Origin of the sequence: Eremococcus coleocola ACS-139-V-Col8, assembly GCF_000183205.1 — a bacterium.
GTDB classification, from domain to species: domain Bacteria; phylum Bacillota; class Bacilli; order Lactobacillales; family Aerococcaceae; genus Eremococcus; species Eremococcus coleocola.
The window spans coordinates 1-54,404 of sequence record NZ_AENN01000017.1; the positions used below are offsets into that span (position 1 = coordinate 1).

The following is a 54,404-nucleotide window of genomic DNA, read 5'->3' on the forward strand; positions in this document are numbered from 1 at the left end:
ATAGAGAAGGGGGCTGTTTTACACATTAACTATTCATTACCGTTTAACAACGGTCTTCACTTCATAGCCGGCTTGACTTAAAGCATCAATTAAGTTATCAACATTTTCTTCATCCACATGAAGGACTACCCGGATGGCATCACGCAAATGGTAAACCAACATGTTCGACAGATTATGGTCAGCCGCCACCAAGGCGTCACCAATTTCTTCAATCACGCCTTTGCGGTCATCACTTAATTCAATGACTAAACTAGTTCCAGCAGTATAATAACCCGAAATATCAATAAAAGTCCGGAAGATATCTTTATCGGTAATAATCCCGACTAATTTTTCCCCTTCCATCACTAACAAAGAGCCAATGCTTTTATTTAACATGGTTTCAGCTGCTTCATCCAAGAGAGTATCTGGACTCACGGTAAACATATGCTTGGCCATGATATCGCCGACGGTCATCTTGTCTAACAAATAATTCATCTCATATTTGGACAAAGAAGAAGCATTGGTTGGTGAATTCAAATCAATTTCTTCTTTTGTCACCAATCCAACTAGCTTACCCTTAACCATAACCGGTAACCGATTAATGTCGTGGGCTTTTAAGACATCAACCGCTTTTAAGACCGATGTTTCTGGCGTTACTGTCACTAGATCTTGGCTCATATAATCTTTTACGTACATACTTATCCTCCTAAATAGGCCTTTTGCACTTGGTCACTGGCCAACAAGTCTTGTCCTGACCCAGACAAGAACAACTTACCACTCTCTAATACATAACCACGGTCAGCTACTTGTAAAGCCATTTTAGCATTTTGTTCAATTAAAAGCACGGTTGTGCCTTGTTCTTTAATGGCCTCAATAATCTTAAAGATTTCCTTGATAAAAATCGGCGCCAGCCCCATTGAAGGCTCATCTAAGAGCAAGAGTTTAGGCTTCGCCATCAAGGCCCGGCCCATGGCTAACATTTGTTGTTCGCCGCCCGATAAAGTCGAGGCATCTTGTTTAAGCCGGTCCTTTAAAATTGGAAACCGCTGATAAATAGTCTGATAATCCGCTTCAAAATTCTCCTTATCTTTGCGGAGAAAGGCCCCCATTTCGAGGTTTTCTTTGACCGTCAAATCCTTAAAAACATGTCGCCCTTCGGGGACATGGGAAATCCCCATTTTAACGATAGCTTGGGGATTAGTCTTAGTGATATCCTGGTTCAAAAATTGAATAGACCCTTCTTTAGGATGGATTAAGCCAGAAATCGTCCGCAAAATTGTAGACTTGCCGGCTCCATTGGCTCCAATTAGAGACACTATTTCTCCCTGGTTAACTTGCAGACTTACATTTTGTACAGCTTGAATCATGCCATAATTAACTGATAAATCCTCAATCGTTAGCATTAGTCACCATCACCTCCTAGGTAGGCCCGAATTACTTGGGGATTGGCTTGGATTTCTTTAGGACCACCCTGGGCAATTAACCGACCATATTCCAAAACAAAAATTTTCTGACAAATATCCATGACTAAGGACATATCATGTTCAATCAGGACCACCGTTAAATCAAAGTCAGCTTGGATTTGGGCAATTAATTGGGTGAGCTCAGCCGTTTCATTCGGGTTCATCCCGGCCGCAGGTTCATCCAAGAAAAGAATCTTAGGATGGAGGGCCAAGGCTCGGACTATCTCTAAGCGTCTTTGTTGACCGTAAGCCAAATTTTTGGCTTTTTCTTGACAAAGTTGGTCTAAGTTAAAAATCCGTAACAAATCCAGGGCTTCCGCCTTCAGTTTAGCTTCTTGCTGATAATGGTTTTGGGTCCGGAGCAAGGCGTGGAATAAACTTGGCCCTTGTTCACGGTGCATAGCAATTAAGACATTTTCTAAAACTGTTAAATCAGCAAACAAACGAATATTTTGGAAGGTCCGGGCTAAGCCCAAACCACTAATGACATCAGGATGCTTGCCGTTTAGCTTTTGCATTTTACCATCCACTTGTAATTCTACAGTTCCTTGGGAAGGCACATAGACACCGGTTAAGAGGTTAAAGAAAGTTGTCTTCCCGGCCCCATTCGGTCCGATCAGACCCACAAGGTCTCCTTGGTCAATATCTAAAGATACATTGGATACGGCGGCCAAGCCGCCAAAGTTTTTGGTTAAGTCCGTAATTTTCATTAAAGGCATTAGGCCACCTCCTTAGTATCTCGTGAATTTGTATTCTTAAATAAACGACCCACTTTAAATTCCGACGTGCCTAACAACCCTTGAGGTCGGAAAATCATAATTAAGATCAAAGCCACAGCATAAATAATCATCCGTAATTGACCATAATCTTGTAAGAATAAGTTTAAGAGGCCCAATAAGATAGCAGCGATGAAGGAACCAGTAAAGGACCCCATGCCGCCAAAGACTACAATAATTAAGATATCGATTGACCGGTTAAAGGTATAATCTTTTGGCGTGACAATCCCTAAGAAAGTAGCTTGTAACGAACCTCCAATGGCTGCAGTGGCAGCCCCCATTGCAAAGGCCATCACCTTATATTTAGTAACATTGACCCCCATGGCTTCAGCGGCAATTTCATTTTGTTCAATCGCACGCGTGGCCCGGCCCACAGACGAATAATTATAATTCAAAACTAAGATCGTGGTTAAGACTAATGCAACAAAAACTACCATCCAATTAGTGACGGTGGGAATACCCGAAATCCCGGCAGGACCATTGGTGATTGACCGCCAATTATTAATTAAGACCCGGATAATTTCGGCCACTCCTAAGGTCGCGATGGCTAGATAGTCTCCTTTTAAACGAAGGGTCGGAATCCCTACGAGTAAGGCCACTATGACTGAGATGACTACTCCCAGTAAAATACCTTCCAAGAGGCCTAGCCATGGATTAGCTGCGGCCTTAGTACAGATAGCAGCCGCATAGGCACCAATAGCAATAAAGCCGGCATGGCCGAGGGAAAATTGACCGGCAATCCCAAGGACCAAATTTAAACCAACCGCATAAATAATATTCAACATAATGGTCATTAAAGTAATCCGATAATAAGCATTAATGATATTGGCTTGAGTTAAGGCAAAGAGGATAGCAAAAGCCGCCACAATCAGCAAGAACCAGATACCATTTTTTCGATTCATTCTTTGCATGGGCTTCCTCCTATACTTTTTCCTTAACATTCTTGCCAAATAAACCAGAAGGCAGAACCAATAAGATAATAATCAAAAGGGGGTAAACGACCGCATCCTTATAATTTGAAAAACCTAAGACTGTCACCAGGGTTTCAAGAATCCCAATGAGGTAGCCTCCGACCATGGCGCCTGGAATCGAACCAATCCCGCCAATCACTGCGGCAATAAAAGCCTTCAATCCGGGGGCTGTCCCCATAGTGGCTTGAATGGAATTATAATAAATCCCCACTAAGATACCGGCAATCCCGGCTAAACCGGAACCTAAAGCAAAGGTAAATGAAATTACCCGGTCGACGTTGATTCCCATTAATTGCGCGGCCTCGGGATCGACTGCTACCGCCCGCATGGCCTTCCCCATTTTTGTTTTTTGGACAATTAATTGAAGGGCAACCATTAGAATCACAGTCATGACGACCACCAAAATTTGCTTAGAAGTAATTACTAAGCCAAATACCTTTAAGATAGTCACTTTGATTGGAGACGGAAAGGCTTTTACTTCTGGGCCTACAAAATAAATCATGATATTTTGTAAGAAAAAAGAAACACCAATCGCCGTAATTAAAGCTGCGACTCTAGTTGAATTTCTCAAAGGTTTATAGGCTACACGTTCGATAATTACCCCTAACAAGGAAGTAGCCAACATGGCAACCACCATGGCTAAAAATATATTGACTTGTAGGACAGTCACCAGATAAAAACCAGTGAAGGCCCCTAACATATAAACCTCCCCATGGGCAAAATTAATTAATTTGATGGTCCCATAAACCATGGTATATCCCAAAGCAATCAAGGCATAAATTGAGCCTAGGGCAATCCCATTAACCATCTGCTGCATAAATAGCTGCATGTTTTCCATCCTTTCAGTAAGCAAAGGTGACCCTAATTTTTATTAGGGTACGACATATAGGGGTGACGACAAGATAATAAATGAGGCTAAAACTTTGCTGTTCTATTCAGCGGTCACTTCTTCTGCCGATTCAACTTCTCCGCTAGTTAATTTAATCATAGTTGCAGTCTTGACTGGATTATGGTTTTCATCAATGGTGAAAGTACCCGTAATTCCTGGGAAGTCTTTAGTTTCAGCTAAGGCTTTGTTGACAGCTTCTTTATCAGTTGAACCTGCACGTTTGACAGCGTCTAACATAACATAGGTAGCATCATAGGCAAGCGCAGCAAACGTATCCGGTTCTTCATTATATTCTGCTTTGTAAGCATCAATAAAGGCTTTTACTTTTTCATCATCAGACTTGGTAGAAAAGTGAGAGGTATAATAAACGTCATTGGCATTTTCTGCACCTGCTAGTTCAACCAAGATATCTGAATGGTAACCATCCCCTCCTACAATTGGTTGGGTAATTCCCATTTCCCGGGCTTGTTTAATGAAGAGACCTGCTTCAGTATAGTAAACCGGTACATAAAGTACATCGAAGTCTAGGCCAACTAGGGTAGTTAAAACCGCTGAGAAATCTGTGTCACCTGTTTGGAAAGAAGCTTCAGAAGCAACTTGACCACCCTTTTCTTGGAAGGCTCCTTTAAAGGCAGCGGCTAAACCTAATGAATAATCATTAGCTTGATCAGTCACAACAACGACCTTCTTAGCCCCTAATGTATCCACCGCATAGGCAGCGGCAGCTTTCCCTTGATAGGAATCTTCAAAACTTACCCGGTAGAAGTAATTAAAAACATCCCCGTTATCCTTCATGGTCAAGCCATCTAAAGTAGCAGCTGGGGCTAGTGACGGTACTTTGGCTTCATCTAAGACAGACATTTGGGCCTTCACGTCCCCAGAAGTGGCTGGGCCAACCACTCCAACCACATCTTCACTGGCTAAACGATTCGCAACTGAGGTTGCTTCCGTCAGATCAGATTTATTATCGAATTCAACGTATTCAACCGTACTATCGAGCATTTTATTATCATTCGCTTGTTTAATGGCTAATTGAGTCGCTTTACTCATCATTGAGCCATAAGAAGCCGCTGGGCCAGATAATTCAAAGTTGCCTCCAATTTTAATCGCATCCTGAGCAAATACAGAAACAGGTGCAAGTAGGGTAACCATAGTAGCAAGACTGACAGTAAACTTTTTGAAATTCATGGTATTCTCTCCTTTTATACATTTATTCCCAATAAAATAGCCTAATTTAGATTTAACAATCTAAATTAGGCTTAAAGATTACTCAAGGAAGCTCTCCCAATCCCGCTTTAGATTGAATCATCTATGCGGGCAAGACTTTTAACTTAGCACCTCATAGACACAAACTGACGATGGTTTGTCGTGTTTGCATCTAATTGGAGTAGATACAAACACTATCTAATGATTAAGCTAAGTAATAATAAGACTTGATATTGTGTCGATGACTTCAACATGGAAATCTCCCTCTCAGACTATTTTTTTGATGATTTGATATTACAACTTTATGAGGATGATTGCAAGAGTTTTTTAATAATTTTCTCATAAAATTAATGGAAGATCTTAATATTATTTAATACTCCACTTTACTCATTCAAAAACCATCTACAGAATTGAGCTTTACTTTATTTTTCTAAATCATTTTCTAGTTCTTTAATCCTTCTGGCTGGCACGCTCCCCACCAAGGTATTATCTGCTCCATCTTGAGTCAAAACCGCCCCAACTATTTTGCGCCTTTATTTTACGGTCTAATGGGGAACTTTTACATTGAAACAGGAACTAAAGTAGATTGGAAAATGATTTTGTTCAGGTTTTTAACTTATGTTATTTTTAAATGAGACATGGTTCATAGATATTATGTAATCTATTTTTACTACGCTACGTAACCGCTATAATGGTACTGGCTTCAATGGGTCCTTGCCTCGCTAACCTTGCCTCGCTAACGCTCGTCCTGGTACTTTGTCTGTATTCGACTGAAATACAAAGACTAAGAACCAACAGAACCCAGCCGATTGGCTGGGTTCTTTCTTCAAGGATCAACGCCTCGCTGGCGCTCGACCTTGTAGTACCTCCGTAAGCGAACAAAACAATAAATTTCCCAATAAAAATAGCCTACCTGAATTAACAGATAGGCTTTCAAATCGTTTAGTACAGCGGAACCGCGTCTCGCTGACGCTCGTCCCGGTACTGTATTCGTAAGCGAACAAGTTCGCAACGAATCCAGCAATTAACGTTTTGAAAATTGAGAAGCTTTACGAGGTTTCTTAAGACCTGGTTAATAGAATTTTGATTTTTCGCTAAATCTATTGCTTACTATCGTTGATAATATAAGGTTTTGCATTTTAGGTTATGGCTAACAATTACCTATTTTTTTCTAAAAGTTAGCCATTTAAATGAAAAATCAAATTTTTTAGTTAAAGTTAGCCATTAAAAAAATAAGTCTATTCCCGTGCGCAAAGGTATGAAACTTTAATAGGCTGAACTAAATCCTTCAATTCCAATAATTGACTGATTGGCAGGTTCACTTGAATCAACTGGTTTTCCGTACAACTCATTAGTTGAATCCTTATTTGATGGAAGCTCCCATTCGAGCATAAAGTATTCACCGTCTGCATATTCATCTTGTAACTGATCTTCACTTTCAAACCAATATGCTGTTATAATACTATAATCTTTTTTCTATCCATACGATTTCCGGTTTACCAAATTCTTTGAAAATCTCCTTTAATTGTATATCTTTTTTAGAAAACATTTCATTTATTTTTTCAATAGTAAAATTCTTATAATTTCCTTCGTTTTTTTAATCTCGTCATATATTCCAAGGTGATTGTAGATGCATCCTCTATCTTATAATCAGACAAACTAATTTCCATCTTACTATACAAATTTTCATAATGAGAATCTTGATATGCAAGTATAGGTTCTTCAACTTTCAATAAAATGTTTTGAAGACAAAGCAGAATCGATAAACAAACACAGAATATTATTCTTTTTTCATATAGAAGCTCCTTATTTTAATACTTATTAATATTCATTTTTTAATACTAATTCATCAAATTTAGGAGATTCATATCCTACGAAATATGCACAAGGTTGTAAGAGACTAATATATTCTTCAACTTCAGAAGCGAAATCAACATATATTTTAGTCCCTTGTGGTACGTATTTATGATATGCAATAGTAATTTCATCTTTATATTTAGTAAAATGAACTTTTTCTTTCTCGGAAATTGATCTATAAAAATTCGCCTGACCTTCATAATATTCTATTTCTTTATCGAAAAATGAAAAGTCTATAATTTCTAATTTCATTTTATCTTCCCAAAATTTTATAATAAATTGAAATTCCGCTACTCTAGCGATGCTTCTTTCATCTTTTCTTTATAAAACTGATCAACTCCAATTTGCAATACATAATAACCATTACCAGCTAATAATTCAAGGTTATTTTGAGAAAAATATTTATCCTCATTAATAACCTTAATCGTAAAATTTTTATAATCAACAACCGCTTCAGTATCAGGAAAATCTTCATCCATTACAAATTCAATACTCTTGGTAAGAGGAATAGAATACATCTCTAGCAAATTTGTTATATCATCTTTATAAATATTTCTAAAAAATATCATTCCTGTTTTACCATTTCCATTATCAACAACATATATATAACGGATCTTCTTCATCTTCAAATTCAATAGTAATTGTATGTTGATCAGTAATTTTTGAAAATGTTTCTTCTTCTTTTTTATACTCATAATCTCTAACTTGAAAATGTGTCTTTAGGTTGTTTACTGTTTTATTAGTAGAATCAAAAATTTCTAAATTTTCATCTGCAAAAACTAAAGATGAAAATGAAAAAAGAACACATATATAAACAATAATATTTAATAATTTTCTCAACAAAAATCCCCCTCACTTAAATTTATATTTATTAATTAATACTTTTCCCCACAATCACAATATCACTCTTATAATCCTCAAAGTAATCAACTTTCGTAATTTCGTACTTAACATCATTGTACAGAATTACTTGATTTTCAACAATACCTTTTCTATGGTTAATAATAAAAATAATATCCCCTTCATACATGATAGGTTCATCACTCAAAATTTCCCTACCACCTATATGACGTACATAAGCCCATATTTGTTTACATTTAATTCTATACTTTTGTTCAATTACTAAAGTTTCATGGTTACGTACATTTACTAGTTCACATACTGTAATTTTTTTATCCTTTACAGTATACTTTTCTCTTTTTATGGAATAAATTCGATCATTAATCATATTAAAACCTCTATTTAATTAGCCCTCTTAGGCTGTACATGTAAAAATTCATTGTAGTGTTCAAACAAGCCAACATAAGCATCTAACAAACTTGCCGTTCCATCTATTCACATCTTGGGAGCTAGAGACTTCATAGGCTGTATATTACCGTTCACATCCGATTTCACTGCTGTATTCGTCAAACACCACTTTAATATAGGGTTATTATTGTAATTTATTTTCTTAGCTCCTAAATCAGCACCTAAGTTCTACATTGGTAAACTTAAAGTCCTAACTCCTTGTCTACACGGAACCATTTCAAAACCGTGACTTTCCATTTTTTCCACCCAATAAGTAGCACAATAAGGGTCATAGTATATCCATGCAGGTATTATCCCGTACTCTCTAAGCATTTCTAAATACCACGCTGTAACATCACTATAATTTATCTTATTCTCCTCACATAGGCGAATTAGTCCACGATTAAGCCATATATCATAAGGTATCTTTTCACTATGTACCCGCTGTTCAAAATTATCTCTCGGCAGCCAATACATTTGAGTTACAAAGCGTTCTTCACTTTTACTATCAATCATTGACAGAGTAGCGCACGTTAAGTCCGTTGTAAGGCTTAAATCAGCACCACCAATAGCATAACAGTTCTGAAATTGTCTTAAATCGAATGTTTTTTCGTTCTGTATGACATCTAAAGTTAACCACTTGCCACTAATGCTATCTCTAACATTGAAATCTTTAACTAATATTCCTCTTAAGTCTGTAGGATTAATTTTTGCTCTTTCTATTTGTTGTTCAAGATTTTCAACCTTCTTTATTGAAGCTAATAACGGATTAGCTTTAATCCACTTATCGAGTTCTTACCATTCTGTACGTGCATCTAATTCATAAATAAGCAGACTATAAATTGATTTTCCAAACTCCAAAAACTTCAACTAGTATTAGAGAGATACCACTTGATGATGAGACTATTTCCATCCTTAAGCACTGGAGAAAACAGCAAAACACAAGGCTGTTGCGCTTTGGTCAAAATAGCTTGAGTGATGACCAGCTACTATTTACCACACTTGATAATGAAGTACTGGATATTGACTACCCTAATCGGACTCTTAAAAAATTAATCCAAGATAACGGACTTAAGAAAATAACAGTCCATTCATTCAGATACACTCATTGTGTTCTACTGTTTGAAGCTGGGGCCAGTATCAAACAAGTGCAAACTAGATTAGGTCACAAAGACTCAAACGTGACCATGAATATTTATAACCATGTCACCAAGAATAAGAGTAATGAGACCGCAAGTCTCTTTGCTAATTTCATGGCAAAATAAAAACCATGGTCAAAAATAAAAAAACACCCATCTGCGGTAACAGATAGGCGCTTGAAACGTTGATATACCAACAACTAACGTTTTGAGAATTGAGAAGCTTTACGAGCTTTCTTAAGACCTGGTTTAATAAATCATTACTTTTCATTAACATTCATTGAATAAAGATAGCTAATTACCAAGCTTCTTCTACTATATATACGCTCATCAAATACCATCAAAAATCAAATTACGTATTCAATTACGTATTCAAAACATCGCTTGCCAGCGCATTAAAAATAAGCACAACTCTTTTACGGGTTGTGCTCGTTAAAATAGCGTATCGTTAAATTTCCTATGTACAGATTGTATTTGATTATACAACTCTGTATCTATTTGCTTTAAATTAGATATAATATTTTGGTCAACATCTGTTGAATAAGCATAACTTTGTTTATGCACTCTTATATAAGATGGACAATAGTGTAAAGAAAGTTTATTGCATTGATCTATATTTAGCTCGATATCATATTCACTTGATATATGTTGAGACTTTGATATTTTTGAGATTGGTAAAACGTTAAAATCACAAGGAAAATATTCTTTTTCGGCACCTATAATTAGCATAGGTCTAACTTTAAATCCCATGCGATTGGTGTTTGAGTTAAAATATTTAAACCTTACTTTAGCTATCGATCCGATATATTCTTTTGGATTAACCGACACTTACAAAATCCTCCTCAGCATCATCGAATTCATCGATATACATGTCGAATTGATGATCATAAAGTCTCACTTTCTCTGCGTCTTTTTTGATATCTTCAATATTTATTTTACAAGAGCCGCTTTCACCTTCAGCCAAACCAACTCTTGAAATTTTCCAAGCATTTTCTTCATGAGACATATTACGCAATGTCCAAGGTGCATATTTGCCATATAAATAAATAGTGTTATCGATTACATATTTTTCTGACTCAGATAATTGTTCATCAATTTGTTCGTTAGGATTATAATATTCGAAAAAGAACCTTAATGAAGGTAACACAGGACCATGTTTCCAACCTTCAAATTCTTCATCTATTATCGGCTCACCTAAAAAAGCTAAAGAAGTTTTTTGTGCAAAATACATTAATTTCTGCAATGTAATTTCATCATTATTAAAAGAAGATTTTGTGATTTGTTCATAGGAATATATTAGATATTTAGCAATATTCTGAACTTTAGCAGTCATACGTATCCCTCCTTTTCTTCATATTACCACAAATCGTACAATTTATGTTATGCTTTTGCAATACTTATATTGAATATTTTAAGCATAAAAAAATAAGCCTACCTCCAATTAAGGAAGTAGGCTATTTTTTATTTAAATTCTTTCACTTGATATTTTACGCCATTTATCTCAAAAATGCGGTCATCCTCTTTCTTGACCTCGTTTGGTTTCTTACCTTTAATCTTATCCACAATAGCTTGGATAACTTTTGGGTCATAACCATCTGCGGTTAATCGCTTAATTCGATCCACACCGTTACCATAACGGCCCTTGATAACTAATTGTGCCACCTCGTCATTAGATAGCTTGGCTTTCGGTGTATTGTCTGTCCCTTTATTAATATTAGCGATAATTTCTTGGACTGTTTTGCCTTTAGACATGTAATAAGTCACTTGGTTAATAAAGTAGTCTAAAACCGCTTTATATCCACCGTGTGTCTTAGCTGACCGTTCCGGACATGATGTCCCGATAGTTGATACATCATGATGTAAAGCGAATGTCTTACGGCTTGGTACGATGCCGTAATAGTGACAATCCTCGGCTACTTGGATAAAGGTCATGCGCTCATTTTCTAACCATTGTTGGTTATTTACTTTTAATTGTTCGCACACCTCGTAAGATAAGGCATACCGGTTATACTCCGGGTTAGCGCACGCCCATGCACCGCTATAAGTGTTTTCCACTCGGACAATTTGATCCCGATTAATGTAATAATGCGCAAATCCTTTTTTAGCATTTGAACCACTACGCTCACGCTGTAACCATCCAATATATTGCTGAGGTGTCATAGCGCCTGCATCGTTATGTATCACGATATATTTAGGCTTATTTCCATTAGAGCCTGCCACACCATGAAACAAGTCACGGTTGATAATTTGAGGCATTTTGACCATGCTATCATCCTCCTTTAGGTCATACTGAGTCAAGTTGTAGTCTTGGATAATTTTGATAATTTTCTTTGCATAACTAGGGTCTGTTGCATACGTTCCAGTGAGTGCTTCCGCTTGACCTTGGTATGTGGTAGCTCTTAGCACTTCACCATAATAATTGGCTCGCCATGGTGTGCTAGTGAAGAAATTACTGTGATACTTAACGAATTCTTCCATGCTAGAAAACTTAGCAAATTCAGCCTTAACCAATATGTATTTTGTTCCGTCCCATTCTTGGGTCAACTTGGTGTAGGTGTCACCAGACCATGGTTTGTTCGCTTTAATGCCACCATAGTTATGAGCATTGACGGCTAATTCAGACTTGCCATAATTGGACTCCAAACAAGCTTGAGCGATTAAAATTGAATTCAAGACTGAGGATTGATTGTGTTTGACATATAACGCTGAAATATCTTCAATAAATCCCATTTAGTCACCTTCTTTTATTAAATACATAAACAAAGCGATAACCAAAATGGCTATCGCTAGTTTAATTCCAATATCTTCCACCTATTCGGTCACCTTTTCACCGACTCGATAAAGTCCAGTGGCAGAAGCGCCATAAATAAGGCCCTCTACCCCGTGGATAAATAAGTCTTGGTCATACCATACCGCATAACATAACCCTAGGACTAAGCCTAAAAATACCGCAAATAATGGTACAAACTTAGTTGGGATATACCGTTTAAGTAATTCGGTTAAAATCACAGTAACAGGGATAATAAATAAATTAAATTCCATTACTTCATACCTCCATTAAATAGTGTTTTGATTTGTTCGTTGTTGACAATAACTTCATCCTCAACTTTGCCTAATCGTAACTCATGATCATCTAAGACCTTGTGGATATTATCACGGTCTTTTTGTGAGTCTCTGATGTCATAGGATAGTTGAGTGGTGGTTAATTCTAAAGCCCTTAGTGTTGTATTAATCTTATTCATAACCTTGTTAAAAGGCTCAACTACTAACTTAGCCAATGAGATGATCGTTACAATCCCACCGGCTACAGTCACCAACTGAATTAAGGTTGTGTTCATTAAAACACCCTCTCTATTAATAATAGATAATCGATATACTGTCTAATTCGTTTTCTGTATATTCGGATATTAGAAATTCATAAAACCCATCACCTAAATTAGCTTTCATGACTCCCATAGTAATAACGCCTACATTACCATTTTGGTCAAAAGTATAAACATTTCCTTTTTTGGACTTAAAGGCTACTGCTTTTTTTACATCATTTGGTACATACGGAGGAAGTTCTATCACAATACTTGTTTTATCTTCTCGCCTAGCCCTAACACCAGCAGCACGATATTTACTTAAATCAATTTTCTTCTCCCATATTTTTTCACTCATATACCAAGCTTCTTTCATTTCATCCCCGTCATAAAAAACTTGTTCAGTATTTCTAAAATCAATCACCGCCATAGTATCACGCCTTCACTAAATAAATGACATTAGCAGATTGGTTACTTGGTACAGAATTGACAACTTTCACTGTTACGCTTGTACCATCTGCACCTTTAGGACCTGTGGCTCCTCGTGGTCCTGTTGGACCTTGTGGACCAGGGTTACCTTTATCACCCTTAGCACCATCTGCGCCTTTCGGACCTTCCATTTTCCTGATTTCACTTAGCCTAGTTTCAAGATTAGCAATTTGGTCAATCGTGTGGGTGTGTGTTGCGCTTGCTTTATCGTCTAAAACATCTTGTAAACCGTTAATATCGGTAAGCTTGTGAGTGTGGTCTTTCAAAGCAATTTCACGACGATACTGTGAGTTGGTACCCAAGTTGTACCATGTATCATTTCTTTTGAAAACGATAATTCCATTCTCATTGACCCCCACTTCGGTCACGTATTCATCGTGTTTGTGGTCTTTGTCGGCTTTTTCTTCAACCTTAGAAGATAAAAAATTAATATTGTCAGTGATTCCAAGCATTACTCCTGGAATCACTTCTGTTTCAACCCATTCTCGTTTAGCATACTCCCCAAGTTGCCCACTCACATCAACGCTTGCTAAATCGTCTTTGGTTGCATAATTACTTAAATCAATCTCTTTGGCTTTGATTTCTTCGATTTGTTTAGGTGTTAAGTCATCGAATTTTAAAGGGTCGCCTTTAGGCCCTTTCTCGCCTTGTGGACCTTGTGGACCTGCTTCACCTTTATCACCCTTAGGTCCTTTTAGTGCTTCGAGTTGGTCTTGTGTAAACATGTCATAGGTGAAAGGTTTACCTTGTGGTCCAGTTTCTCCGGTCGGTCCAATTGGTCCTTGTGGTCCTTGTTGGCCGGTTTCTCCCTTGTCACCTTTTGGCCCTTTCATTTTAGCGATTTGCTCGTCCGTAAAGTGAACATGATATTGTCCAGAAGAAACTTGGTCTTGCATTTCATCTTTAATAGTTTCAACATCTGAAATTAAGTCTTTAATGTTAACATTAATCTTATCGGTCGCTTCTTTAATCAGACTGTCTTTCCCATAATTCTCAATAATATTTTGATCTTGATATTCAGCTGACTTAGTCACAATAAACAAGTTGGACTTATACCCACTCGGAAACTTAAATTTATCACCGATGATTATTTCCAGCTCATACTCGCCAGCAGGAACTACTTCCGATACTTTAAAAGTAACCGTATCATCACCAGCTACAGTAACCGGGGTTTCATAAAACTTCATCCCATTTTTAGCAATATAAGCTTTACCTTGTAAAGTTTTAAAAGTACGCCCATCGATATTACTTAGTAGTTGATATTTCAACAGTGTTGTATCACCTTGACGGATGATAGTATCGGTTGAACTTGTGCTTGATAGGTTCATCAAGCTTAAAATCTCACCATACATCTATTCACCTTCTTTTAAGATTGGTTTTAATGCGTTTAATTGTTTCAATGTGGTTGGGACTTGTTCAAGGTCAGATTCAAGGATAAGCTCTAAGTCTATCTCTTGCTCTAAATCAAGAATTTCTTCCACACCTTCGTTCGATTCGTCTTGTAAACTCTTAGACACTGGTAAAATCGCATCTTCCAATTTCAATTTATTCTTAAATAACTTAAATTTAAAAGAGCCAACCAGTTTTTCACTGGCCAGCTCACCTAAAGCGTTATTCAAACCGATTAACTCATAATTCTTCAACTTCATTTACTAGTACCTTTAACCTTTCTTTAGTTGCAGTTTCAATATCCACATCATCACTTGGATTAAATAACATCAAGTGACCACTGAATTGTTCGTTCGTGGTTTTCGAAGTGAATTTAAACTCCACTAAGACTGCGTTTTCGTAATTGCTATCTGTATTAATTATTTCCATAATTCACCTCTAATTCGTAGCTACGCGGTAGTAAGTATTTCCTTTTATGATATACACCTGGCTACCAGTATTACTTACATAAATACCAGCAGTCCCAGCTGCATTTTCCCAACCGAGTCCTGTATCAGAACCGAATATTCGCTGTTGTAACTTAATACCCACACCAGGATAATTTATATCTGGTTTAAGCATTGAACTAAGATAAATTGAACCATCATTACCATCCAGAGCCATCATCCGAGTATATGTGCTCTTACCTCGTTCGTTATAGCTCCATGAAATGTAAGAATCTCGTTGAGCTACCATTGATAATGATTTTCTGCCAACAAACACCCCTGAAGTATCTGCTGCATCCAGACTTTGGAACCGCCCCACCAATGTACCGTCTTTATAAATTTCCAAACCATTGCTATTAAAGGTAGTCGCTACATAGCCCGTATTCGCCATAACATCCATACCGTCACTTGTTATTCTTAGTCGATTGTTTACTCCGTTAAATAACACTTGAGCAAAGGTCGCCTTGTTACCGGATAGATTATTTACATCGATGTTATGCGATATTAGATTAGCAATCGTGGCGGAATTAGCTTTAATCGAACCAGCTTCAATGGTTTTAGCAATTAACGAATTAGCAAACGCATTATCCATGACTGTGTCGCCATCTAAGCGAATGGTTTTGCCTTTCAAGTAAATTCCATTCGCACCTAGATTAATCCTGCTAATCGCCCCAGCTTGGCCAAATAGAGCCATATCTATGCTGTTACTTTGCATTGTCATAGCGGATTTAAATGCCGCATTGTCAGCTATGGGTGGTACATAATTCGTTGCAAACTGGCCTTCTTCTAGCTGAATTTGAGCTGCTTCGATTTGATCTTCAGTGAAAATTAGTCCAAAATCAATGAACAGATTATTATGGGGACCCGTTTCAAGTTGAATCGGCTTATTATTTATCATCCTAAATGTCCAATTCGAAATTGGATAGAATTCGCCAAAACCATTAGACATGCCTGTATAGAATCCATATTGCTTATCCCCATTCAAAATGTATGGATTATTAATCCGTAAAGTGTAAGTGGTATTTTGTTTAACCTTAATAACTATACCAATATTCTTATCATTAACGCGATAGTTATATTGATCACTGTCACTACTAAAACGAACACCCTTCCACCCTTTCATTGGTCCTGGGAACAAGTTTTTATAAATGTCCTTACTTGCCTGAACTTCACCTTTAATCACTTCAGCGGTTTGATTCCAAGCAGTAATGTTATTTTTAATATCCTTAATAGTGGTTGAGCTAGCCAATGCAGTGTCAATCTGTTGGTTGAATGCAGTTGTGATTTCACCAGTTATTTCATCAATCTGTGTCTGACTTAGCGTTAAAGTAGCTTTGCCAATCTCTTGATTTATAATGTTTTTTAATTCGGTACCATTCGAAAATTCTGTCAAAGTGGTTTGGAATCCTTTTTCGGTTTCAACAATTTTCTTTTCCACTTCATCCATTGCGGTTTGAAATGCTGAATTCGTTATCTGTTCAGCAGTCTCCGCTGCAATTTTCTGCCATTCAACACCAGCGTCTTTGAGTTTCTGGTCAGCAAGCGCTTGTTCTTTTTCGATTTCTTTTAACCGAGCGTCACTTTCCTGATACTTGGTATCGATTTTTTTATTCAACTCTGCTTCAAACTGCTCTGTATCCAAGAATTTGACCCAAGATTCCCCATCCCATCGGTACATTCGAATATACTCACCATTCTGTTGCCACCACTGGTCATTTACTAAAAATCCACCTTTTGGAGGGGTTGGTTCAACTGCACTATGATAAATTTTATTGATACCATTCGCAGCTAAACGAACGTCTTGAGTTTCAGCTTCAACTCGATCAATACGCTGACTTAAGTCATTAATAAGGGTTGTTTTAAGGCTGGTATTAATATTTCCAACGGTAATAGAAATAACTGTTTCAGTCACTGGATTCCAATCCATGGCCACTACTTTAGCAGCGGTATCACGAATTCCAATTCGTGGAAACAGTATCGTCAGTGTGTCGCAAAGTTCGATTTCTTCGGCCTGTTTCAATTCGCCATCGTCCAAAGTCTTTGCCAAATCTACAAACTTCACGTCCATAGTGACCTTAGGAATACCAACTCGATTACTCTTAATATAACTTCTAGCTTTATTACGAAGCTTGTCTTGTGTGATTTCTTCTTCCATATCGAATGAACCGGAGAAATCCACCACTTGAATTCTTCGTTGTGGGTAGTTACCAGCATATTCAGAATCGATATAAAGCTCATCAATCGTGAATAAGTCTTTATCTTTAACTGCAACTGGATAAATACTGGTGTAGGTATCAGTGATATTTGTTTCTTCTTGAATATCAGTTAAATTCTTACCATAGATAATAGCAGCTTTACTTGGTCTGCCCATTTTCGACCATAGTTTCACTTTTTCATTGTCAAACTCATATTCGCCACCCCATATATCTAGGATTGAACCTTCTACACCACCTAGAACATTTCTAGCATTTTGGAACTTATCCACACGCCAGTTAGCTGTTCCGCTGGTTGATACATCAGACCACACCTCGAAATTATGCTCACCGACTAGATTATTCTTCCAAGCCGTTAAAGCAAAAGAACCGTCACCAATCGCCCCGAATTCTGGTTTTAATCCAAGGCGCTTAGTGCGGTATGAAATATGTTCTGCATAGATTTTCATGGTTTTTAGACCATGTTTTTCTACTTTAGTAATATCAAACTTTTGGCCTTTAGTGCGTGGTCCAGCAGACATCTTTAAAATGTTACCTTCTTTGATTGCTTCATAGTTTAAACCATCAAAGGGATATTCGCATTCGAAGAAATATTGTCCGTTCCGTTCACGTTTTACAACCGGATTAATAACATCCCTTAATGGCCCTAAACCATAATTTTCAAAGTTAGTTGCGTTCTTATCATAAATAAGTATCATACTTTCACCCCATAATTCGGAATGATTTTAAGAGTAAATGCTGAATTATCCCACGAAATAACATTCTTACCTTTATCCAAGTGGACAAAGTCAGAGTACAGCCAATCATATTGAGATTGGCCACGATATGTGACAGTAAGATTTTCGTTATCAATGACGATACCGCCAGTGATATTTTTTAACACCAAAGATTGGTCGTTAATTTTAATTGTCACGTTACCAGTACCGGTCAATGTCATTTTTGGATAAGCTTCACGCTTGGTAGGATTAAATAACACCCCACCATTGGAAATGGTTTTTTCAATCTGGCCAATCTTTAGATATTTAATTGGATGGATTAGAAAATCCAAAGTCCCTTTACCAAATTTCCGGACTGTTTCGGTTACATCGAAGCTATTTACTACTGCTGCCTTGTAAATATAATCTTGGTCCCAGCTCAATTCTAAATTCTTAAATCCTTTAGCAGATAACCACTCGGCTGCATCTTCTTCACGGAAGGCAATATGTCGGTAGTGGTCTGTAACGAAAGAAAATGGGAAAGACCGATTGACTGGCTTAAGCCGCTCATTATCGACTAATAGTACGCCATTTCGTCCGTCAATTTCAATTTGGTCAATATCTGGTTGAGCTGATTCAAAGCTTCCACCATTTTCAATGATCATATCTAATTCAAGCGATGAAGTGCCATTAAATTTAACATACGGGTGATAATGTTTAATCACTTAGTCTGTCCCCCTCTCTCTTGGTTATCCAAGTAAATTTCTTGAACAATGATTCAGCATCTTGTTCAGTGTTATTGTAGAAGTTTTCAATATGTAGTGACGGACTGTATCCGCCAGCCATGGCTAACTCATTTTGTGGATTAATCGCACGACTAGCATTTAAATTCATAGCTCGATTCATTGAGATTAAGTTAGGGTCTGCCACATCATAGGATAGTGAACCAACCACATCAGTGGCCATGGTGTCTGTAATCATACCGGCTATTCCTTTTACAGAATCTTTAACCTGTTGGAAGTTATTGACTAATCCGGAATTTAAACCAGACATGATAGCTTTACCGGCCGGGATCAGTAAACGTTTATCATATGAAATAGGCCCTTTATTCCGTTGAACCCATCCAGCTATACCACTAACAAAACTAGTCACACTGCCCCACATAGATTTCAAACCATTTAAGAAACCTTGCATAATCGATTGACCAGCACTCCATAAATTGACACTGGAAATATTTGAGACAATATCATTGCCTAAGCCAGTAATAGTACTTAATACATCGCCTATTAAACTGACAATACCATCAATTAAACTTTGGATAATTTTAATCCCAACACCATTCATTTCTGGATCTCTGCTTAAAAGCTGAGAAACCACATCATTCATCATCTGATTTATTTTTGATAGTAAATTAGGAATTTGTTGTATAATCCCAGTAATTAAACTACTTAAAATTTGAAACCCAGCTGATATTATTGATGGTAAGCTTGTTACAATAGCGTTGATAAAATTCATAATAACATTCAATGCCGCACTGATAATCGCTGGCAAGTTATTAATTATTCCAGATACTAAATTCAGCAACAAATCGACACCAGCCTGACGTATCATTGGTATGTTTGTCATAAGAAACTGCACAAACGTAGTGATTAACTGACCAGCAGTGGTAATCATTTGAGGGAGCGCTTGAAGAATACCATTCGCTAAATTCGTAATGATTTCAACCCCAGCTGCTAAAAATGCTGGTAGATTGGTGGTAATCCAAGTCATAATCCCAGTAATGATTGATGATAGCGAAGTCATAAAACCTGGCATTCCTGTTGTGAATCCATTACCGATATTTTGAATCATTTGTGACCCAAACTGCATCATTTGTGGTACGAACGCAGTAAAGAACCCAGCAATCGCCCCAGGTAATCCTGATAAAATATTCCCAACCATTGGGAAGAAATTGTTAAATAGGAAGTTACTGGTAGCAGTCGCCAGACCTTCAAGGGCTGGTTTAATATCTTCACCTAAAGCTAAGCCAGCTAACACATTTTTAAAGCTAGCTTTCATGGCGCCCAGTGATCCAGTAAATGTTGTCTGAGCTTCTTTTGCTGCAGTACCAGCAATACCCATGCTTTTTTGAACTAAATCAATCGCATCAACCACATCTGCATAGTTATTTAAATCAAATTTACGACCCATAGCTTCTGGGAGTTTCTCGGCGTCAGATAATAGACGCTGCATCTCTGTTTTTGTTCCCCCATAACCTAACTTAAGGTTGTCCAGCATCGTATAATTTTGCTTAGCGAATCCTTGATAAGCATCTTGAATCGCTCCAATATCAGTACCCATCTTGGCCGAATTATCAGCCATAGATAAGATTGCTTTATTAGCTGATTCAGCGGCTTTAACTGCATCCCCACCAAGTGACTGCTTCAAGGCTGCACCCATACTCACCGCTTGTTCAGCGTAGGTATTGGCTGAAATTCCAGCTGTAGCTGCTGCTTTAGCGTAGGATTTAACCGCTGCTTCAGCACCTTTATAAATGGTATCCACACCGCCAAAGGATTGCTGGAGTGCTGCACCTTCTTGGATTGAAGCAGAAATAGTATCTTTAATAGCTTTACCAACCCCTAAAGCCGCCACTGCACCCATAAGTGCTTTACCGATACCAGCACCAATTAAGCCCCCTATACCAGAGCCAGCACTAGCTGCCTCAGGTGCTAACTGTTTGCTTATCATTCCACTAATCCCTTTAGCTGAAGGGACTATCTGGACATACGCTTTTCCTAAGTCTGTTGCCATTGTCTACCTCCTTTCAAATTCTTTTAAGGCTTTTTCAAACTCCTCACTAGAATTAAATCCTTGAACTTTTTTATCTTCTTTGACTTCTTGAGTTAGCAAACTAAAAATCGATTTAGGCCGATTCCTGTTTTTTTGACCATCTTTAGTCTTGGTCCACAGTAACGTGTTTAACGCATCAACCGCCTGGGCTAATAGCATGGTGGTTATATTTATTTTTAACCCAGCTAACTTCATTTTGATTCTTGAATCATTTCTCAGACCATAGCAAAAAACAGCTACCTTGGTTGGAGGTAGCTGCTTATAATCATATATTTGATAAGTTTCTGCGAGGTCACAAATCAAAGCAGACTCGTCCAGTTTTATCATCCTAGCGAGGACTATTAGTTTTTTACCTCTTTATTAGTTTGGAAGATATCAATGACTTCATTCATCATTCCGGACAAGCTGACGATTCCATTTTCGCCACGTAAATGCTCTTTCAATGCTTTGACTTGATCATCACCCATTAACATGCTTAATAACTTGCTCATAACCGATGGGTTATTATCAAAATCTGCTAACATTTCAACAATTTCATAATCATCCAAACGGGCTTCATCTAATTCATATTTAAAACCTGTACGAGTCTTGCCTTTAATCATAACTAAGCTCCTTTACCTACAATATATTCATAGTGCGTGTCGCCATCTTGATTTGGTAATGCTTGCATGGTCAATTCATAACCGACCAATTCGTCATCCTTGTAAGGAATTTCTCCAATTTCAGACACTTTACCAATTGGGATAACCACACGCTTTTTAACACCGCTTTTCATGACCATATCCACAACTAAGCTATGCTCTGGTAACTCGGCGGTATTTGCTTTGATTTTGATACCAGCTTCTAATGTTCCTGATACATTATCTGGACCATAAACTTCTTTCAATACATCAATGTTAAGTGATTCAATCAATGTATAAGCGAAAGTATCAGATTTTTCAGTTTGCGAGGTATAGACGATATCGCCGCCCCACGCTTTGATATTTTCAGATTCTGGAGAATTCTCGTTGACCATTCCATCTTCTGAAATGTACCCTAATTGCTTAAACGCTTTATCTAATTCTGTAGTTGCATCTGTTGGAAGCTCTGTTCCAAGTGGTGCAGTGTAAACCGCACCGCCAATTTTCGGCTTGGCTGCCGATACGTTTGCTACGTTTGACATAATTACCTCCTAATAGTGATTAATATCGAATACCGCTTGATAGCGATATTCTTTAGTCGTGGGATCTGTAAAGTTATAGTTTGAGTTAAGATGAACCCCATACACCTCATCTACTTCAACTAAGTTATCAACTATCTGTATGACCTTTTCATTCAACAATGCCGCTTCATAAAGACTTGGTGCGTAACTTTGAAATGCAAAAGTGGAAGATAATAATTTATTAGTTGAAGAACCACTTGTTTTTTCGATAATGACAAATGATTCAGGCATATTATCTTGACGCTCAAAAAAAGACGGCACATCTAAGTGTCCGTCTAAGTGTATTTTTATAATCAACTCAATCATTACCGCACCGCCTTCAGTAGCGTGTTATTGTCTAGGTTATCTTTCTTGGCCTTGAATGTTTCAGCACTCACCATGGCATTGGCACGAGTTCTACCTACATAAATATCTTGTTCATAGCCATCACCAGCACGATTTTTAATGTTGGTAGCGTGATTGGTTAGAATGGATTGCATTTCTCCACTTTTTAGCAACTCTCGAACACCAGCTTTATTCAATTCAAATTTAAATTTACTCATAGCGTTCACACATCACTTTCTTATGCCATTCAAGGGGAATCATGGCTTCAATGCCTTCTTGTGGAATACCGAAAGTCCGCCAGGTCTCATTAAAAAACTTCACTGTCCGATTCTGCCAATCGTGACTATCACCTTTAGGAATGGCAAGCGTATAGACCGCCTTGCGCCCCGTAAGGTTTAATTGATTGGTTATATCTTCAGTGGAGCTGGGGGCGATTAAAACATTATCGACCGGAATTTCCACTTCTTCATATGTTTCATTTCCGAATGGGTCTTGGCCGCTCTTAATCTTGTCGATCAAGAGTACAGTCACACCATGGATCTTTCTTGTCATAAAGTTCAATCACCCCATATCTAGCTTTTCTAAGACCTAAGCGCCGCAATTCATCCCGTTTGATGAACAATCCACCTCCAGGCGAAAGATAAGTCCCTGAAAAAGAATAACCAAGAGCCGACTCAGAAAATTGAGTCATTGGCTCCTGGTCTGTAGCAGTCATTAGCGTTCTAGCAACCACATCAACCACCACAGATTTCACCACAGTGGCATAAGCTGAATTGTCAGCGGTCATGGCATCTAGGTCTTTACCAACCTTATCAGCTTCTAACCGCAAAGAATCGGACACTACTTCAATTAAAGCAGTTGTCCGGTCAATTTCATCAGGTTTTAATGGTCGCCATAATTTGATAACATCGTCGACTGTCGCAAATGTAGTCATTGGCTATCACTTACTTTCTTTAGGTTCTTCTTTCTTTGTTTTACTGCGTGTTGTAGTCTTTTTGACCGGTTCCCAAGCACCCTCTAGCGGAGAAGGTGAAGCAACCACAACACCCGTCTTTTTATGCTTGTATTCGTTCATATTAAGCCTCTTTTACACGAGCAAAGGCAGTTTTGTCTAAGATACCCCATCCAATGTATGCTTCAGCACGAAGTAAGATTTCGTTATATGCTTTCAAGTCACGACCTGTTTGGTCTGGATCACCATACTCGATAATTTCCATTGGAATATTTTCAGCATAACCCCACTTGAACATATTTTGGAAGTCACCAACAATCGCATGATCTTTTTCTGCATTTTCACTATTTACAACTAAAGTGCGGTTGATATCAGACTTCATACCATAAAAAGCGTCTGGGTTTTGACCGAAACGGAATTCTGGGAAGATGGACGCTTTATTCGTATCTTTTAAGGCCGCTAATGCACCACCCGCAGCAGGTGATAAAGCTAAACCATTGACACTAAATCCTAGCCCAACAACACCAGTTACTGCAGTTTCAATATTCTCATCAATTTTAGCGGCATTATAAGGAACAGTTGTATCAACTAAACCGTCAAATGAGTTAGTATCATGAAAAGAAGAAGCCTTGGTTAATGATTTAGGTTCTAAACCATGAATTGCAGCGATATCAAATGCTTCAGCGATTTTCTTAGAAAATCCATCCGCAAATGCTTGTAAGTATTGAATTCGTTTTTCTTCCGCACAGTTTACAAATTCATCAGTGACACGAGCTTGATATACGAATTTTAAAGGTTTGATAATCTTAGAAGTGACTGTTGCCGTACCTTCTTTTTTCTGTTCGCCTTCACCTACGATTTGAGCGTTACCGTCTAAATTAAATACAAATTGTTCAATTCCAGCAAATGGAATTGGAGTTTGATCAGATAATTTTGCTAAGGTTGAGTGACCTTGAACCTTGCTAAACATTTCAGAAACGAGTGTTTGTGGGAATAATTCCCCTGCTTTTAAAGTTGGCATATTTTTTATTCTCCTTTTTAATCTCTATTTGTTAAACTTCTTGCCATTTGTTTCCAACCGTCATCATCACCAACTTGTGGTTCTAATGACTTCATTGGTGCAGTATTTTTAGGTTTTAAATAACTTGATAACTGTTCAGCATCTGCTGCCATATCTTCTTCGGTATCACCTTTAATACGATTGGCCAAATCTAAAGGCAATCCATACTTCACTGCTATAGAGTTGCGAATTTTTTCTGTTTCATAACCAGAAATTTTAGCTTCATAATCGGCAGCTTTCGTTTCGAAGTCTTTAATTGCTGCAGTTGCTTTTTCAGCGTTTTCTTTTAATGCACCATTTTCAGTTTCCAATTCTTTAACACGAGAATTAATTTCATCAAAATTATCAATTCTCGATTTCAAGTCAGCGAGCTCTTTTTGGTGTTTGTCTCGCTCACGATCTAAACGAGCTTTAATAATTGAATCTAATTCTTCTTGTGTTTCGATTGTTTTAAATTCTGACATTGTTAAATGTCTCCTTTCTCCGCATTTCCCGTGCGTTCGGTAGATGTATCATCCGCTTAGCGGTTTAATACCTGATTTGTTGCTTCTTCTTAGGCTTAACACTTAAGCAAGCCCAATGCGCTAGCAATGCACTATCCATTAATGCGATGTCCATATCTTCGAATTGACACTTATAACCAAACCCACCATTGGTACCAATATTCCGTTTCTCACAGTTTGTGACAACCTTGGTCAGTGATGGCTGGTCTGCATGTAAGATAGATTTCTGATAAATACCTTGTTCCCAAAGAGAATTGGCATTGATGATTTCTTTAACCGTTGGAAACGTTGGTGTTTTTAGCTTATGGTCTTTCATTTCTTTAGCTAAAATATTTTGACCACTTGCACCATCGATAACCACAGTCTGGATATCCGCTTTTGTTAGAAAATCAATAAGCCACTGGTTACCATTCCGGACGGATTGGCAATCAATGGCTTCAATAAATATTTTGTCATTTTCAGTTTTCGCAGCAATAGACATAGCCACATTCTCACCATCAATCCCAAACTTAATCCCAACAGATAACTTGGACACCAGCTTAGGTAACTGTGTTACTTTAAGTTCTTTCCATTCTGTTTCAGATATAGCTGATTTCTGGTTGTATGTTGGCCAGTAACCTAACCGTTGAACATTGTGGTCAAGTTTATCTTCACCAAGTTCAGCTTCAATTTTTCGCTCATTTAAGTGATACCCCATGGAAGGATTGCATTCGTACCACGCTTCCACATCGTGTATGTCGGTCATCTCCGTCACTGACCATTCTGCCCAACCAGAGTATTTACTTTGGCCAAACAGTACTTTCTTGCGGTAATCAGTAAATACGGTACCGCTCGATACCGGAGTAGGTGGCGTACCACACATGACAGTCATAGGATTTGAACTGTCTGAAACGGTATATTTCAAAGCTGATTCTTGTTCAATGGTATATTCTTGGGCTTCATCAATGACAAGCAAGTCAAATCCTTCACCTAAACCACCGCTGGAAGTCCGAGTCCGGAATTGGATAATCCCATCGGTTTTGAGTAACTCAATCCGTTCTTGGCCTTTTGCTTTAATCGAAGCGAAGTCCTCGCCTTCCACATACCCCATACTCTCAAAGTATTTTTTCATTTTTTCGAATGAACTATGTGACGTGGAAATTCGGTGCGCTGTGTGTAGGATATTCAAGCCATGTTCCAACGCCCAAATTTCTAGAATATAGACAATTTCTGTCTTACCATTCCGCCGAGGAATTGAGTAACCAAATTTCTGATGTTGCCACAAGCCTTCTTCATCAATTGCCATGATTGGCTTGAGTAGTTGCTCTTGCCATTCATACACATCATTTTTAGTGCGTTTATAGTAGTCAATTGCTTCTTGATATCGACTATCATAATCACCTTGGGAAACAAATACCGATTGCGTAGGAGTTTGACGGCCTTTTTTCGTTTCAGCCATGGGTTTCTCCTTTCAATCAAAAAAAGCAGTTTTATGTCTTACTCGGGACAGTCATAATCTTCATCACTTTCAACAGTAAACTTAATTTCGTCCAACATTGCCATTTCGTTATCCTGGACTGCTTGATCATAACCCGTCTCATAGGCTAAAATAATCGCCCAGATTAAATCTTTAACCTTCATAACTCCTCCTAGTTAACGCCCTAGTAGCGAGATACAGCTTTACGCATCGGATCACCTTAAACCTTTCTATCAGTTTTCATAGGTTTCAAGAATGGTTCACCCCCTATAATTTATTACAGGAGCACAAGGACTCGAACCTTGATTTGTGGTTTTGGAGACCACCGTCTTACCCCTTAGACCATGCCCCTTTAATTCAGGGCATAAAAAATAGCCGTGTTTCCACGACTTAATTACTCCTAACATACTCCGAAATCGTGCGAATTTGCGTGCGGTTTTCGCACGATTCACTCACGTTTACTGACGATAAGAATATGATTATATTAAGCTTTGTAGTTGTTTCTCTCGAGATAGTGTCTAGATTTTTGCACGATTAACTCACGATTACTAAACGTTATTAGTAAACTTCCCACATTTTCTGCAAGTAGCATAACTTCCTGCTAATCCATATTCTCGCCAAGTCCAATCATGGATACAGAAGAATGTTTGAATAAACCATCGTTTCAACTTATATATCGTATACATTTCCAATCACCCTTTTGCTAGTCAAGATACCTTTTAAACCTTTTCAATGGTTTCAAGCAAGGTTCACCTCCTTTAATTCCACTGTTTCGTCCAAACATTTTGATGTCTGCCGGTACCTGGGTCATATTCAACCGTACAAGTGCAGTTATCATGTCTACGGTAAACATCGGCTGGAACATTTGGATAAGTATAAGTCCCAGCTAAAGACCGACACCATTTACACGCTCTACCATGCAATGTTCGAGTAATGGTCGGTTTTAATCCGGATTTATGGTGGAATTCTGCGTTAGCTTCTATCATGTCATCGATAACCGACTGGCTAAAAGTAACCACCGGTTTATCGATAATCCATTTAATATCATTAAAACTTTCTTCACTGCTAATTCGGTTAATCAGTCCGTTAATCCTGTCTTGATTTACTTTCGGCACTTGAGCTTTCAAATGAACGCCAGCATTCTCATTGAGTATGGTTTGAACTGTTTCGCCATAATCACTAACCAGCTTGTAATTTTCTTTCAGTGTTGGGTTCAAAATTCGTTCAGCAATATTATAATACATCCGCCCATCTGGAAGTTGGCTGGATTGCACATTCTTTTCTAAAACATTGGACAGTATTTCTCCAATCTTCACTGCATAGGCTTGCGCATCAACATAGGTCACGTTTTTATCGTAAAGTCTAAGCAGTAACTTCTTTAATGTCGCATCGTGATCTGTTGTCAATTTAAACTCATTCTGGATGGCTTCTAAGAGACCTGGAACAATATCATTAACCATCTAATTCAGCCCCTTTTATCCCAGTTAAATCTCGAATGGTTTCGCCATTGATGTAACCTGGAATTGCTTGATTAAGTTTAATTGCACCGTCACCGATTAAGGTTAATGTATTGGCATCGGCTTCAAACAATGGTTCCCACTTCGGTTGAGTATTTACAAACTGGGTCCGTCGATACTGCACACCATCACGCAAACACGCTGACAAATATGCCACGTTCAGTAAACCAGCACCAAGGCTCCGTTGGGCTTTCCGTCCAGCTAAGCGTAAGTTCTCATGACTGGCACGAATTGCTTCCACGCTTGCTGGATTATCCGACACGAAGCCAAGGTCATCCATGGTCAAACCAGTTTCACCAGCAAACCCAGCTGCTGCCATTTTTAACTGGTCAATAAATGGTGTCATGGTTGATGTAGTGAATTGACCAAGTTTAGGGACATCACCGTCTTCATCCTTGGTAAATTCCAACATACTTGAAATGGTGGCTCGCCAAGTGTCCAGCGCATCGGCTTCTTGGCTCGTACCAACTACATATTTTTGCGGAAATGAATAGAATTCAGCAGTAATTTCAGACCGAACCATGGCACGTTGTGCATATTGTTGCCAGTAAATACCAGCTCGAGTAATTCTTGATCGTCCGAATGGTCGCTTAGAGTCGGATAAGTGAATCACTGGCACCAGTAGAGGGTGTCCGGTTGGATTTTCGATTTCATAAGGTTCATCCAATCGTCTATCAAGATAAATCGTGGTGTCCGGCAAGAAATAAGCTTCAATCAATGGTTGGTCATGTTCGTCACGTTCAAGTACTGCATATCCTTCGGTAAGCAAGCCAGTAGTCGGGTCAATGACTCCAGTCGCATTGTTTGCTTCAATCACTTGTAAGCGTGGCTGGCCGTTCTCGTCCGGGCTGATATAAACAAAGCAGCACGATCCAATCAAAGCTGATAAGACCGCACTGTCGAAGAAGATATCTGGATTATTCAATTTAAAGATATCATTGACAAGGAAGTCATCATTCGTGAATTCCCGAAATACCAACCGATTGGCTAAACTATCCACACTTTTGGAAGTCCAGCCTAGAATGGCTCTGAACCGCCTATATAAGTCTGGAGGGATTGTAATCCCAAGCGATGGGTCAAAGTATTGCATAGCATAGTATCGGTACCGTGCATCTACCCGTAATTTATGATGATTCAGCTTTTTTCTTAAGTAATCGATTCCTGATTTTTCCATTTCATCTTCCTTTCAAATAATTCACGCGAAAAAATGTACAGTACGCCGGGGAAGCTCGGCCGAGCCCGGGGGAAGGGTCTCACCCCCCTATGCTCTAAAAGCGCTCCAATCGCAGCTATGGGGCAAATTACGATTACCAATAATTAATGTTTTTTGTTCAATAATATTGAAAAGTTTGTCTGATTTCTGCCTGTTGCATGACCAATGAGCCAGCTGGAGGTTGGCTAGGTCTGATGGGTGGCCACCTTTCGCAATTGGTATGATGTGGTCAATCACTGGGGCCATGGGGTCTGGATATTTTAAATGTGTATCGACTGGTTTACCGCAAATACCGCAAACGTTTTGAGTCTTTAGTATTCGTTGCTTGTTCTTATTAAAGGCAGCACGGTGCTTACCCTCTCGGTCTGGTCTTGGCATGGGTCACCTACATTCTATACGGGGGGTATTCATAAGGGGGGGTATTAAAAGTAAAAGGGGGTATATTATAAAAACCACCCCGACTTGCGAGGTGGTAAAGAGGAATATGTTTGTGGTCATCATCCACGATATTAGTATGTCATGTTTAAGGTGTTATATCTACACGATTTTATAACAATCAGATAATTTCTCCAATTTTTTCTGCTAATAAGTTGCAAGCCCTTGTACATATCCTGTAAACAGTCATGTGACTTATTCTTTCTTCTTTTTCTTTACTATCAGAATATTTTTTCGCTAGCTCTGTATATGTATAACAATCTTCAAAATAATACTCTTTAACAATTTCTCTTTGTTTGTCGTCCAGTTCTGCTAACACTTCGTCTATGGATTTAATCCACAATCGGCGGTTAGCAATGTATGGATCAGATTCCCACTTAATCACTAGCGACTCTTGCGGATTGCTAGTGCGGCCAATGGATTTAATACCAGCGTTAAAATCGGCCTGCTTATGTTCTAAATCCCACTTGCGGTATTGAATTTCTTTAAGATAGTTCGGATAACCTCTGAACCTATCTTCCATTCTTCGTTTGGTATCTTTATCCACTCAACCACCCCTAGAAATAATTGTACCGAGTTGATTCATTTATCGTAACTATGGAGAAGTCAATCAGACTTAGATAGGTATCTTCCACAGTTCTTATCTGTGAGGATTGCACATTAACATCTTTTAGTTTAGATACTCTCAAGGTATTACTATTGAGTAGAATCCGTTCATTGATGAGGTCTTTCACTTCGTCTTCCATCCAGAATAATTGTTGCAGGTATTCCTTAACTTCCATCCACACACTCCTTAGTCCGATTGTTGTTCAAATTCATAAATCAACTTAATAATCTCTTCTCGACTCACAGGTTGCAATTGATGCGTAGTGCGATGTGTCGTCTGTTTGATAACCCATTGGTCACCATGTTTTTCGATGGTTAGCATCAGACCCGACCCCTCAATTCCTTACCGCACTTGCTACACCTAATTATATAATAATTTTTATCCAATTTGTTGACGATTTTACTTTCTGTGTATCGATGTCTGCAGAATAATTGTTTAATCAACTTTATCATTGTCACACCCCATTCCTTTTCACCATAAATAACTTCTCATACTTACCCCCTGAGCCTGTGCCACTTTGGCTGGTTGGTTTTGCTTTTTTAAACTCAAAGACACATTCAAAGCGGTTGTCCGATATTTCATAACTACTTAGTAAAACTATATTTTTCTTAGCAGTTTTAACACACCAATCATAAAACTCGGAGTAATCTATTTGCGATTTGTAGGAATTTTGTGTGTTCTCATAAGGCGGGTCAAGATAAATTATCTGGTCGGTCAGGTCGCTAAAATGCTGGTAAGGTTCGGTGGATATGGATAGGATCGAATTGCTAAAGCTATATGGCATATTACCGGGCGACTCTGTTCGGCTTAGTTGATGTAGCTTGTTCAACTGTTCCAAACGTTGCAACTGTTCCAAATGTGGCAAGTGTTGAACCCTTTGTAACTGACCTATGTGTTCAAGCGATTGAACCCTTTGTAACTGACCTATGTGTTCCAACTGTTGAACCTCTCTAGCTTCCTTACTCTTATAATCAGCTAATACCTTTTTATAAGTATTCGTCTGTTTATAACCGTTAAAAACATCATGATTGTCTATAATATCTTTAGCTAAATGGTATTTAATATCGCTTATAGCTTCGTTGTAAAGATAATTTTCTCTCTTGTTACCAAACGAATTGACAAGTAACTTTAATTCATCATCAATCGTTTTATCTTCCTTGTCTCTAAGTTTTAAAAACTCTTCCCTACTGATAACCAATGTTTTAAGGTATTCCCTATCGCTATACAGTACCTTGGTAAACATTCTAACTGCTGTTGAGTCTAAATCATTATAGTGTACTGGTATCCCATTAATGATGCACTCTGCTGTAATTGCACCACCGCCACCAAATATGTCATAAACCTTTTTATCTTTTAGATCAAAGTTCTGTTTTATGATCTCTATAATCTTCTTAGATATTTTCTTTTTACTTCCTTGATATGGTAACCCCACTGGCTTACCTTTTCTGATTTTCTTTTCATCCAAAATTAATTTCATATATAAAAGGAATAGAAAACTAGTTTTTAAGCGGCCGCAACTGCTCCTACTCCTTTCTATTTATTTAAATATTAATCAAATTTTTTAGAAATTTTATAATACTCTCATTCTCCTTCCTTCACTCCAAATAAATATTTCTTAATTCTGTCTTCACCAATCTTATCAATAGCTTCTTTAGCTTCGTCATATGAACTGAAATAATAATCGCCATAGACAACTTCGCTTTCATATTTAAGACTGTAGTCAATATCACTATGTTTATTTAAGTAAACATACCAATTTTCAATTCCAAAATTAAACGGTTTTCCCATCTTCTCTAACTCACGTAAGACCTTAAGTCGTTCTGATTCAAATTCTGCTTCTTCTTTAGTTTTGAAAATATTTCCAAATTCAAGTAATTGTTGATCACGAAATGAGTCAGTCCACAAAGTATCATTTAATCTCCCTGTAGACGTTATGTACCAATAATCATCTCCATCTTTAGGCCATTCTTCCTCCGGTTTATATTTATCCTCCAACTCTCTAATTCGCTGTTCAAATTCTTCTTTTAGTTTTTGTAATTCTTCGTTCATTTAAATCCTCCGCTTTCGATTATTTATTTATTCAAGCTTCTTTATTCCACCCTGAATAGGTACTTTTTAATTCTATTTCTACCAATTTTATTGATGGCTTTTTCAACTTCTTCAGCTGTGTCAAAGTAATAGTCGCCATAGACACACCTGCAATTTAACAAGCAGTTAACCGCTAAATCATCCTTTTCATTAAGGAAAAACCCCCAATTATCCCCACCATCAACAAACGGTCTTCCTAACTTCTCCAACTCTCGTAACACTTTTAAACGCTCTGCCTCAAACTTTGCTTCTTCTTCTGTTTTAAAGATGGCGTTATTTTTTAACGCTTTTTTGTCGCAAACATCTCCATTCCACGACATGATGATTGCGTCGCCAAAACAATCTATAACCCAATAATAGTCACCATTTTGGAAGCTAGGTTCTGACTCTTCAATCAATTCTGGAAAACGTTCCTCAATAAAATCAGTAAACATGTTGATTAATTCTTGTTTGTTCATGTTTTTACTCCTCTTCATCTTTAGCTAAGTCATCTACTCCACCGTTACCCTCCAACCACATCAAAGTCATAATCGCATAATTAGCTAAGTCTTTTAACGTGTCCTTGATTGACTCGTCTTTCACTTGCTGACTATCATTCTTTGTTAATGCTTTAATTCTGTTCACTTTGTCGCTTAATCGAACCACTCCTGCAATGACTCCAAACTCGTCAAGTGAGCTAGAGAAACTGTCACCATAGTCTTCGTTCTTACGTTTGTATAAATCGGTCATTTCTGTTGTAATTTCTTCAAACCGTTTATGGGGTGTAGTCATCTACTCACCATCCTTTATAAATACGCCGTCCACCACTTTGCCTGTCCGATCCTTAATCACATCATAGGCCGTACCTAAGCACTCTACAGCGCTAGAATCAATTGTCTTAGCTAGGATAATCAGCGTGACTAATGAATCACCAATCGCATCAATAACCTCAAATTTATCATTCCGGGCCAACCCAGCGGCAATCTCTCCGACTTCTTCAACTACTTTAAGATATTGCGCCCTAGGGTCTGCTTTATCCAAATTCTTATTCATTGCCCATACTTCAACTGATTTAACTAAACTATTCATATTCATTAATCCTCCACCCTTTCCAAAATAAGCATCCGACCTTTACCAGTTTTTCTATACGTCTCAGCTTCACGCCTCTTTGCTGCACTCGTGGCGTACCAGCGGCATATCTTAGTATCAATTCCTAATTCTTTACTAATTTCATCCACTGTCCCACATGCCACTATTTCTTCTCCACGATAAGCAAAGTATTCACCACTAGCGCGTGGCATAAAACCTGCGCTTAAAAACATAATTCGCATTGATGCCGGACAGTTGGCAGGTCTGTAAATCAAATTTAAATCTTGGACTAGGGTCCAATAACGGCATTCCTAAGTCCTCCTGACGAACTACAAATGTGTCAAGTCCTGAACGAAAAGTCACTGTGTTCTTATGCTCTCTTATCCGCTCGCCTGTAAACTCAAAACCATAAATATCTCGTAACCTGTCCATCCAAACAGTCCTTTCTTTTCTTTCTCTGTGGTAAGTAAACCAACTCATCTTTAATCCCTTGTTCTTCCGCATACTTGTATGCTTTTGCTCTAGCATCCCTAAAGTTATCAGCAAAGAAGATTGCATAATGGATACCAAAACGAAACCGATATGCCTTCACTAGTCATATAACTCCTTTAGAAAATCCATTAACGCGACCGCTATATGCTCAGGTATTATGATAAAGCGGTACTCGTTACCTTGTTTGACAGATACCTTAACCATGCCATCACTTAAACTTTTGAAATAGTAATACATACCTAGTCACCTAATTTCTTCAATAAGTCCGGGCGGAATCCATTAAACGGCTCGTGCCCCTCAGCAGTGATCACAGGCAGTGAACGAAAACCTAATTCTTCGGTAACATATTTCAATGCTGCTTCATTGGAATACACGTCCACCTCTTGGTATGGAATATTTAAAATTTTTAAATATTCTTTTGAAAAATTACATTGGGAACAATCCGGTTTACTATAAATAATCACAACTGACATACTCATTCTCCTTTATTCTTAAATTTATAAAAGTCGGGGTAGTTGCTAAAGCGTTGGGGCAGTAAGACTCACAGCATTTTACCCCCACTTTGTACCCCGACTTTATAAAAAGTAGGGGTAGTTCTAAACCATTGGTACTATTGACTTCTCATCAATTACCCCGACTACCCCGACTTTTTTTGCCATACTTCTTCTATTTTTATAATAATAATCACTTTTTTATTATTATTACTTATTTACCTTATATATTTTATTTAAAAAGTAGGGGTAATATATAAAGTATATATATAAAGCTTACAGCCCCAAGGGATTTGAGTACCCCGACTTTTTTTTAAAAAGTAGGGGTAAAGTAGTGGTAAAAGTAGGGATAAAAGTAGGGGTAATCCCTTTACATACCATCTTTAATATATAACTTAACTCTCTTATTCATCTGGTAAGTGTCCTTCACCCGGTACCCAAGATCAATAAGCTTCTGAGTAAATGAGGTCACCTTCTGAGGTTTCATCCCGTATGCTGAACAGAAATTTAAATAATCTTGATACACCAATTTTTTATCAAGATTAGGCGTGATACCTTCTTCATCCACGTACATAGCCACTGAATCAGACTTCTCTAAGTAGTCTTGAACCATCGAATTAACCACGCCGTTGTCGGTTATTTTACCGCCGTTATGAGCAATATTCTTTACACCTTTTAGGGCTAAGTTAAGTAAGTAAGACTTGGCTTCTTTGGTGGTTAACTTACTAACCAGATCAAAGTCCGCTTTCTTCACCACGTTGTCACAAGGGACAATCACTAACCGCCGTGCAATCCCTCCAGTCTTATCCTTAAAGGTCGGCATCTCATTAGCTGTAAATAATAGCGTAGCCGTGTTTTTAAGCCGTCTGGGCGTTTGATAGATAGGACGTATCATAATTGTGTTGCCACTGGCTAAGGCCTTGAAATTGGCCGATTTATCCAAATATGACGCATCAATATCATCACCGATGTTAACAATCTTATCCTCCAACTCACCAATGCTGGTCGGGTCACTAAAGGCATCCAAAGAAATATTCGATCCCATATCCCCTACCCATTCATTCAGCATTTCTAAGAAGGTGGACTTACCGTTGGCCCCGCTTCTACCAACAAAAAAGAATACTGAATGGGGAAAGCCTTTAAGTAAGATAATATGGCCAAGTAGTTCTTCTACCGTGACACGGAGTTCTGGACGGTCCATGACTAAGAAGTTTAAGAAGTCGTCTACGTCCTTGCTATAAGCATTAGGGTTATAATCAACATCCAATAAGTAAGGGGTGAAGTTATCCACGGCACCTTTGACAATCTTTCCTCCCTTTACTTGGAACCCGTTCGCAAGTTGGATAGAGTCTATATCCCCTTCAAACTCTTCTGAAATTTTAGTCAACTGGTGGATCACTTCGTTATCTGAGGCTCGTGTAAGTTGCTGGCTTTCGTTGATGGCCCTAAGAATTGAATTCTCATTGGACCGCCAAACGATATCCTGCTTAACGTACAACTTATCCCGATAGTAATAGACTTGATAGTCCCTAGCGAACTCTTGGGAAAACTCAAACACATTAAACTTATCTGAGCTGGAAGGCGCTGAGAACTTATCCTTAAACGTGTAGTTAGAATAAATATCATCCACTTGCTTACCTAAAAACTCATTGAGTTTCTGCTGATTCTCCTCGGCCCATTCCTTGTTATCTAAAGCTAGTAACTCTACATATTCCCTAGCCCATTCTTCTTGAATCTCGCCGGTTAAAACAGCTTTACCAATAACTGAGATGGCGGATAAGGCATTGCCATATTCCTGCAAATTCTCATATTCTCGGTCGATATAAGCCCGGATAATTTGACTGGCTTGCCGCTTGTTTAAAGGCGTGACAGACTCAAATTTTTTATGATCTGGCTTAGCTTTAGTGGTCGATACTAACTGGTCTGGAGTCCATACGTTTTCAAAGTTGATTGGCGTAACCTCTGTACCGCCAAAGAATATCCGGCTGCAATCTTTAGGGGCTGGGTCCGCTTGTGGGAAACGATGCATCAACCACTTGTAAGTATCAGTGACAACTTTATGATCCTTAAGGATACGGTCTAGGAAGATAACCACCCTAAACTTTTGCCAATTCTCCTTGTAACTGAACGACTTGTAAATAAAAGCAGCATGTTTTTGGATCCATTGACTGCCTAAGACATCCTCGATGGTGACATAATCTTCATCGTTTACCTTGTGCTTAGTCCCTTCAATCACGACTGTATTATCAAAATCTAACATCATCACTTGCTGACCTATTAGATTGGCTTTTGCCCGCGTTCCATTCATCACCCCGAGACAGACAGAGTGGCCTTGCGCCACCTTGTCCGCTAATTCTTGTGGGGTTAAAACGATACTTGCATTTGTTATCGTCTTACTAATCTGTATGGCTTGTTCCTTATTTGGCTTATGGGTATAAGGTATCGGATGGACATGCAATTGATAATGTACCGCCATCACTTACCCTCCTTCTAGTCAAATGGTAGGTCGTCTGCGTATTTTAAGAATTGATAGTTACGGTATGGACTCTCCGGTTTATTCTTGTTTTCTGATTCGGTAATTTCTAAAACCATTTGTGCACCCATAGCCTTCTCACCAATAACATCACCTAGTGTCATTTGATCTTCCCAATCATCATCATCCAAGTTAAAGTCTGCGGCGAAAGCAAGTTGACTAATAAGTTTAATATTTTTAGTAAGAAACGATGGATATTTTTTATTGTTTGGATATTCTGGATCCACGTTCAAGTTAACCAATTCTCTGCGGCCGTCATAGTCACCACCAACAACAGTAAATTCAAGTGCCACTGCATCGTAACCACTCTGATATGCACGATAACCCGCTTTAGAAATAACGGTATCGTACTCGCCGGCTGGAATAATTCCTTGACTGTTTGGGTTATCGGTAGCTGGGTTATAATTATTTAACGTTTCTAAAGCAACTTCTTTTAATGACATAATTTTTTACCTCTTTCTATTATTTAATTTTTGGACGCTTGCGGTTTGATACTGGATGTCCTTCTGGGTTAGAGTCTTGTTTAGGTTCTGTAAATGGTGGCTTAGTTGGGTCCACTTCTAAATCTTCAAATAATTCTTTGGCTTCTGGTGGATCAACATATAGTTTTGATTTTTCTCCCTGCTGAGGTTCAGAGGCAGACTCTTCCAAGACTTCTTCCTCTTGCTCTTGCATTTTTTTAACGATAGCGTCTTGTTCTCTCTTTGATGCGCTCTTAGATTTATCAAAAGCGCCGGTAACGGTATCTAAAATCGCTAAGATGCGCTCATCATCAATACCTTCTCGTGTGTAATTTTTGCGTTTGTCCTTAACAAAGCGGACATATTTCTTACCAATCTTCTTAGCTTGGATCATGTAGTCACAGTTACCATTAACCACGTTGACATACTTTTCTTTAAGCGATGGTTTTTCAATCGTGACATTATTTTCTTCAAAAGTAGCTATCCGGCTGACATAGATAATGTTTAAAGGCAAAGCTTTTAACTCAATGACTAATTGTTGGAAGATGGAATTAAAAGAAGCATAGCCCTTGCCGAAAGGGATATCTGCTAAGGCTTCAACCCCTGCTTTATCACATACATATTGTTCAATCATGACGACAATATCATCAATAACATCAAGTATGATTGTTTCGTAAGTGTGTTTAGAAGTCTGTAATTCAGTGATAATTTGATCTAGTTGGTCTACGGCAGAATGAGTAATCTTACCGTTCTTCCCACGCACGTTACGTAAGGGGATGCTGGGATAGGGATTGGCTGAGGCGTTCCCGTCCGTATCAAGAAACAAGGGGTTAGGGAATTCTCCGGCTAGATAAGACTTGCCATTCATGGTAGCCCCAAAGATAAAGAAGTTCTTTGGTGTATCAATGGTCTTAGTCTTTTTGTTTGGTGGTAGTATTGACATTATTTTTCCTTCCTTTCAGTAAACTTAACGAATCCTTTACGCTCGCTTTCTTTCATATACTTATCGTATAAGTCTGGGTGATCCTTCTTAAAAGCGTTGCTATCAAAACGCTGCGACTTGCTAGGCAGCACACGGGTTACAATCAAAAATGGCGTTTCAATCTTTTTAATATCGTTCTCCGTCATTTTTTGATAAACAAATTCTTTGAGTTCTTTTTCTTTTTTTTCAAGTGACTTGAGCTGCAAAATCTGCGGCGCTAACTTATTTAACTCTAAGATGGCCACGTCCATATCAGTACCAATCGTCATAAAGTCCTGCTCAGACATGGTGTTATCTTCTTTAAGGTACTCGCATCGAATCCAAAACGTTTCAATCGCGTCTAGGATCCGTTGCTGATATTCCTTATCTGCTGGTACTTCAATAATCTTCAAGTTGTCTGGATCAAAGTCTGTATTAAAATCTGTCGGCCGTTGGTACATGGCTAACCATCCCATATCGCATCCAATCTGGTGCATATAAAGCTGCATTTGCGCTTCATAGACTCGCGTGTCTGGGTTAACACCGTGTGTCTTAACTTCCAATAATGTCATTGTTTCCAGGTCTATCCCATCCACGTTGGACCGGATGTGATGATCCTCATCAATGTATGTATTGACAATAAAGCTTGTCCCATTGACTGCGTTGATGTAGTCACGTATTTGCGGTTCAAGTACATCCCCAAAAATGGTATATTCATTCTTTGAAAATTCTTTTTTAACTAGGCCAATCTTCTCTTTGGCTAACTCATACTGAGTCTTGTACTTACTGAGGCCTAAGATGGCTGGTACGTCTGATCCACCTACATAAATATTTCGTTTGGCCGTGACATTCAGATCTTGTTTTTCTAAGCCAAATCCTTTAAAGCTCACTTACATTTCCCCCTAACTTTGTCTCTAAATAAAGCGTCTTATCAAAGTCCTTCTTTTTCTCTAATGCTGACCAGACAGCCTGCTCTATTGTTTTCTCTGTATTAAATCTGAAAACAGTAACCTTACGTTTTTGCCCGTTCCGATGTGTTCTTCCTAGTGACTGGGCATAATCTTGATATGAATAGGTTGGGGTGTAATACACCACGATATTAGCGTACTGTAACTCAATCCCTGCTGCCCCTGCTTGATACTGGACTAGGGTTAAACTGTTGCTCACCTTGTCCCACTTATCTTTAGACGGGATAGCTTGCTTTGATCCATTCACTTCAAAAATAATCTTACCTTTGGCTATTTCTTTGATAGCCTCTAGCTCGCTTGTATACTGGTAAAAAATAACTATGTTGTTATCAGTACCTTCAAATAACATTTCAAGATACTTTAACTTATCATTACGGTTGGCGTGTTCTCTTAAACCATGTAACAATGAGGACGGGTTATCATAGGCTTTATCATCTAAGACGCGGTCTTTTTCAATCACCTTATATTCTTTAGATGGTTTAAAGTTAACTGTTCTAAAAGTGATTGGCGGAAGGTCTAGGACATCATCTTTCTTCACACTGGTTGTAAAACTGCTATACCATCCTAGTAACTCTTCCTTATTCTTATAATCGGTTACCATGTTGATGGTTTTAGTCCCAAAGAATTTCTGTTCCCATATCCCGTACTTACGTTGAAATTGAGTTTTATTCTTAGTGAAACCAAACATAATAAAGTAGTTAATCATATCCCCTATATCATTGGATGCTGGGGTACCACTTAGTAATAAGAAGTGACTGGCAATCTTAATCAGCATATTAGCTGCCTTGCCTCGCTTGGAGGTAGGATTCTTAACATAGTGACATTCATCAAAGACAACAAAACATCCGTTACCTTCACGCCATCGTTTACTTAATACACCATACGACATAGTGTTATAAGTAATGCTAATACCATACTTTTCTTCGACTAACTTAACCTCTCCGTCCCATCCGCCTTCCTTGATCTTGGCAGGAGGAGCCACAATCAGCAGTGGTTCGCCTTGGTTATACTTAAGGTAGTGATGGATAGCCATTAATGTTTTACCGGTTCCTACATCTGCGGCTATCAGGTAATCTGGTTTAGAACTATCCACTATCTCCTTTTGGAAGTTATATAAGATTGTGTTCTGATAACTCACGTTTAACCACCTCCAAGCTATTTGCTACAAAAGCAATACCACCTGCGTTTTGTATTTGTTTAATCTTTAATTTTTGTAAGGGGCTTACAATACCACCTTTAGGCTTCTTCACTTCAATACCTATAAAGCGTCCTTTCAAACACGCTAAAATATCCGGGGTTCCGGCGGGCATGTATGCTGACCCATGTATCTTTACGTGGTAAGCACCGAGTGAATCAAGGTAGCGTTTAATGTTATTCTCTACCTTCTTTTCATCTGCCATTACTCCTCAACCACCTCTACATTTTCGAGGCCGTATCGGATAAACTTCTCAGTAATACGTTGGATAGGCCATCCGGTTTCTTGTTTTAACTCTTTAATTTGTTCAAGTAATTCCACATCAATAAATACTGGCTTAATTGCCTTTGCTTGCTTTTCTTTTTCTATGACTAATCTTGGTTGTGCCATTTCTATTTCCCCTTTTCTTTGTTATAATTTTTGTGATAATATTTTTTATAAGTCCGCATCCCCAATGCGGGCTTTTTTTATATGATGTCCATGATGATCCAAAAAAATAAGTAACCTAACAAAACGAATACCATTCCAATAGCAGTTCCTGCTATGAAACCCTCAGTCCGTGCGTCTTTGAAGTTTAGTTCTTCAAACTCTTCAATGATCGCCTTTTCCTTTTTATCCCATTCAGATTGTGTGTATTTAAGTGTTTCATTCATTTAAGTTCCTCCTTAACGCTGGCGGGTGTTATTCTTTTATTAGATCCAATACTTCTTCAATATCGGACCGTTTATACATTCTTTTCTTACCTTGTCTACGACTTTTCAAACCGGCAGCTTCCCACCGTCTTATATCCAAGTCGCAACAGTCATACTCTTTACAGACTTCTTTCTTCATCAACCATTGTTTTTGTTGCTTGGCAAGCATATCCTTAGCCATACTTTCGGCTAACTCTAGGATACCTTGGGCAAGTTCTTTACTTGCTGCTTCGGAAAGTATTTCCATGGCGGTTACCCCTTTCTAAATTCGTTCACATCGACATCTAGGGCATCAGCGACTTTAAACGCATACTCAAGTGTGATTGTTTTCGTCCGACCATCTCGGAGTGCATATAAACCTTGTTTTGTAATACTAGCTGCTTTAGCTAAGCTGTAAGGTGTCATGCCTTTTTCTTTCATCAATCTTTCAATTACTTTCCACATCAAATCACCCCCAAAAACACAAAATATTGTGTTAAATTACAAAGCTTTGTCTATATATTGATTAAATTTAGTTGACTACATATTTTTATCTTGCTATCATTTCTACAGTTAATAATCCATATAGAAAGTAAGATGTTGTATGAACGAATCGATCTACAATAAGGTTGAATTTTTCAATTCCTTTTACACCAAAGAAATGGTAGATGCCTTCACACAGATTTCTGAAAATCTATCTCTGCAAATTGAACCAATTAAAAGATTGGCATCGGTTATGGAAGAAGCTATGAAACCATTAATTTCATTTAGCGAAGTTTACCAAGCCTCTTTAACAGCTATAGCAGATCAACTTCCATCAATTACAATTCCTTTAGAGACCATCTCAAACTCATTGAAAGAACTCAGTTTTTACTCTGACTATAACCCTGTTAATAAGTTCGAGAATAAATTTTCCATCGAGGCAAAAAACATAATCCAAGAAAGTAGCGATTTCCAAAAACAACAAGATTATACTTATGCCGATGAATACTTTAGTTCTCCTAAAAAAATTGAGAAAACAGTTTCTGAGCTTAATAATCCTGAATCATCCCTTTCTTTAAATTCAGAGTTCAAGAGTTTTATAATTCAAAGTTGTTTAAATATTATTCTTCAAGTGACCTACCATGTTATATGTGGCATTTTTAATGTCGATATTGGTCAAGAAATAATTACTCACATAGTTAAATTTATAAAGTCGTTATAGCTTCTATCATGAACAATCCTGCAGTGACCAGGGCGAGGGTTTTTATTGTTTGTTTCATGTTTGTCCTCCTATTTGGTTCATTCGCTTTCCATAGTTCGTTCAATGAAAGTCTCCTTTCTAAATCTTTAGTCCTTTATCAAAGGTTTAATTACGTTAAAAACGAATATAAGATTAAAAATTTTTAAAATCTGAAACGTTAATTTCTAAAGCCTTCGATAGCGCTACTAAGGTAGAATAATTAGCTTGAAGCATTTTTTGAGGGCAATCTTCAAAGTCAGCTATTGTTCTGGTTGATATCCCAGATAATCTACTTAGCTCTGCTTTAGTCATTTTCTTAACTCCTCGCCATTGGGCAAGGTCTAATTTATCGTCAAAAACTACCAAATATATCTCCCCCTTTCTTTTACCGTGTCTAAATAATAACATTCGTTTTAAACGAAGTCAACAATAAATTTCATTTTTTACGAAATTATTTTTTAGGTTATATAGATTAATTTCATTTAATACGTTATAATGTTTTCTGTAGAGAGGGGGTATACATTAAATGAACGAAAATAATTTTTTCGGTAAAAACTTAAAATATTTAAGAAATAAAAAAGGTATTACACAACAAGAGATTGCAGATTTGATAGGTAGAAAAAGCACTGGCTCTGTGAGTGATTGGGAAGCTGGAAGAACAACACCTAATGCGGGTAATATTTCTAAAATTGCATCATATTTTGGTTTGAAAATTGATGCAATGGTTGAATATGATTTGCAAACACAGGCATCTGCCCCCTCCAACCTAATCCCAATCAAGCAAACTAAACTAATCCCTGTCATTGGAAGAATAGCTTGTGGTGCACCCATCTTAGCCGACCAAAATATAATTGATTCCATTGCTTTTCCTGTGGAATTATTGCCTAGTGGAGAAATATTCTTCTTAGAGTGCCGCGGCGATAGTATGATGCCAACTATTCAAGATAAAGCATTAGTCATGGTTCGCAAGCAAGAAAATGTGGAAGACGGGGAAATTGCAGTTGTTCTATTAAACGGTGATGAAGAAGCCACCTTGAAGCGCATCAAAAGACAAGGTGATTTAATAATGTTATTGCCAGATAACACCAATCATCCTCCGATTGTAATTCAGCCAACCGACACAATCAGAATTGTAGGTAAAGCAATTAAAACTATTAATAATTTATGAAAACAAAAAACCACCCACCTGCTGCAACAAGTGGATGGCATACCTGGAAAGGTTTTCTAAAAATATCATAACATATGGAGGTAAAGAAATGAAGAAACTTTTCACCGTATTGTCGCTAGCTGTATTATTAGGAGTCACTGTTCCAGTTTCTGCCGCTAAATACACTATTGATGAATACCTTAAAATCAGAGAGGAAAACTTCAAGAACAATGAAGAAGTTGAGCTTTTTACTGGCGAATGGATCGTTGGAGAAGACATAAATCCGGGCCGTTATGTAGTATCTGTAGAAAGTGGAAGTGGTAATTTCTTTGTTTATGATGAAAATGACTCCCCAATTGTAAATGAAATTTTAGGAACTAACGAAATAGGTGGTTTTGACATCGAAACTGTCACTATTGATTTGAATGAAGGCGACAAAATTGAAATCAGTGGATTGAACGAAGTAATGTTTACACCGTACGAAACCAAGTTCTTAGAAGACGAAATAACAACCGGAATGTGGGTTGTTGGAGCGGATATTAAACCCGGAAAATATATAGCCACGGCACCCGAAGGAGAAAGTGGAAATCTAATGGTCTTTGATGAAAATGGTTTGCCTGTAACAAACGAAATTATTGGAGTAAACGATTCATTTAATATGGGGGTTGAAAAAGTACAATTAAAGTTACAAGAAAATCAGGTGATTATCATTTCTGGATTGTCTAAAATTAATATTAAATAATGAATTAAATTATTGAAGTAAAATCTAAAATACTTCATTAAGGATTTTTTTAATGAAGCAAAGCAAGAAAAACTTCACTAATAATGTTTTTGGTGAAAATATTTCGTTTTACAACCTGAAAAAATTACAATAAAAAATCCCACTCCCCTGTCGCCAAACAATCGGAGTGAGATAACCAAAAATCAACCCTTTGATAGGGCTATTTTCTATACCATTTTATCATACTTAGGAGGTGATGCCTACTTAATTCCTAGCGCTGGCGGGCAAGAAAGGAATTAAACATGATCAAAAAATACACAAAAAAAGACGGTTCAAAAGCTTACATGTATGTTGCTTATCTTGGAGTAGACCCATTAACGGGCAAACAAAAAAGAACAACTCGCAGAGGATTTAAAACCAAACGAGAAGCAAGAATCGCAGAAGCTCAGTTACTAGCTGAAATAAAAGAAAACGGTTTTATTGAATCACCTAAACAAATGACCTTTGAGCAGGTTTTTAATCTTTGGATACCTATTTACGAAACTACCGTTAAAGAATCAACCTTTCAAATGCAGAAGGATGTCATTAGATTACACATTCTGCCCAAGTTCGGACAAGCACGAGTCGATAAAATCACGACTCAATACTGTCAAACGATTGTGAATGAATGGTTTGGATACTATTCAAAGTATTCTAATTTAATTGGACTGACTCAAAGAATCTTAGAATTCGCAGTTAATAATCTCAATTTGATTAAGGATAATCCGATGAAGAAGGTTATTCGACCGAAAAAGAAGAATGAATTACGCGAAGACAAGTATAAAGCACCAACCTATTCTGCTAAACAGCTTAATGACTTCTTGGAAAAAGTAAAAGAACTGGATCCTGGACAAATGTATGTAGTCTTTAGAATCATCGCCTATACCGGCATGCGGGAAGGAGAAGTTTGCGGATTAAAATGGACGGACTTTGATGAAGTAAATGGTACTTTAGCAGTCCGAAGAACGGTAGCAAGAGGAAAAGATTACAAGAAAATACTTCAGAATACCAAATCAGTAGCAGGACAGCGTACGATCCCACTTGATCAAGAGACTATTGAGGTATTAAAAAATTGGAAGAAAACTCAGAGAATAGAAATGTTTAAATTGGGTTTTAATACCAATCATAAAGATCAATTTATCATCACCAATGAGTTCAATGAGTTTCAGTACTCTCAATATCCCTATGCGCTATTAAAAAAAATCAGAAAAAAATGTGAGATTGATCCGATTACAGTCCATGGTCTACGTCATACTCACTGTACACTATTAATCGAATCTGGAGCCTCTCTCAAAGAAGTGCAGGATCGAATGGGACACGAAGATGAATCCATGGTCCTTAAAGTCTATCTTCATATTAACGAGGAGAAAAAAACGGAAGTCGGGACAAACTTCGCAAATCATATCGCTCAAAACCAATAACGTATTCAAAACGTATTCAAACAGAAAAAAGCACCTCTTGGAAATCTCCAAGAAGTGCTTGAAACGTTGATATACCAACAACTAACGTTTTGAGAATTGAGAAGCTTTACGCGCTTTCTTAAGACCTGGTTTCTTACGTTCAACCATACGAGGGTCACGGGTCAATAGACCTGCAGCCTTAAGGGCTGGACGGAAGTCAGGATCAACGGTTAGTAAGGCACGAGCGATACCATGACGGATAGCGCCGGCTTGACCAGAGAAACCGCCACCTTGAACGTTTACTAAAATATCGTATGAACCTAAAGTTTCAGTTGCGTTTAAAGGTTGTTTGATTACTTCGTGTAAGTGAGGGAATGGAATGTATTCATCTAAACTCTTGTTGTTTACGGTGAATGCACCAGTACCTGGCACTAAACGAACACGGGCAGTAGCATTTTTACGACGACCAGTTCCTAAATATTGTGTTTGAGCCATTTAGTTTTTTCCCTCCTTAAATAATTGTATTGATGTCTACAGCAACAGGTTGTTGTGCAGCATGGTTATGTTCAGCACCTGCAAATACGTGTAATTTACGTAATTGTTGACGACCTAAACGAGTGTCAGGCATCATACCCTTAACTGAGTTTTCAATTAAGCGAACAGGATTCTTTTCACGTAATTCACCAGCAGAGATGGATTTGATTCCGCCAGGGTGATTAGAGTGACGATAATAAATTTTATCAGTAGCTTTTTTACCAGTTAAGGCAACTTTTGCAGCATTGATGACAATCACATGGTCCCCAGTATCAACGTGAGGCGTGAAGGTTGGTTTATTTTTACCACGTAAGATTGAAGCAACAGCAGTAGATAGACGTCCCATAGGGATATCAGTTGCGTCTAAGACGATCCAGTTACGTTCAACTTCGTTTTTCTTAGCCATATATGTTTGACGCACGATGTTTTCCTCCATTTAAAATTAGTTTCTGTTTACATTACTATGAGTTTCCGGGGCTCTATAGTGGGGCAAACAATACCAACGAATATTGTACTTGAAAAGACTCCTCTGAGTCAAGCTAAAACAAAAGATAATTACAGAAATTCGAGATTTTTTTTGCTATACTGAGGACAGACTTAATTAGGAGGAATATTATGAAGGTTCAAGAACGACGTCAAGCCATCGTGGAAGCACTTGAAGCAGCACAAAATCCTATTTCTGCTTCTGACTTAGCTGCTTCATTTGACATTAGTCGGCAAATTATTGTTAGTGATATCAATCGCCTCCGCCAAGCGGGCTACCAGATTACATCCACCCATCGGGGTTATATTATGTCACAGACACTCCAAACCGTGCCTTTAAACTATCGAGACCGGATTTGTTGCCGGCATAGTTTAAGTCAAACCCAACGAGAATTAGAAATTGTCCTAGACCATGGAGCGGCTTTTGAAAGTGTCGAGATTGACCATCCCATTTATGGCTTGATTACCGCCTCGCTTGCTATTGAAGGCGACCAGGACATTCAAAGTTTCATGAGCCTTACCCAAGACCACCAGGGCGCCCTCTTATCCTTCCTAACTCAAGGAATCCATTACCATACCCTCAAGTGTCCGGACAAGGCAAGTTTTCTTGCGATAAAAGCTGCCCTTAAAGAAGAAGGAATCCTCTATGAAAACTAAGGCAAAATCCATGAATATCCTAGTCACTTTGGACCAAAACTATATCCCACCGCTCAAAGTTATGCTGTTTTCCTTGATCCACTACCATCCTCAGGATATTGAGGTCTATCTCTTACACCAGGCCATCCCCAAAGAAGCTTTGGCTGAATTAGAAGCTTTCTTTGCCTGTACTTCACTAAAAATTCATCCGATTCAAGTAGACGACCAAATTTTTGTTCAATTTCCAACAACTGACCGTTATCCTTACGCAATGTATTACCGCCTTTTTGCCGCAAAACTCCTGCCTCAGACCATCGATAAGATTCTTTATCTCGATCCCGATATTGTCATTAAAGGAAATTTAGATGATCTTTATCAAATTGATATGGACCGCTACTACTTTGGAGCGGCGACCCATGTCGACTGGGGCTTATCCCGGATAAACCAACTAAGGCTGAACTATGAAAATGGAATTTACGTGAATTCTGGCGTTCTATTAATGAATCTAAAAGAATTACGGCAAAGCCAAGATGAATTAGCCATTGGCCAATATATCGATAAGTTTAACCCCCTCCTCTTTTTACCAGACCAAGACGTCTTGTCAGCCATGTATCCTGATAAAATCCTAGAAATCGATGCCACAATCTATAATATGACGGAGCGGATCTTCTTAAAAAATAACCTCTTCCAGCGTGAAAAAGGACTCCAATGGATTGATGACAAGTGTAAAATTATCCATTATATCGGTCGCAATAAGCCTTGGAAAACTGATTATTTTGGTGATTTCGACCGTTATTACCATGAAGCGGTGGGCTTTATGGAAGGCTACCGTTATTTGGCTAACTTAAATAACAAGCAAATTCGTCAAAATGAAAGCTTATAAAAGTTTACAGATATCAAGTTTAACTTGACACATGGGTAGTTTTGTCTTACACTCTCCTTAACACATGTAAAGGAGAGTATTTCTATGTCACCATCAAAACCCCTAAGTCACAGTCAGGTCATCACCCGGTCTGGACTCCTCACCGCACTCGCTATTTTAATACCAATTATAATGCCACTTAAGGTAGTCATCGGACCCGCTTCCTATACCCTGGCTAGCCACCTACCCATTTTCTTAGCTATTTTCCAAACACCTTTTATCGCCATCGTCGTCGCTGGCGGCGCGGCCCTAGGTTTTTTACTAGCGGGTTTTCCCATTCCAATTGTAGCCCGGGCCCTTAGCCACCTATTGTTCGCCAGTATCGGGGCCTATTATATCCAAAAGCATGGCCACACCTTTCTCAAAAAACCCCAAGCACGTATCTTCTTTTCTTTTTGGCTTAATCTCATTCACGGACTGGCCGAAATGCTGGTTATCTATGTCCTGATTCAAGTAGGAATGACTGCAACAACCGGGGGCATGTGGTCCTTCCTGGTTATTTTCATCGGTTTGGGTACGGTGATACATGGCATGGTTGATTTTGAATTAGCCTTCCAATTAAGCCAAGCCCTTAAAAAAGCCTAAATAATTAAATATTCCATGAAAAAGATGAAGGTCTGCCCGAAAGACTTCTCATCTTTTTTTAATTCTATCAATTTTAAAAAATAGAATCGTTTTTTTATAAAACCCATTAATGATAACGGTTTAATTTTTTATTGATTTTTTGTATAAATAAATCGTGGATATAAAAGCGTTTTTATTAATTATTTTTAATTTTATTTTGGACTTTTATTGCTTTATAAATCTAAGTTCGTTATGATAAATAGACTTTAAAATGAATAAGGAGAATGCTCATGAAACGAATGTTTAACGTATGGTTAAACATCTTGTTAACCTTAATCATGGCGGTGTCCCTATTTGCACCCTTGGTTTCGGCACAAGATTTGACCATTGAACTCACTGATGATACCCGTCAAGCTATTGAAGAAGACTTATCTGATAAGGGCATTCTCAAGGTGGGAATGGAAGCTAATTATGCCCCTTATAACTGGTCACAAGCAACCGATAAGGACGGCGCCGTAGCAATTTCAAATTCACCGGGTGAATTTGCGAATGGTTATGATGTCCAAATCGCTAAGCAATTGGCTGAAGCCTTGGGTCTTGAGTTACAAATCGTTAAATTAGAATGGGACGGTCTACCGCCTGCCTTACAATCTGGCAAAATTGATGCCATTATTGCTGGTATGTCACCAACCCCTGAACGCAAAAAACAAATTGACTTCAGTGATTCCTATTATAAGGCCTCTATGGTTATTGTTGTCCAAAAAGACGGTCCTTATGCTAAGGCTCAATCTATCCGGGACTTCAAAGATGCCAAAATGACCGCCCAATTGAATACCTTCCATGTAGATTTATTAGATCAACTTGAAGGGGCGGATATTCAGGTTCCGATGGATACCTTCCCGACCATGACCTCTGCCTTGATTTCGAATAAGATTGATGGTTTCCTATCTGATATTGCCGGCGCTATGGGGATTGTCGCGGCTAATCCCAACTTAACTTACCTCCAATTTGACGAAGCAAACTCCTTTGAATTAGGTGGCGACATCGTAACCGATGTCAGCGTCGGATTACGTAAAGATTCTACTTTAAACGAACCGATTAACCAAGCCTTAGCTTCGCTAGACCAAGATTATCAAAATGACCTAATGGAGCAAATGGTTAATTTAAATGAAAAAGGTGAAGATACTTCCTTCTTTGGTCAAGTAGCTTATATCTGGTCAGAATATGGCAGTCAATTTATCCGTGGAGCCATCAATACCCTTTGGATCGCCTTACTATCTACCATTATTGGTACCTTAATTGGTCTTTTAGTGGCAATTTATCGGACCATCCCAATTAGTCGTAAAAATAACCCCATCGGTTATATCTTCTATAAAATCTTAGACTTTTTGATTGTTGCTTATATTGAAATTTTCCGTGGTACGCCGATGATGGTTCAAGCCATGTTGATCTTCTATGGTTTAAAACTTTTCTTCAATTTAGATCTCTCCTCTATGGTTGCAGCTGTATTAATTGTATCCATTAATACCGGTGCTTACTTATCTGAAGTTATGCGGGGTGGGATTACCAGTGTTGATGAAGGTCAAGCTGAAGCAGCCAAGGCCATCGGGATGAACCACTTCCAAACCATGTCCAACGTAGTGCTTCCACAAGCGCTCCGGGCTACCCTACCTGCTCTTGGTAATGAGTTCGTGATTAATATTAAAGATACCTCAGTCTTAAACGTAATTGCTGTGACTGAACTCTTCTTTACCACTAAATCCGTCGCAGGTTCAACCTATTTAACTTTCCAAACTTTCTTAATTACTTCTATAATTTACTTTGTTCTAACCTTTGCAACCACTCGGATTCTTCGCTTAATCGAATTTAAATTATCCGGTAGCAAACATTATTCCGTTCATACCTCATCAACCACCGTTGAATCCTTAGAGAAAGGAGACTATTAAGATGGCAGAAAATAATCAAATAATTTTTGATGTACAACATTTAGAGAAGGCCTTTGGCGACCACCAAGTCTTAAAAGACATCAACTTCTCAATCCAATCCGGAGAGATTGTCTCCCTCATCGGTTCCTCTGGATCTGGTAAATCTACCCTACTCCGCTGTCTCAACCTCCTTGAAGTACCTACAGGGGGCGATATCCTCTATCATGGGCAATCGATTTTAGCCCCAGGCTTTGACCTAAATAAATTTCGGGCCAAAGTCGGCATGGTTTTCCAACAATTCAACCTATTTAAGAATATGGATGTCCTCCATAACTGTACTGTGGGGCAAGTCAAGATCCTAGGTCGGTCTCAAAAAGAAGCCGAAGAAATCGCCCTAACCAATCTTGAAAAAGTTGGTATGGCCCCTTACCGGAATGCCCGTCCCCGTCACTTATCTGGGGGACAACAACAACGGGTTGCCATCGCACGTGCCCTTTCCATGGATCCTGAACTCTTACTCTTTGATGAACCTACCTCTGCTTTAGACCCCGAAATGGTTGGCGAAGTACTTGAGACCATGGCTGAATTAGCTAGAGAAGGGCTGACCATGATTATCGTCACCCATGAAATGGCTTTTGCCCGCGATGTTTCCAGCCGGGTTGCTTTCATGAATGAAGGTGTCATTCTTGAGATGGGCTCTGCTGATCAAGTTATTAATCATCCACAACATGAACGGACACGTGAATTCTTGGGCCGTTACTTGGGTAAATAATTAAACTAGATTCCATATTAATTGGGAACAGGTTAGGCGACTCAGCTGATACAAGCGTCGCTAAACCTGTTCCCTTTTTTCATGGAATTTTTTCAATTTTTATTCGATTAAATTCACAGCTTTTTGAAAAAAATTAGATAGTTCATATTTCATTATTAGTTTTACAATATTATCTGGTTTTTATTGACTTTATATTAAATGGAAGTTTCACAAAGAACATAAAAACACCGTATAATAACAGCAAAAAGCTTGCTTAGATAGTATTGAAAACGTTTTATTTTTAGCTTATAATACCTTTAACAAAACTTATAGAATGGAATGGTTACATGTTACTGACTGAATTGATCGACATCAAATATCCGATTATCCAAGGGGGAATGCAGCACATTACTCGGTCTCCCCTCGTCATTGCGGTAGCTGAGGCAGGTGGTTTAGGTCTACTGACTACTGGTGCTTTAGATGCTGAAGGACTACGGAAAGAAATTCAAACGGTGCGGGAAAATACAGATAAAGTATTTGGGGTAAACTTGAATTTACTGCAACCTAATATTGATGAATTAGTTGAAGTCGTTTGCCAAGAAAAAGTCCCCTTAGTGACAACCGGGGCTGGTTCTCCTAAAAAATACTATGATCAATTCCTTGCTGCTGGGATAAAAGTCATTCCAGTTGTCGCCTCTGTTAAACATGCACAAAAAATGAAGGACTTAGGCGTGCTTGCAGTTGTAGCAGAAGGCCAAGCTGCTGGGGGCCATATTGGTGCTAGCTCAACCATGCCACTCGTAAGACAAATCACTGAACAAGTAGATATTCCAGTTATTGCTGCAGGTGGTATTGGTGATGGTCGTGGCCTCGTAGCTGCTCTAGCCTTAGGTGCTGTGGGTGTCCAAATGGGTACTGTCTTCTTAGCAGCCCAAGAAACTCCTATCCCAGATTCTTTTAAAGAGGCGGTTGTTTCTGCTAATGATCAAGCCACCACCGTGACGGGTCGTAAGGGTGGTCACCCTGTACGGGCGATTAATAATGAAATGTTAACTCAATATTTAGACTTAGAAATGCAAAATACACCTGAAGAAGAGTTAGAGAAATTAACCGTAGGCTCGCTTTATCGGGCTGTGGTTGAAGGTGACACTAAAACCGGCACCATGATGTCTGGTGAAATCGCAGGTCTAGTAAAAGGTGTACGTCCTGCTAAAGAGATTATTGAAGAAATCATTCAAGAAGCAAATGACTGTCTATCTCAACTATCTAATGTAAAACTATAAAAAAACTATACCCTAAGAGAAGGCCAGGCTTGTGCATTAAAGCTTCTCCATGCACTGGCAAAACTAATTTTGTGCATTCAAGTCTTTCAAAGTACTAAAAAAGCATAATTTATGCATTAAAGTTTCTCAATGCACTGGAAAAGTAATTTTGTGTATTGAGATTTACCAATGCACAAAGAAAATATAAACCCTTGTCTAGTGGCTAAGACATAAAAATAGGGAATGTATCAAATCTTACTTTTGATACCTTCCCTATTTAGTTTATATAAAGTCTATTCGGCCGAATTGCCTGCTTGAGGATCGGCCACAATCAGCTCACCATTCACGATCAGTGCATTGGCTGGTAAATTATTCCAAGTCCGCAAATCATCAACAGTCACACCATAGGTATTGGCAATATCTTCCAAAGTTTCACCTGCTTGAACTTGATGTTTTTCAGGTTTTGGATTTGATACAGCAATTTGGTCGCCTACTTTGATATCTTCTGCTTTACTTATGTCATTCCAAGCCAGTAAATCATCTTCTGCCACTTGGTAATCAGCACCAATGCTTGCAAGGTCTTCCCCTTCCACAACTTCATGAATTTCTGGGACTAAGGCAGGATTTGAAACATAGACTTGGTCACCCACTGTTAGCCCTTGATCTTCGGCTAAGTCATTCCATAAGCGGATTGATTCAGCAGAGACTTTGTTCTTTTGAGCAATCTTCCAGACATTATCTCCAGCTACAACCGTGTAGGTTTTAGGACGGAATTTTTCAGGAATTTTGCTTAAATCAATCTTTTTACTTTGACCTTGGTCATCCGTTACTGTGACTTCTTGATTGTCTTCAACCGGTCCAGCTAATCCAACAATCAGTTGGTCACCCACATTTAAGTAATCTGAGCTAAGCCCATTCCAAGTATAAAGATCATTTAAATTAATTCCATAAGCAATGGCAATATCATAAAGGTTATCCCCCGCCACTACTGTATGAATTTGTGCTCCATCTTTCACCGTGCTATCCGGGGTAACACTTGAACTATAGTCTGCGGGCGTTGAGTTCGTACTTTGTTCTTGACCATAATAAGAGACCGCTTCACCTGGTCCATAGGCATCATTGACGGCCGGAATATAGAGTTGATCACCTACATCTAGGTAATCAGAAGACAAACCATTCGCATCCACAATTGCTTGCATGGTTGTACCATAATAATAAGCAATGGACCATAAGTTTTCACCTGCTGAGACGGTATGATATCCAGGTCCATTAGAATATGCTGGACTGGTTGTTTCAGGTGTACTTTCCGCACTTGGCGCAGCAGGAGCCAAATATAGAATATCACCAACATCTAAGTAATCACTGGTTAATCCGTTCCACGCCATCAATTCATCAACCGAGGCTCCAATGGTTTGGGCTAAATCATATAGGGTATCCCCTTGTTGAACAGTATAGGCTTCTTGGGCCAAGGCTAAGGGTGCTTGCAAGACAAGACTACTCATTAAGACTAGGGCAGTTTTGGATAATTTAGAGTATTTATTTTTCACCGAGTTCACTCCTTTTCAATCAATTTACTTCCTTATTTTATCACGTTTCAAGATTCTTTTAAAAACTTAGCCTCTTTCTTAAT

Annotated in this window: 74 protein-coding genes and 1 tRNA gene; 11 read left to right on the forward strand and 64 right to left on the reverse strand. The window is 38.3% G+C overall.

Going from position 1 to position 54,404, the window contains the following annotated elements; translation table 11 throughout:
- Nucleotides 1–36 precede the first annotated feature (36 nt).
- The 12 genes from HMPREF9257_RS06650 to HMPREF9257_RS09665 all read right to left on the reverse strand — a co-directional run bounded on the left by HMPREF9257_RS06650 (nt 37) and on the right by HMPREF9257_RS09665 (nt 9,208).
- A complete protein-coding gene (locus HMPREF9257_RS06650; RefSeq protein ID WP_006418848.1) occupies nt 37–675 on the reverse strand; it encodes a CBS domain-containing protein in 639 nt (212 codons plus the stop codon).
- A 2-nt stretch (nt 676–677) separates the two neighbouring features.
- The gene (locus HMPREF9257_RS06655; protein ID WP_006418825.1) at nt 678–1,382 is read right to left on the reverse strand and encodes an ABC transporter ATP-binding protein; all 705 of its coding nucleotides are present in this window, start codon (nt 1,380–1,382) and stop codon (nt 678–680) included.
- Entirely contained in the window at nt 1,382–2,161 is a 780-nt protein-coding gene (locus HMPREF9257_RS06660) for an ABC transporter ATP-binding protein (RefSeq protein ID WP_006418955.1), read from the reverse strand. Before HMPREF9257_RS06660 ends, HMPREF9257_RS06655 begins: the two co-directional genes overlap by 1 nt.
- Nucleotides 2,161–3,129 carry a branched-chain amino acid ABC transporter permease gene (locus HMPREF9257_RS06665; protein ID WP_006418776.1) on the reverse strand — a complete coding sequence of 323 codons (969 nt, stop codon included), beginning with the start codon at nt 3,127–3,129 and terminating at the stop codon, nt 2,161–2,163. The genes HMPREF9257_RS06660 and HMPREF9257_RS06665 overlap by 1 nt, the downstream gene beginning before the upstream one ends.
- 10 nt (nt 3,130–3,139) lie before the next feature.
- Nucleotides 3,140–4,018 carry a branched-chain amino acid ABC transporter permease gene (locus HMPREF9257_RS06670; protein ID WP_006418938.1) on the reverse strand — a complete coding sequence of 293 codons (879 nt, stop codon included), beginning with the start codon at nt 4,016–4,018 and terminating at the stop codon, nt 3,140–3,142.
- 102 nt (nt 4,019–4,120) lie between these two features.
- Nucleotides 4,121–5,266 (reverse strand): ABC transporter substrate-binding protein, encoded by a 1,146-nt coding sequence (locus HMPREF9257_RS06675; protein WP_006418940.1) that lies wholly within the window; start codon nt 5,264–5,266, stop codon nt 4,121–4,123.
- A 1,284-nt stretch (nt 5,267–6,550) separates the two neighbouring features.
- A complete protein-coding gene (locus tag HMPREF9257_RS09535; RefSeq protein ID WP_006418739.1) occupies nt 6,551–6,676 on the reverse strand; it encodes a hypothetical protein in 126 nt (41 codons plus the stop codon).
- 429 nt (nt 6,677–7,105) lie between these two features.
- Nucleotides 7,106–7,393 (reverse strand): hypothetical protein, encoded by a 288-nt coding sequence (locus HMPREF9257_RS06680; protein WP_006418765.1) that lies wholly within the window; start codon nt 7,391–7,393, stop codon nt 7,106–7,108.
- 38 nt (nt 7,394–7,431) lie between these two features.
- Nucleotides 7,432–7,764: a hypothetical protein gene (locus HMPREF9257_RS09170; RefSeq protein WP_006418827.1), complete on the reverse strand. Its 333-nt coding sequence runs from the start codon at nt 7,762–7,764 to the stop codon at nt 7,432–7,434.
- On the reverse strand, nt 7,733–7,981 hold the full coding sequence (locus tag HMPREF9257_RS06690) for a hypothetical protein (protein ID WP_040466780.1): 249 nt from the start codon (nt 7,979–7,981) through the stop codon (nt 7,733–7,735). The genes HMPREF9257_RS09170 and HMPREF9257_RS06690 overlap by 32 nt, the downstream gene beginning before the upstream one ends.
- Nucleotides 7,982–8,012: 31 nt before the next feature.
- Nucleotides 8,013–8,369, reverse strand: coding sequence for a phage head closure protein (locus HMPREF9257_RS06695; protein ID WP_050782837.1), 357 nt, complete (start codon nt 8,367–8,369; stop codon nt 8,013–8,015).
- Nucleotides 8,370–8,617: 248 nt separating this feature from the next.
- Nucleotides 8,618–9,208: a terminase TerL endonuclease subunit gene (locus HMPREF9257_RS09665; protein ID WP_218015550.1), complete on the reverse strand. Its 591-nt coding sequence runs from the start codon at nt 9,206–9,208 to the stop codon at nt 8,618–8,620.
- 62 nt (nt 9,209–9,270) lie between these two features.
- Here HMPREF9257_RS09665 and HMPREF9257_RS06705 point away from each other — a divergent pair, with 62 nt between their 5' ends.
- Nucleotides 9,271–9,693, forward strand: a complete 423-nt coding sequence (locus HMPREF9257_RS06705) for a site-specific integrase (protein WP_006418833.1) — start codon at nt 9,271–9,273, stop codon at nt 9,691–9,693.
- 306 nt (nt 9,694–9,999) lie between these two features.
- Here HMPREF9257_RS06705 and HMPREF9257_RS06710 read toward each other — a convergent pair whose 3' ends face one another.
- The 48 genes from HMPREF9257_RS06710 to HMPREF9257_RS06930 all read right to left on the reverse strand — a co-directional run bounded on the left by HMPREF9257_RS06710 (nt 10,000) and on the right by HMPREF9257_RS06930 (nt 41,633).
- A complete protein-coding gene (locus HMPREF9257_RS06710) occupies nt 10,000–10,395 on the reverse strand; it encodes a hypothetical protein (RefSeq protein WP_040466781.1) in 396 nt (131 codons plus the stop codon).
- Nucleotides 10,385–10,900 (reverse strand): Panacea domain-containing protein, encoded by a 516-nt coding sequence (locus HMPREF9257_RS06715; protein ID WP_006418853.1) that lies wholly within the window; start codon nt 10,898–10,900, stop codon nt 10,385–10,387. The genes HMPREF9257_RS06710 and HMPREF9257_RS06715 overlap by 11 nt, the downstream gene beginning before the upstream one ends.
- 128 nt (nt 10,901–11,028) lie before the next feature.
- Nucleotides 11,029–12,297 carry a glucosaminidase domain-containing protein gene (locus tag HMPREF9257_RS08825; RefSeq protein ID WP_006418760.1) on the reverse strand — a complete coding sequence of 423 codons (1,269 nt, stop codon included), beginning with the start codon at nt 12,295–12,297 and terminating at the stop codon, nt 11,029–11,031.
- A gap of 81 nt (nt 12,298–12,378) precedes the next feature.
- A complete protein-coding gene (locus HMPREF9257_RS06725) occupies nt 12,379–12,609 on the reverse strand; it encodes a hypothetical protein (RefSeq protein ID WP_006418845.1) in 231 nt (76 codons plus the stop codon).
- Nucleotides 12,609–12,905, reverse strand: a complete 297-nt coding sequence (locus HMPREF9257_RS06730; RefSeq protein ID WP_006418761.1) for a hypothetical protein — start codon at nt 12,903–12,905, stop codon at nt 12,609–12,611. The genes HMPREF9257_RS06725 and HMPREF9257_RS06730 overlap by 1 nt, the downstream gene beginning before the upstream one ends.
- Nucleotides 12,906–12,921: 16 nt before the next feature.
- The gene (locus HMPREF9257_RS06735; protein WP_006418737.1) at nt 12,922–13,299 is read right to left on the reverse strand and encodes a hypothetical protein; all 378 of its coding nucleotides are present in this window, start codon (nt 13,297–13,299) and stop codon (nt 12,922–12,924) included.
- Nucleotides 13,300–13,303: 4 nt separating this feature from the next.
- On the reverse strand, nt 13,304–14,710 hold the full coding sequence (locus HMPREF9257_RS09300; RefSeq protein ID WP_006418882.1) for a hypothetical protein: 1,407 nt from the start codon (nt 14,708–14,710) through the stop codon (nt 13,304–13,306).
- The gene (locus HMPREF9257_RS06745) at nt 14,711–15,007 is read right to left on the reverse strand and encodes a hypothetical protein (RefSeq protein WP_040466782.1); all 297 of its coding nucleotides are present in this window, start codon (nt 15,005–15,007) and stop codon (nt 14,711–14,713) included.
- On the reverse strand, nt 14,988–15,176 hold the full coding sequence (locus tag HMPREF9257_RS06750; protein ID WP_006418768.1) for a hypothetical protein: 189 nt from the start codon (nt 15,174–15,176) through the stop codon (nt 14,988–14,990). The genes HMPREF9257_RS06745 and HMPREF9257_RS06750 overlap by 20 nt, the downstream gene beginning before the upstream one ends.
- Before the next feature lie 9 nt (nt 15,177–15,185).
- On the reverse strand, nt 15,186–18,143 hold the full coding sequence (locus HMPREF9257_RS08830; protein WP_006418953.1) for a phage tail spike protein: 2,958 nt from the start codon (nt 18,141–18,143) through the stop codon (nt 15,186–15,188).
- Nucleotides 18,140–18,865, reverse strand: coding sequence for a phage tail domain-containing protein (locus HMPREF9257_RS06760; RefSeq protein WP_006418907.1), 726 nt, complete (start codon nt 18,863–18,865; stop codon nt 18,140–18,142). The genes HMPREF9257_RS08830 and HMPREF9257_RS06760 overlap by 4 nt, the downstream gene beginning before the upstream one ends.
- The gene (locus HMPREF9257_RS06765) at nt 18,858–20,933 is read right to left on the reverse strand and encodes a phage tail protein (protein WP_050782838.1); all 2,076 of its coding nucleotides are present in this window, start codon (nt 20,931–20,933) and stop codon (nt 18,858–18,860) included. The genes HMPREF9257_RS06760 and HMPREF9257_RS06765 overlap by 8 nt, the downstream gene beginning before the upstream one ends.
- A 3-nt stretch (nt 20,934–20,936) precedes the next feature.
- On the reverse strand, nt 20,937–21,299 hold the full coding sequence (locus tag HMPREF9257_RS06770) for a DUF5361 domain-containing protein (protein ID WP_040466783.1): 363 nt from the start codon (nt 21,297–21,299) through the stop codon (nt 20,937–20,939).
- A gap of 14 nt (nt 21,300–21,313) precedes the next feature.
- A complete protein-coding gene (locus tag HMPREF9257_RS06775; RefSeq protein WP_006418957.1) occupies nt 21,314–21,574 on the reverse strand; it encodes a hypothetical protein in 261 nt (86 codons plus the stop codon).
- Between the two features lie 2 nt (nt 21,575–21,576).
- Nucleotides 21,577–22,134 (reverse strand): phage tail tube protein, encoded by a 558-nt coding sequence (locus HMPREF9257_RS06780; protein ID WP_006418751.1) that lies wholly within the window; start codon nt 22,132–22,134, stop codon nt 21,577–21,579.
- A 9-nt stretch (nt 22,135–22,143) separates the two neighbouring features.
- Nucleotides 22,144–22,479, reverse strand: a complete 336-nt coding sequence (locus HMPREF9257_RS06785) for a hypothetical protein (protein WP_006418837.1) — start codon at nt 22,477–22,479, stop codon at nt 22,144–22,146.
- Nucleotides 22,479–22,715, reverse strand: coding sequence for a hypothetical protein (locus HMPREF9257_RS06790; RefSeq protein ID WP_006418892.1), 237 nt, complete (start codon nt 22,713–22,715; stop codon nt 22,479–22,481). Before HMPREF9257_RS06790 ends, HMPREF9257_RS06785 begins: the two co-directional genes overlap by 1 nt.
- Nucleotides 22,708–23,049 carry a hypothetical protein gene (locus HMPREF9257_RS06795; protein ID WP_040466784.1) on the reverse strand — a complete coding sequence of 114 codons (342 nt, stop codon included), beginning with the start codon at nt 23,047–23,049 and terminating at the stop codon, nt 22,708–22,710. The genes HMPREF9257_RS06790 and HMPREF9257_RS06795 overlap by 8 nt, the downstream gene beginning before the upstream one ends.
- Nucleotides 23,000–23,431: a phage Gp19/Gp15/Gp42 family protein gene (locus tag HMPREF9257_RS06800; RefSeq protein WP_006418820.1), complete on the reverse strand. Its 432-nt coding sequence runs from the start codon at nt 23,429–23,431 to the stop codon at nt 23,000–23,002. Before HMPREF9257_RS06800 ends, HMPREF9257_RS06795 begins: the two co-directional genes overlap by 50 nt.
- A gap of 6 nt (nt 23,432–23,437) precedes the next feature.
- On the reverse strand, nt 23,438–23,572 hold the full coding sequence (locus HMPREF9257_RS09540) for a hypothetical protein (RefSeq protein ID WP_006418797.1): 135 nt from the start codon (nt 23,570–23,572) through the stop codon (nt 23,438–23,440).
- Nucleotide 23,573: 1 nt separating this feature from the next.
- Entirely contained in the window at nt 23,574–24,470 is an 897-nt protein-coding gene (locus HMPREF9257_RS06805) for a phage major capsid protein (RefSeq protein ID WP_006418959.1), read from the reverse strand.
- A 17-nt stretch (nt 24,471–24,487) separates the two neighbouring features.
- The gene (locus HMPREF9257_RS06810; RefSeq protein WP_006418753.1) at nt 24,488–24,973 is read right to left on the reverse strand and encodes a capsid assembly scaffolding protein Gp46 family protein; all 486 of its coding nucleotides are present in this window, start codon (nt 24,971–24,973) and stop codon (nt 24,488–24,490) included.
- Between the two features lie 64 nt (nt 24,974–25,037).
- Nucleotides 25,038–26,450: a DEAD/DEAH box helicase family protein gene (locus tag HMPREF9257_RS06815; protein ID WP_006418884.1), complete on the reverse strand. Its 1,413-nt coding sequence runs from the start codon at nt 26,448–26,450 to the stop codon at nt 25,038–25,040.
- A gap of 38 nt (nt 26,451–26,488) precedes the next feature.
- The gene (locus tag HMPREF9257_RS09305) at nt 26,489–26,632 is read right to left on the reverse strand and encodes a hypothetical protein (RefSeq protein WP_006418743.1); all 144 of its coding nucleotides are present in this window, start codon (nt 26,630–26,632) and stop codon (nt 26,489–26,491) included.
- Between the two features lie 116 nt (nt 26,633–26,748).
- Nucleotides 26,749–26,820 (reverse strand) — tRNA-Trp (locus HMPREF9257_RS06820).
- 406 nt (nt 26,821–27,226) lie between these two features.
- Nucleotides 27,227–27,874: a hypothetical protein gene (locus HMPREF9257_RS06825; protein ID WP_142977866.1), complete on the reverse strand. Its 648-nt coding sequence runs from the start codon at nt 27,872–27,874 to the stop codon at nt 27,227–27,229.
- A gap of 46 nt (nt 27,875–27,920) precedes the next feature.
- Nucleotides 27,921–29,159, reverse strand: coding sequence for a phage portal protein (locus tag HMPREF9257_RS06830; RefSeq protein ID WP_006418851.1), 1,239 nt, complete (start codon nt 29,157–29,159; stop codon nt 27,921–27,923).
- An 87-nt stretch (nt 29,160–29,246) separates the two neighbouring features.
- Complete coding sequence (locus tag HMPREF9257_RS06835) at nt 29,247–29,576, reverse strand: HNH endonuclease (RefSeq protein ID WP_006418742.1); 330 nt, start codon at nt 29,574–29,576, stop codon at nt 29,247–29,249.
- 178 nt (nt 29,577–29,754) lie between these two features.
- On the reverse strand, nt 29,755–30,180 hold the full coding sequence (locus tag HMPREF9257_RS06840) for a phage transcriptional regulator, RinA family (RefSeq protein WP_006418926.1): 426 nt from the start codon (nt 30,178–30,180) through the stop codon (nt 29,755–29,757).
- 10 nt (nt 30,181–30,190) lie between these two features.
- Entirely contained in the window at nt 30,191–30,415 is a 225-nt protein-coding gene (locus HMPREF9257_RS06845) for a hypothetical protein (protein WP_006418889.1), read from the reverse strand.
- Between the two features lie 279 nt (nt 30,416–30,694).
- Nucleotides 30,695–31,717: a DNA adenine methylase gene (locus HMPREF9257_RS06850; protein ID WP_006418734.1), complete on the reverse strand. Its 1,023-nt coding sequence runs from the start codon at nt 31,715–31,717 to the stop codon at nt 30,695–30,697.
- 104 nt (nt 31,718–31,821) lie between these two features.
- Nucleotides 31,822–32,289 carry a hypothetical protein gene (locus tag HMPREF9257_RS06855; protein ID WP_006418754.1) on the reverse strand — a complete coding sequence of 156 codons (468 nt, stop codon included), beginning with the start codon at nt 32,287–32,289 and terminating at the stop codon, nt 31,822–31,824.
- A gap of 41 nt (nt 32,290–32,330) precedes the next feature.
- Nucleotides 32,331–32,786: a hypothetical protein gene (locus tag HMPREF9257_RS06860; RefSeq protein ID WP_006418924.1), complete on the reverse strand. Its 456-nt coding sequence runs from the start codon at nt 32,784–32,786 to the stop codon at nt 32,331–32,333.
- A gap of 4 nt (nt 32,787–32,790) precedes the next feature.
- On the reverse strand, nt 32,791–33,099 hold the full coding sequence (locus HMPREF9257_RS06865; protein WP_006418730.1) for a nucleotide modification associated domain-containing protein: 309 nt from the start codon (nt 33,097–33,099) through the stop codon (nt 32,791–32,793).
- Complete coding sequence (locus HMPREF9257_RS06870) at nt 33,100–33,396, reverse strand: MazG-like family protein (protein ID WP_040466809.1); 297 nt, start codon at nt 33,394–33,396, stop codon at nt 33,100–33,102.
- A 5-nt stretch (nt 33,397–33,401) separates the two neighbouring features.
- Nucleotides 33,402–33,608 (reverse strand): hypothetical protein, encoded by a 207-nt coding sequence (locus HMPREF9257_RS09185; protein WP_006418846.1) that lies wholly within the window; start codon nt 33,606–33,608, stop codon nt 33,402–33,404.
- Nucleotides 33,609–33,796: 188 nt separating this feature from the next.
- A complete protein-coding gene (locus HMPREF9257_RS06875) occupies nt 33,797–33,988 on the reverse strand; it encodes a hypothetical protein (protein ID WP_006418917.1) in 192 nt (63 codons plus the stop codon).
- Between the two features lie 139 nt (nt 33,989–34,127).
- Complete coding sequence (locus tag HMPREF9257_RS06880; RefSeq protein ID WP_006418774.1) at nt 34,128–34,361, reverse strand: glutaredoxin domain-containing protein; 234 nt, start codon at nt 34,359–34,361, stop codon at nt 34,128–34,130.
- A gap of 388 nt (nt 34,362–34,749) precedes the next feature.
- Nucleotides 34,750–36,855 carry a DNA primase family protein gene (locus HMPREF9257_RS08835; RefSeq protein ID WP_006418928.1) on the reverse strand — a complete coding sequence of 702 codons (2,106 nt, stop codon included), beginning with the start codon at nt 36,853–36,855 and terminating at the stop codon, nt 34,750–34,752.
- Between the two features lie 14 nt (nt 36,856–36,869).
- The gene (locus tag HMPREF9257_RS06890) at nt 36,870–37,355 is read right to left on the reverse strand and encodes a DUF669 domain-containing protein (RefSeq protein WP_006418866.1); all 486 of its coding nucleotides are present in this window, start codon (nt 37,353–37,355) and stop codon (nt 36,870–36,872) included.
- A 19-nt stretch (nt 37,356–37,374) separates the two neighbouring features.
- Entirely contained in the window at nt 37,375–38,316 is a 942-nt protein-coding gene (locus HMPREF9257_RS06895) for an AAA family ATPase (protein WP_006418799.1), read from the reverse strand.
- Complete coding sequence (locus HMPREF9257_RS06900) at nt 38,316–39,224, reverse strand: YqaJ viral recombinase family protein (RefSeq protein ID WP_006418718.1); 909 nt, start codon at nt 39,222–39,224, stop codon at nt 38,316–38,318. The genes HMPREF9257_RS06895 and HMPREF9257_RS06900 overlap by 1 nt, the downstream gene beginning before the upstream one ends.
- Nucleotides 39,214–40,422: an SNF2-related protein gene (locus HMPREF9257_RS06905; RefSeq protein ID WP_040466814.1), complete on the reverse strand. Its 1,209-nt coding sequence runs from the start codon at nt 40,420–40,422 to the stop codon at nt 39,214–39,216. The genes HMPREF9257_RS06900 and HMPREF9257_RS06905 overlap by 11 nt, the downstream gene beginning before the upstream one ends.
- Entirely contained in the window at nt 40,412–40,702 is a 291-nt protein-coding gene (locus HMPREF9257_RS06910) for a VRR-NUC domain-containing protein (RefSeq protein WP_040466785.1), read from the reverse strand. The genes HMPREF9257_RS06905 and HMPREF9257_RS06910 overlap by 11 nt, the downstream gene beginning before the upstream one ends.
- Nucleotides 40,702–40,887, reverse strand: a complete 186-nt coding sequence (locus HMPREF9257_RS06915) for a hypothetical protein (RefSeq protein ID WP_006418784.1) — start codon at nt 40,885–40,887, stop codon at nt 40,702–40,704. Before HMPREF9257_RS06915 ends, HMPREF9257_RS06910 begins: the two co-directional genes overlap by 1 nt.
- Nucleotides 40,888–40,964: 77 nt before the next feature.
- Nucleotides 40,965–41,150 (reverse strand): hypothetical protein, encoded by a 186-nt coding sequence (locus HMPREF9257_RS06920; RefSeq protein ID WP_040466786.1) that lies wholly within the window; start codon nt 41,148–41,150, stop codon nt 40,965–40,967.
- 28 nt (nt 41,151–41,178) lie between these two features.
- Nucleotides 41,179–41,436, reverse strand: coding sequence for a hypothetical protein (locus HMPREF9257_RS06925; protein WP_006418858.1), 258 nt, complete (start codon nt 41,434–41,436; stop codon nt 41,179–41,181).
- Nucleotides 41,437–41,441: 5 nt separating this feature from the next.
- Nucleotides 41,442–41,633, reverse strand: a complete 192-nt coding sequence (locus tag HMPREF9257_RS06930; protein WP_006418925.1) for a helix-turn-helix domain-containing protein — start codon at nt 41,631–41,633, stop codon at nt 41,442–41,444.
- 139 nt (nt 41,634–41,772) lie between these two features.
- On the opposite strand from HMPREF9257_RS06930, the gene HMPREF9257_RS06935 reads away from it, so the two are divergent.
- Nucleotides 41,773–42,372 carry a hypothetical protein gene (locus HMPREF9257_RS06935; RefSeq protein ID WP_006418813.1) on the forward strand — a complete coding sequence of 200 codons (600 nt, stop codon included), beginning with the start codon at nt 41,773–41,775 and terminating at the stop codon, nt 42,370–42,372.
- 171 nt (nt 42,373–42,543) lie between these two features.
- On the opposite strand, the gene HMPREF9257_RS06940 is transcribed toward HMPREF9257_RS06935, so the two are convergent.
- Nucleotides 42,544–42,756 carry a helix-turn-helix domain-containing protein gene (locus HMPREF9257_RS06940; RefSeq protein WP_006418977.1) on the reverse strand — a complete coding sequence of 71 codons (213 nt, stop codon included), beginning with the start codon at nt 42,754–42,756 and terminating at the stop codon, nt 42,544–42,546.
- Nucleotides 42,757–42,916: 160 nt separating this feature from the next.
- Here HMPREF9257_RS06940 and HMPREF9257_RS06945 point away from each other — a divergent pair, with 160 nt between their 5' ends.
- From HMPREF9257_RS06945 to HMPREF9257_RS06955, 3 genes are all read left to right on the forward strand, one after another.
- Nucleotides 42,917–43,558, forward strand: a complete 642-nt coding sequence (locus HMPREF9257_RS06945; RefSeq protein ID WP_006418860.1) for a LexA family protein — start codon at nt 42,917–42,919, stop codon at nt 43,556–43,558.
- Between the two features lie 88 nt (nt 43,559–43,646).
- Nucleotides 43,647–44,279: a hypothetical protein gene (locus tag HMPREF9257_RS06950; protein WP_006418803.1), complete on the forward strand. Its 633-nt coding sequence runs from the start codon at nt 43,647–43,649 to the stop codon at nt 44,277–44,279.
- A 281-nt stretch (nt 44,280–44,560) separates the two neighbouring features.
- Nucleotides 44,561–45,718 (forward strand): site-specific integrase, encoded by a 1,158-nt coding sequence (locus tag HMPREF9257_RS06955; RefSeq protein ID WP_006418819.1) that lies wholly within the window; start codon nt 44,561–44,563, stop codon nt 45,716–45,718.
- An 81-nt stretch (nt 45,719–45,799) separates the two neighbouring features.
- On the opposite strand, the gene rpsI is transcribed toward HMPREF9257_RS06955, so the two are convergent.
- The gene (gene rpsI / locus HMPREF9257_RS06960) at nt 45,800–46,192 is read right to left on the reverse strand and encodes a 30S ribosomal protein S9 (RefSeq protein ID WP_006418764.1); all 393 of its coding nucleotides are present in this window, start codon (nt 46,190–46,192) and stop codon (nt 45,800–45,802) included.
- Between the two features lie 16 nt (nt 46,193–46,208).
- Nucleotides 46,209–46,652, reverse strand: a complete 444-nt coding sequence (gene rplM, locus HMPREF9257_RS06965; protein WP_006418772.1) for a 50S ribosomal protein L13 — start codon at nt 46,650–46,652, stop codon at nt 46,209–46,211.
- A gap of 194 nt (nt 46,653–46,846) precedes the next feature.
- On the opposite strand from rplM, the gene HMPREF9257_RS06970 reads away from it, so the two are divergent.
- The 6 genes from HMPREF9257_RS06970 (at nt 46,847) to HMPREF9257_RS06995 (ending at nt 52,795) form a co-directional block, all read left to right on the forward strand.
- Nucleotides 46,847–47,371, forward strand: coding sequence for a transcription repressor NadR (locus tag HMPREF9257_RS06970; protein ID WP_006418842.1), 525 nt, complete (start codon nt 46,847–46,849; stop codon nt 47,369–47,371).
- Nucleotides 47,361–48,233 (forward strand): glycosyltransferase family 8 protein, encoded by an 873-nt coding sequence (locus tag HMPREF9257_RS06975; protein ID WP_006418876.1) that lies wholly within the window; start codon nt 47,361–47,363, stop codon nt 48,231–48,233. Before HMPREF9257_RS06970 ends, HMPREF9257_RS06975 begins: the two co-directional genes overlap by 11 nt.
- Nucleotides 48,234–48,317: 84 nt before the next feature.
- A complete protein-coding gene (locus HMPREF9257_RS06980; RefSeq protein ID WP_006418943.1) occupies nt 48,318–48,857 on the forward strand; it encodes a hypothetical protein in 540 nt (179 codons plus the stop codon).
- Between the two features lie 269 nt (nt 48,858–49,126).
- Complete coding sequence (locus tag HMPREF9257_RS06985; protein ID WP_006418933.1) at nt 49,127–50,782, forward strand: ABC transporter substrate-binding protein/permease; 1,656 nt, start codon at nt 49,127–49,129, stop codon at nt 50,780–50,782.
- A gap of 1 nt (nt 50,783) precedes the next feature.
- On the forward strand, nt 50,784–51,533 hold the full coding sequence (locus tag HMPREF9257_RS06990) for an amino acid ABC transporter ATP-binding protein (RefSeq protein WP_006418732.1): 750 nt from the start codon (nt 50,784–50,786) through the stop codon (nt 51,531–51,533).
- Nucleotides 51,534–51,859: 326 nt separating this feature from the next.
- On the forward strand, nt 51,860–52,795 hold the full coding sequence (locus tag HMPREF9257_RS06995) for a nitronate monooxygenase (protein ID WP_006418844.1): 936 nt from the start codon (nt 51,860–51,862) through the stop codon (nt 52,793–52,795).
- Between the two features lie 272 nt (nt 52,796–53,067).
- Here HMPREF9257_RS06995 and HMPREF9257_RS07000 read toward each other — a convergent pair whose 3' ends face one another.
- A complete protein-coding gene (locus HMPREF9257_RS07000; protein ID WP_006418839.1) occupies nt 53,068–54,321 on the reverse strand; it encodes a LysM peptidoglycan-binding domain-containing protein in 1,254 nt (417 codons plus the stop codon).
- Nucleotides 54,322–54,404 lie beyond the last annotated feature (83 nt).

What these genes read in the sequence shown, in the direction of transcription:
- HMPREF9257_RS06895 (WP_006418799.1), bottom strand. Translation starts at nt 38,316, where the DNA reads ATGTCAATACTACCACCAAACAAAAAGACTAAGACCATTGATACACCA.
- HMPREF9257_RS06750 (WP_006418768.1), bottom strand. Translation starts at nt 15,176, where the DNA reads ATGGAAATAATTAATACAGATAGCAATTACGAAAACGCAGTCTTAGTG.
- HMPREF9257_RS06880 (WP_006418774.1), bottom strand. Translation starts at nt 34,361, where the DNA reads ATGTCAGTTGTGATTATTTATAGTAAACCGGATTGTTCCCAATGTAAT.
- HMPREF9257_RS06925 (WP_006418858.1), bottom strand. Translation starts at nt 41,436, where the DNA reads ATGGAAATACTTTCCGAAGCAGCAAGTAAAGAACTTGCCCAAGGTATC.
- HMPREF9257_RS06660 (WP_006418955.1), bottom strand. Translation starts at nt 2,161, where the DNA reads ATGCCTTTAATGAAAATTACGGACTTAACCAAAAACTTTGGCGGCTTG.
- HMPREF9257_RS06995 (WP_006418844.1), top strand. Translation starts at nt 51,860, where the DNA reads ATGTTACTGACTGAATTGATCGACATCAAATATCCGATTATCCAAGGG.
- HMPREF9257_RS06930 (WP_006418925.1), bottom strand. Translation starts at nt 41,633, where the DNA reads ATGTGGAAAGTAATTGAAAGATTGATGAAAGAAAAAGGCATGACACCT.
- HMPREF9257_RS06855 (WP_006418754.1), bottom strand. Translation starts at nt 32,289, where the DNA reads ATGAACGAAGAATTACAAAAACTAAAAGAAGAATTTGAACAGCGAATT.
- HMPREF9257_RS08830 (WP_006418953.1), bottom strand. Translation starts at nt 18,143, where the DNA reads ATGATACTTATTTATGATAAGAACGCAACTAACTTTGAAAATTATGGT.
- HMPREF9257_RS06845 (WP_006418889.1), bottom strand. Translation starts at nt 30,415, where the DNA reads ATGGAAGTTAAGGAATACCTGCAACAATTATTCTGGATGGAAGACGAA.
- HMPREF9257_RS06915 (WP_006418784.1), bottom strand. Translation starts at nt 40,887, where the DNA reads ATGGCACAACCAAGATTAGTCATAGAAAAAGAAAAGCAAGCAAAGGCA.
- HMPREF9257_RS06675 (WP_006418940.1), bottom strand. Translation starts at nt 5,266, where the DNA reads ATGAATTTCAAAAAGTTTACTGTCAGTCTTGCTACTATGGTTACCCTA.
- HMPREF9257_RS06725 (WP_006418845.1), bottom strand. Translation starts at nt 12,609, where the DNA reads ATGGAATTTAATTTATTTATTATCCCTGTTACTGTGATTTTAACCGAA.
- HMPREF9257_RS08835 (WP_006418928.1), bottom strand. Translation starts at nt 36,855, where the DNA reads ATGGCGGTACATTATCAATTGCATGTCCATCCGATACCTTATACCCAT.
- HMPREF9257_RS06815 (WP_006418884.1), bottom strand. Translation starts at nt 26,450, where the DNA reads ATGGCTGAAACGAAAAAAGGCCGTCAAACTCCTACGCAATCGGTATTT.
- HMPREF9257_RS06790 (WP_006418892.1), bottom strand. Translation starts at nt 22,715, where the DNA reads ATGAGTAAATTTAAATTTGAATTGAATAAAGCTGGTGTTCGAGAGTTG.
- HMPREF9257_RS06890 (WP_006418866.1), bottom strand. Translation starts at nt 37,355, where the DNA reads ATGTCATTAAAAGAAGTTGCTTTAGAAACGTTAAATAATTATAACCCA.
- HMPREF9257_RS06775 (WP_006418957.1), bottom strand. Translation starts at nt 21,574, where the DNA reads ATGATTAAAGGCAAGACTCGTACAGGTTTTAAATATGAATTAGATGAA.
- HMPREF9257_RS08825 (WP_006418760.1), bottom strand. Translation starts at nt 12,297, where the DNA reads ATGGGATTTATTGAAGATATTTCAGCGTTATATGTCAAACACAATCAA.
- HMPREF9257_RS06860 (WP_006418924.1), bottom strand. Translation starts at nt 32,786, where the DNA reads ATGAACAAACAAGAATTAATCAACATGTTTACTGATTTTATTGAGGAA.
- HMPREF9257_RS06950 (WP_006418803.1), top strand. Translation starts at nt 43,647, where the DNA reads ATGAAGAAACTTTTCACCGTATTGTCGCTAGCTGTATTATTAGGAGTC.
- HMPREF9257_RS06955 (WP_006418819.1), top strand. Translation starts at nt 44,561, where the DNA reads ATGATCAAAAAATACACAAAAAAAGACGGTTCAAAAGCTTACATGTAT.
- HMPREF9257_RS06830 (WP_006418851.1), bottom strand. Translation starts at nt 29,159, where the DNA reads ATGGAAAAATCAGGAATCGATTACTTAAGAAAAAAGCTGAATCATCAT.
- HMPREF9257_RS06780 (WP_006418751.1), bottom strand. Translation starts at nt 22,134, where the DNA reads ATGTCAAACGTAGCAAACGTATCGGCAGCCAAGCCGAAAATTGGCGGT.
- HMPREF9257_RS06850 (WP_006418734.1), bottom strand. Translation starts at nt 31,717, where the DNA reads ATGAAATTAATTTTGGATGAAAAGAAAATCAGAAAAGGTAAGCCAGTG.
- HMPREF9257_RS09170 (WP_006418827.1), bottom strand. Translation starts at nt 7,764, where the DNA reads ATGAAGAAGATCCGTTATATATATGTTGTTGATAATGGAAATGGTAAA.
- HMPREF9257_RS06865 (WP_006418730.1), bottom strand. Translation starts at nt 33,099, where the DNA reads ATGACTACACCCCATAAACGGTTTGAAGAAATTACAACAGAAATGACC.
- HMPREF9257_RS09305 (WP_006418743.1), bottom strand. Translation starts at nt 26,632, where the DNA reads ATGAAGGTTAAAGATTTAATCTGGGCGATTATTTTAGCCTATGAGACG.
- HMPREF9257_RS06670 (WP_006418938.1), bottom strand. Translation starts at nt 4,018, where the DNA reads ATGCAGCTATTTATGCAGCAGATGGTTAATGGGATTGCCCTAGGCTCA.
- HMPREF9257_RS06655 (WP_006418825.1), bottom strand. Translation starts at nt 1,382, where the DNA reads ATGCTAACGATTGAGGATTTATCAGTTAATTATGGCATGATTCAAGCT.
- HMPREF9257_RS06785 (WP_006418837.1), bottom strand. Translation starts at nt 22,479, where the DNA reads ATGATTGAGTTGATTATAAAAATACACTTAGACGGACACTTAGATGTG.
- HMPREF9257_RS09535 (WP_006418739.1), bottom strand. Translation starts at nt 6,676, where the DNA reads ATGCTCGAATGGGAGCTTCCATCAAATAAGGATTCAACTAATGAGTTG.
- HMPREF9257_RS06805 (WP_006418959.1), bottom strand. Translation starts at nt 24,470, where the DNA reads ATGCCAACTTTAAAAGCAGGGGAATTATTCCCACAAACACTCGTTTCT.
- HMPREF9257_RS06735 (WP_006418737.1), bottom strand. Translation starts at nt 13,299, where the DNA reads ATGGCGGTGATTGATTTTAGAAATACTGAACAAGTTTTTTATGACGGG.
- HMPREF9257_RS06810 (WP_006418753.1), bottom strand. Translation starts at nt 24,973, where the DNA reads ATGTCAGAATTTAAAACAATCGAAACACAAGAAGAATTAGATTCAATT.
- HMPREF9257_RS06985 (WP_006418933.1), top strand. Translation starts at nt 49,127, where the DNA reads ATGAAACGAATGTTTAACGTATGGTTAAACATCTTGTTAACCTTAATC.
- HMPREF9257_RS09540 (WP_006418797.1), bottom strand. Translation starts at nt 23,572, where the DNA reads ATGAACGAATACAAGCATAAAAAGACGGGTGTTGTGGTTGCTTCACCT.
- HMPREF9257_RS06870 (WP_040466809.1), bottom strand. Translation starts at nt 33,396, where the DNA reads ATGAATAGTTTAGTTAAATCAGTTGAAGTATGGGCAATGAATAAGAAT.
- HMPREF9257_RS06650 (WP_006418848.1), bottom strand. Translation starts at nt 675, where the DNA reads ATGTACGTAAAAGATTATATGAGCCAAGATCTAGTGACAGTAACGCCA.
- HMPREF9257_RS06795 (WP_040466784.1), bottom strand. Translation starts at nt 23,049, where the DNA reads ATGACAAGAAAGATCCATGGTGTGACTGTACTCTTGATCGACAAGATT.
- HMPREF9257_RS06765 (WP_050782838.1), bottom strand. Translation starts at nt 20,933, where the DNA reads ATGGCAACAGACTTAGGAAAAGCGTATGTCCAGATAGTCCCTTCAGCT.
- HMPREF9257_RS06730 (WP_006418761.1), bottom strand. Translation starts at nt 12,905, where the DNA reads ATGAACACAACCTTAATTCAGTTGGTGACTGTAGCCGGTGGGATTGTA.
- HMPREF9257_RS06695 (WP_050782837.1), bottom strand. Translation starts at nt 8,369, where the DNA reads ATGATTAATGATCGAATTTATTCCATAAAAAGAGAAAAGTATACTGTA.
- HMPREF9257_RS06910 (WP_040466785.1), bottom strand. Translation starts at nt 40,702, where the DNA reads ATGGCAGATGAAAAGAAGGTAGAGAATAACATTAAACGCTACCTTGAT.
- HMPREF9257_RS06980 (WP_006418943.1), top strand. Translation starts at nt 48,318, where the DNA reads ATGTCACCATCAAAACCCCTAAGTCACAGTCAGGTCATCACCCGGTCT.
- HMPREF9257_RS06920 (WP_040466786.1), bottom strand. Translation starts at nt 41,150, where the DNA reads ATGAATGAAACACTTAAATACACACAATCTGAATGGGATAAAAAGGAA.
- HMPREF9257_RS06745 (WP_040466782.1), bottom strand. Translation starts at nt 15,007, where the DNA reads ATGAAGTTGAAGAATTATGAGTTAATCGGTTTGAATAACGCTTTAGGT.
- HMPREF9257_RS06835 (WP_006418742.1), bottom strand. Translation starts at nt 29,576, where the DNA reads ATGCCAAGACCAGACCGAGAGGGTAAGCACCGTGCTGCCTTTAATAAG.
- HMPREF9257_RS06970 (WP_006418842.1), top strand. Translation starts at nt 46,847, where the DNA reads ATGAAGGTTCAAGAACGACGTCAAGCCATCGTGGAAGCACTTGAAGCA.
- HMPREF9257_RS06770 (WP_040466783.1), bottom strand. Translation starts at nt 21,299, where the DNA reads ATGATAAAACTGGACGAGTCTGCTTTGATTTGTGACCTCGCAGAAACT.
- HMPREF9257_RS09185 (WP_006418846.1), bottom strand. Translation starts at nt 33,608, where the DNA reads ATGCCACGCGCTAGTGGTGAATACTTTGCTTATCGTGGAGAAGAAATA.
- HMPREF9257_RS06800 (WP_006418820.1), bottom strand. Translation starts at nt 23,431, where the DNA reads ATGACTACATTTGCGACAGTCGACGATGTTATCAAATTATGGCGACCA.
- HMPREF9257_RS06945 (WP_006418860.1), top strand. Translation starts at nt 42,917, where the DNA reads ATGAACGAAAATAATTTTTTCGGTAAAAACTTAAAATATTTAAGAAAT.
- HMPREF9257_RS06680 (WP_006418765.1), bottom strand. Translation starts at nt 7,393, where the DNA reads ATGAAATTAGAAATTATAGACTTTTCATTTTTCGATAAAGAAATAGAA.
- HMPREF9257_RS09300 (WP_006418882.1), bottom strand. Translation starts at nt 14,710, where the DNA reads ATGTATGGTGAGATTTTAAGCTTGATGAACCTATCAAGCACAAGTTCA.
- HMPREF9257_RS06990 (WP_006418732.1), top strand. Translation starts at nt 50,784, where the DNA reads ATGGCAGAAAATAATCAAATAATTTTTGATGTACAACATTTAGAGAAG.
- rpsI (WP_006418764.1), bottom strand. Translation starts at nt 46,192, where the DNA reads ATGGCTCAAACACAATATTTAGGAACTGGTCGTCGTAAAAATGCTACT.
- HMPREF9257_RS06975 (WP_006418876.1), top strand. Translation starts at nt 47,361, where the DNA reads ATGAAAACTAAGGCAAAATCCATGAATATCCTAGTCACTTTGGACCAA.
- HMPREF9257_RS06935 (WP_006418813.1), top strand. Translation starts at nt 41,773, where the DNA reads ATGAACGAATCGATCTACAATAAGGTTGAATTTTTCAATTCCTTTTAC.
- HMPREF9257_RS06665 (WP_006418776.1), bottom strand. Translation starts at nt 3,129, where the DNA reads ATGCAAAGAATGAATCGAAAAAATGGTATCTGGTTCTTGCTGATTGTG.
- HMPREF9257_RS06715 (WP_006418853.1), bottom strand. Translation starts at nt 10,900, where the DNA reads ATGACTGCTAAAGTTCAGAATATTGCTAAATATCTAATATATTCCTAT.